This is a genomic window from Ponticaulis koreensis DSM 19734, assembly GCF_000420665.1.
GTDB lineage: Bacteria > Pseudomonadota > Alphaproteobacteria > Caulobacterales > Hyphomonadaceae > Ponticaulis > Ponticaulis koreensis.
Map to the genome: position 1 here is coordinate 1,304,321 of NZ_ATVJ01000001.1, position 55,180 is coordinate 1,359,500.

A 55,180-nucleotide genomic window follows, 5' to 3' on the forward strand; every position below is an offset into this window, starting at 1 on the left:
GACATCTTTCAGCAGCGTGGTCACACCTTCTATGAGCTGTGCTTTCTGCTCTGCTGTCACGCCCTCACGGGTCACTTTGATGTTCACAAATGGCATTTTACGGCCCTCATCTGGTTTCTGTGAAATGAAAGACTTTGGAGATGATCTGCCAGCGATCATGGTCGCGGATCAGTGTCAGAAAATCGATGAAATCACGCTGACCGATACGGCAGCGAACGCGGGCGAATGCGGTCTTGTCGCCTGCGAAGTCTATCGCATCGATGGAGTCCTTGCGCGTTTCGCCACGTGAAGCGCCAGGTTCCCGGGCCGCAACCACCTCAAAATAGTTCGGCATGTGCCGGATCAGCGTGGGTGACTCGTCAGCGGTGGCGTATATTGCGAAGGGATGAAATACGCGCGACAGTATTTCGACATCACAGGTATAAAGACCATCGAAATAGTCCTGTAATACCGCCTCCACCTCGGTAAAGGCGGATGTCATGCGACAAGGCCTTCCTGTTTCAGCGTCTCCTGCACGGCCGGGCGTTCTGCGATCCGTGCACGGAAGGCCTCAATGTGAGTATAACCGGCAAGCGAAATGTCCAGAAAGTCGGTCCAGCCGAGGACGACAAATGCGTACATGTCTGCGGCCGTATAGGTCTCGCCGAGCAGATAAGGGCGGGCATCTGAGAGTATGTTGTCCAGGCGTTTGAATTGAACATTGAGCTTTGCCAGAGCCTCTGTCCGGGCTTCGCCTTCCAGCCCGGCAAAGAGAGGGCTGAAGGCTTTATGGAGTTCGGCTCCCAGAAAGCTGAGCATTTCTGAAAGACGCACACGGTCCATCGTTCCGTGAACGGGGGTGAAAGCGCCCGGGCGAAGATCGCCCACATATTCCAGTATCGCCGGATTTTCCGTGATGATCTGACCATCGTCCAGCTTCAGAGCCGGCACATATCCCCGGGGATTGATCTTGAGAAAATCCTCGCCGGTTGCGGTGGTGCCTGCCGACGTGTCGACCGTTTCGGTTTCGTAGTCGAAGCCAAGTTCATTGAAAAGAATATGTGTCGCCATGGAGCAGGCGCCCGGCTTTAAGTAGAGTTTCATGTCCATTTCTCCGTCAGTTAAAGACAGGAGGGATGTGCGTATCGGGGTTACCATTGACAATGAGGTAACCAATGGTAACTATCATTATCGAGTTACCTACAGGAAACCAGGTTTCTGAGACATGCCTCTGAAGATGCGGAAAAACCATAGCCCGGAACCGCCGGGTCCATGCGATCTGACGGTTTGTATGGATGTGATTTCCGGGCAATGGGCCGCGAATGTGATCTGGCAATTACGCGGCGGACCGAGACGGTTTTCAGAGCTGAAATCCGATATCCCACCGATTTCGGCCAAAGTTCTCTCAAAACGTCTGGCAGAGTTACAGGAGAAGGGCGTCATATCACGGCATGTGAAAGACACCTCACCGCCTTCTGTCGAGTATGCTCTGACGGAGCTGGGGGGTGAACTGATCCCGGCAATTGAATCGCTGGTCGCCGTCGGGCTGAAACTCAAAAACCGACAGGCGCAGCGCTCAGTTGAGGCATGAAAGAAGCGCGCGATCCCGGGCCCATGAAATCTGATTTCAAACCAGGTCCGTTATGCGCCCGGGTGCTTCCGTCTTTCCGTGACCGAGAGGCCGCCAATACCCCAATTGTCGGTCTCGACCTCTTCAATCACGACAACTGTGGTCGCCGGGTTCTTGTCCAGCGTATCGACCAGCAGGTCCGTGACGCCCCTGATGAGTGTGGCTTTCTGTTCGGCCGTGGCGCCGTCCTTGGTGATCTTGATATTTACGAATGGCAAAATGGTATCTCCTTCCCTCAATAGGAGAAACATAAGCCAGAAACCGTCTGAGCTACCAGCTGGAATTGCGGCGGCGAGCCTTCAGTTTTGCTGATGCGGGCCTATTCCTTGTCATACCGGTGGTGCCCGTTATTGCGCACAGGACGCGTGTTCGGTGGCGGGTCATCATAGGCAGGGTTACGCACCCACTGACCGTTAGAGCCGCGGGTATAGGCCTCGCCATAGCCATTCACGCGCAGATGCGATGAGGAATATGTGCCGTCCTGCGAATTGCCATACATGTCGGCATAGCCGTCGCCATTGGTGTCGCAGGAATAACGCGTGCCGGTATAATTACACTGGTTATAGCCAACCCATGTATTGCCGATCGTGTTGTTGATCCGCGGGGCATACGGGGTCGCGTTGTTATAAGCGTTCGTGTACGGATTGTTGTAGCCGTTATTGTAATAGCCCTGATTGGTTTGCTGCATCTCGTATGCGGTCTGTTCCAGCGCCGCGTTGAGCATCTGCATGTCCGCTGTCGTACAGCCCACGAGTGTGAGCGCGCCTGCGCCAGCCATTGCGAGAAGTGTTGGTTTCATATCAGCCCCCGAATGCTGCCTGAAATTGTTCATCTTAATCTAAATGAACGAACATGAACGGAAGACAACAGGGGAGTTAGACTGGAAGTTGACACTGCAAGCCCCAGATTCCTGGACAGGATAGCTACGCTCTTCTCAACCAATGCACAAATAGTTGGGGTTAGTTGATGGCAAAAAGCACGCAAAAACGTCTTTGGTCGTCTAACGTTAGCGTGTTCGAGGAGGCTTATCATCTTTGACTAGACGCCCTGGCGGTGGCGGTGGTTCTTGTGGGGGCGGTGGAGGAGGTGGCGAATTCGAGTTAGTCATAATTCATCCAAAAATAGTGAAATAAACATCTGCGACTGCAGATACTGTTCCTGAAAATATTGCAAAGAGCAACCATTTAGACGATTGGTTTAATCTGGAAGCCCGACGATCATTAGCTATTGCATTATGTTCGGCGCATCTGATGTGCTCAGAATTTAAGAAATCTAAGAAGCGGGCCTCTGCTTTCTCAGAGTCCTGTTCTTGGTAATGCGCTTTGAGGCTATCGAGGTAATCGGCGAGTTGGGCTGCGCTGGCTGGGTAGGCATACGCTGTTCCAAATGTGACTCTGAACAATTTAGCGACGACAATAGCTAAAAAGAGGAAAGTCAGAGAAGTCAGTGCTATGAGAGTGCAGTGATGTACCGCTAGGGGTGTCTCGGTTTTTTGCAGTATACCGTACATAGCACCTGAGATGATTAGAACTAATCCGTATGGTAGCGATACCGATCCCAGGATTTTGTCTCGCCTGTCTAGCTCGTATATGTGAAGCTCTTTGAAGTAACCTGTGACGTCCATATGCTTCAATTCCCTAAGCGTTGAGGATCACGGCGACCGCTACTCCGCCGCTTCTTTCTCCGCGCGCATGAGCTCGGCGCGTTTCTCGACCAGATCGACAATATGATCGACCATGTCTGCGTTGGAGACGTTATGGTCCGGCCTGCCGGAAACGAACATTTTGCCCGCTTCCTTGCCGCCGCCCGTGAAGCCGAGATCGGTGAGGGCCGCTTCGCCCGGTCCATTAACAACACAGCCAATAATAGAGAGCGAGATCGGCTCTGAAATATGGGCGAGGCGCTGTTCCAGAATCTCAACCGTCTTGATGACGTCAAAGCCCTGACGCGCGCAGCTCGGGCAGGCGACAATGTTGACGCCGCGTGTCCGCAGGCCGAGGCTTTTCAGCATCTCAAAGCCGACTTTGACTTCCTCAACCGGGTCAGCTGACAGGGAGACACGGATCGTGTCGCCAATGCCTGCCCAGAGAAGAGAGCCCATGCCGATGGAGGATTTGACTGTACCTGTGCGCAGTCCGCCTGCCTCGGTAATGCCAAGGTGTAGCGGCGCGTCGGTCGCCTCTGCCAGTTGCTGATAGGCGGCAACGGTGAGGAACATGTCAGACGCTTTGACCGAGATTTTATACTGGTCGAAGCCGTGGTCTTCCAGAATGCGGGCATGGTCGAGCGCGCTTTCCACCATGGCGTCGGGGCAGGGCTCGCCGTATTTTTCAAGAAGGTGGCGCTCAAGGCTGCCGCCATTTACGCCGATGCGGATGGAGCATCCATTGGCTTTGGCTGCGGCGATGACTTCCTTCACGCGCGCTTCAGAGCCGATATTGCCGGGATTAATGCGCAGGCAGGCCGCGCCCGCATCTGCCGCTTCAATGCCGCGCTTAAAGTGGAAGTGAATGTCGGCGACGATCGGGACGGGGCTTTCCTTACAGATGCGAGGCATCGCCGCTGTCGACTCTTCGGTCGGGCAGGAAACGCGCACAATGTCTGCACCTGCTTCGGCGGCGGCGCGGATCTGCGCCAGCGTCGCGTCAGCATCTTCTGTCGGTGTGTTGGTCATGGTCTGGACAGCGATTGGCGCATCGCCGCCAACCGGCACATTGCCTACCATGATCTGGCGGGATTTACGTCGCTCGATATGTCGCCATGGACGAAGGGCCTGCATGCGTGTCACCTTTGTTCGCTCGCCTCTAAATGGCGATGTAATGCGACAAGGTAAAGGGCGAATGATGACATGACGCAGGATGTTACAGGTCACTTCGCCATTCTCTCCTTCTAAGTTGTTGCTGGACGGCGAGGCACGGACTAGTGACGAGTTGAGGCCAGACTTCAGTGAGGAAGATTATGCGGGTATCTCAACGCGGCGACGTCGCGCCGTTTCAGGTCATGGAAGTTATGGAAGCGGCGACCCGTGCAGAGGCCGCGGGCAAGCACATCATCCATATGGAAGTTGGCCAGCCTGGAACGCCGGCACCGAAGCTTGCGCGCGAAGCCGTCGCCAGAGCGATGGAGACCGGACCGCTTGGATATACAAATGCGCTCGGCCTGCCTGCGCTGCGCAAAAAAATCGCTGCGCTTTATGATGACTGGTACGGCGTCAGCCTCAATCCGGACCGCGTCATTGTAACGACAGGCTCGTCGACCGGCTTTACGCTGGCTTTCACCTCTCTGTTTGATACCGGCGCGCGTGTCGGCATCGGTGCGCCGGGCTATCCATCCTATAAGGCGATTATTCAGGCGCTGGGGCTGGAAACCGTGATGTTCCAGTGCGCGCCGGAAAACCGCTATCAGCCTGTGCCCGATGATCTGCCTGATAATCTGGATGGTTTGCTGGTTGCATCGCCAACCAATCCGGCGGGCACAATGCTCGATAAGCCTGCGCTATCTGCGCTGATGGAGGCTTGCGCTGCACGCGGCGCGTCCTTCATCTCGGACGAGATTTATCACGGTATCGAGTATGAACGTAAGGCCGTCACGGCGCTGGAAGTCAGCGACGATGCCTACATCATCAACTCCTTCTCGAAATACTTCTCCATGACGGGGTGGCGCATTGGCTGGATGGTCGTGCCGGAAGATCATATCCGTCAGGTGGAACGCCTTGCGCAGAACTTTTTTATCTGTGCGCCGCATGTCAGTCAGGTTGCTGCTCTGGCAGCGATTGACGCAAAAGACGAGTTGGAAGCGAATGTTGAGGTTTACCGGAAAAACCGCGAGCTGATGAAGGAAGGCCTGCCTAAATGCGGCTTTACGAAAACGGCTCCGCCGGATGGTGCGTTCTATTTCTATGTCGACGTCTCTGACTACACAGATGACAGCGCTGAATTTGCGACTCAAATTCTGAATGAGGCAGGTGTTGCAGTTACGCCGGGGGTCGATTTCGATCCGGTGCGCGGCTCGCAAATGATCCGGTTATCTTACTGTCGTTCAACCGCAGACGTCGAAGAAGGTCTGGCAAGGCTCCAGAAGTTCGCGGAACGCTGGCTGAAGCCCTGAACAGAAAAAACCCGGATCGTCTGATCCGGGTTTTTAAAAACTTGCGAGTGAGGGATGGCCTAGTAGGCGTTTTCCTCGATCTCGTCGCGCAGCGCGCTCGCTGCATTGTCGATATCCATCGTGTAAAGCGGTTGGTCTGCAATGCCGACAGGACTGACGACTTCACCATCGACCACCCAGGAGAATGCGCCCGCATCCTGCGTCGTCAGGGTCCAGCCTGCGCCAACGCGCAGATTATAGACTTCGCCGCGAGAGAGCTGGCGATCAACGAACAAAGTACCATCAGCGCCGCGGATCTCGATCCATGCACGGCGGTCTGCGCGAATTTCCAGATTGAAGGCATTCATCGCTGCGCTCAGCGCCGGAGAGGCGGTTACAGGCAGACGGGAGCCGTCATTATAAGGGCTGGTGATCGCGATGGTTGGCGCTGGCGCGACCATCTCGGTTTCAGCCGGCGTGGTGATGAATTTATAGCCCGCGAATGCGAGGCCACCCGCGACGACAACACCGAGAATGGCGAGACCTGCCTTCAGGATGAACGCGTTGCGGTGGCTGTTATCTTTGCGAACGACAACTTGCTCTGGCGCTGCCTGGGCAAGCGCGCCGCATTGAGAGTTGAACTGCTCGACGCATTCGTTCTGGCACATGCCGATGGCACGGGCATAGTCACGAATGTAGGGATTCACGAAGCCTTTCGGCAGGCGGTTCACCTGCATGGCTTCAATAGCTGTGATGTAGTCGCGCCGAAGGCGGAGTTTGCGGGACACATCGTCAACTTCGAGTCCGAGTGAGAGGCGCGCTGCACGCATGCGCTCGCCAATTCGTGCATTGGGATCAACCGGCCCGTCTACGAGTTGTAGATGAGGTGCTTTAGCTGTCACGGAGCTCGTTTTCTCCGACTTTCCCAACGCGTCTGCCTCGTTGTCCGAGGTTTTATTTTCTACCGCCTTTGCCATGGAACTGCCCGCCTTCCAGAGCTTATTTTTATTGTACGCTCGTTTTTTAGATTAAAACGTTAAAAATCGAGTGTTCAAGTAGGATTTCACACCTGAACATACTCCTGCAATAGATTTAACAAATCCTTTTCCATATCTGAGGTTTGTTTTTCTAATATTGCCTCAAATTTTAACCCTATCTGCGAAAGGTTTACGCGGCGGACCGCTCTTTTAACGGGACCGACCCCTGAAACAGGCATGGATAGGCGTCTGAAGCCGAGTAAACTGAACACTAAAGCCATTAACGGATTTCCGGCCGCTTCGCCGCAAATGGAAACTGGAACGTTACAGGTGTTTGCGCGCTCGCAGATATCCTTCAGGAAGAGCAGGAATGTCTTGTTAAGGATCGGATAGCGGTCAGACAGCATCCGGTTATCGCGATCTACGGCGAAGAAATACTGGTGAAGATCGTTCGTGCCGATGGACAGAAAGTCGATTTCGCCTTTCAGTTCATGGAAGCTGAGCGCGAAAGCAGGTGTCTCGATCATCGCGCCGACTTTCAGATCAGATGGATAGTTCTCTCCGCGACGCTTGGCGCGTTCGAACTCCTGTTCCAGCATTCCTTTTGCCGCGCGGTATTCATCCAGCGTGGTCACAAGTGGAAACATGACAGAAAGCGTTTTGCCGTCCGCCGCACGGCAAAGTGCGCGAAGTTGGCGGCGGAAGAGGCCTTTTTTGTCGAGCGCGAGACGAAGTGAGCGCCAGCCCAGAGCCGGGTTTTCTTCGCCTGTGGAGTGTGCGCCGTTCATAAGCTTGTCGCCGCCAAGGTCCAGTGTCCGGAAGAGGACAGGGCGATCACCGGCTGTTTCGAAGACGCGGCCGTAAAATTCCTGCTGCTCCATGCGCGTTGGCAGGGTCTCGGAGACGAGGAACTGGAATTCGGTCCGGAACAGGCCAATGCCTTCCGCACCCGATGCGTCCAGATTGTCGACGTCGATGGAAAGGCCCGCATTCATCATCAGCTCGATGTGCACGCCGTCTTGCGTAACCGCTTTCAGGTCACGAATGGCCGCAAACTCGGCGAGACGCTGGCTACGCATGAGGAGCCGGTCGCGATACACCGCAACGAGATCAGATTCCGGACGGATGTGAACATGGCCGGTATCGCCGTCGACAATGGCGTCATCGCCATTCTCTACGACAGCCATAATGCGATCCACTCCGCCAACGAGGGGTAGGCCCAGCGCGCGTGCTACGATAACGGCGTGTGAGGTCGTGCTTTCGTCTTCCAGAACAATCGCGCGGAGGCCCGCATTCCGATATTCCAGAAGATCTGCCGGCCCGAGGCGTCGGGCGACAAGGATTTTGCCGTCGAGGTCAGGGCTTGCAACGCTGCCTTCATGGCCTGCAAGCAGACGGAGCAGGCGGTTGTCGAGGTCTTCGAGGTCGTGAAGTCGGTCGCGTAGATAGCTGTCTGTCGCGCTTTCAAGACGCGCGCGGTGTTCACGGCGGGCCCGGTCGACAGCAGCTTCCGCAGAAAGGCCTGAAGATACAGCATCCAGCAGACGTGCAGCCCAGGACGGGTCATAGGCGAGCATGCGATAAGTTTCGAGAATGTCCCGGCTTTCTCCTCCAAGCGGAGAGACATGCTGGACCATCATGGAATCGACAAAGCTGCGCAGCTGTTCCAGCGCGGTTTTGAGGCGTTCTTCTTCGTGTCCGATATCTTTGGCGAAGAATTGCGCCGGCGCAACGACAGGGTCGTGCAGGTGAACGGCGCCCATTGCGAGCCCATCACTCAGCGAACGACCAATAAGCTCCTGCGGGCGGTTCGGGCGAACGGCGACGTCAGCCAGTTCCTCAGAACCGCTTTTGGATTCGGTCGTGACGACTTCTGCCAGAACCATGGCAATGGTTTGCAGGGTTTCGACATCTTCCTCGTCATAAACGCGGCGCACAACGTTCTGAACAGCCAGAACGCCGATGACGCGGCCAAAGCGCAGAATTGGCACACCAAGGAAGGACGTGAACGGGTCCTCGCCAGTTTCAGGCCGATAGGAGAAGCGCGGGTGGTGCGGCGCGTCCTGAATATTTTGCGGGCGGGCCTGCTGGGAAACAAGACCGATCAGACCTTCATTGCGCGCCAGTCGCGTGCGCTTGATTGCTTCCTGTTTGAGGCCTTCGGTGGCGACGAGTTCAAAGTCGCCATTTTCCAGCCTGAGATAAATCGAGCAAACATCGGCAACAAAAGAGCGGGCAATGAGATCAACAACGCCCGCCAGACGGCCATCAAGACTACGACCTTCTGCCATAAGGGACCTGAGCCGCGTCATAAGGATGCGCGGGGCAACAGCGCCTATTGGGCGAGAAGGCCGGTCAGGTGGGGCCATCAGCTCTTAAAGTTTTGTCCTCAGCTCTCGGCATCGAGCCCATATGCTGTGTGCAGGGCACGAACAGCGAGCTCGGTGTATGATGAGTCGATCAGAACCGAGATTTTGATTTCAGATGTCGAAATGACCTGAATGTTGATGCCTTTGGCAGACAGAGCGTCAAACATCGTCTTCGCTACCCCGGTATGACTACGCATACCGACACCAATGACAGAAACTTTGGCAACATCACGGTCAACAACGATAGATTCGAAGCCAATCTTCGATTTTGCGTCCTGCAGCACAGAAATTGCCAGCTCGGAGTCACGTTCTGTGCAGGTGAAGACCATGTTTGCCTGTTCCGGGCCACGCGCGTCAGCCTGAACGATCATGTCCACATTGACGTTGGCTTCAGCCAGACGTGAGAAGATATCGGCAGCAATACCTGGGTGGTTGGACACGCCGAGCAGGCTGATCTTTGCTTCATCGCGGCTATAGGCGATGCCGCTGACAACCTGTTTTTCCATTATCTCATCCTCATCACAAACGAGTGTACCTGAATTATCTGCGCCGACTTCGGCAAAGCTGGACAGCACACGGATAGGAACCCGGTGGTTCATAGCCATTTCAACGGAGCGGGTCTGAAGAACCTTCGCGCCGAGAGATGCCATTTCCAGCATTTCTTCGTACGAAATTTTTTCAATGCGCTGTGCTTTTGGCACGATGCGCGGGTCAGTCGTGTAAACGCCGTCCACGTCAGTATAGATGTCACAGCGCTCGGCGTGGAGCGCAGCCGCAACCGCAACAGCCGATGTATCGGAGCCGCCACGACCAAGCGTTGTGATACGATCTTCCTCGGTGCGGCCCTGAAAGCCTGCAACGACAGCAATCTCGCCTGATCCGACAGCCTGAGAGAAGGCTTCGCCGTCAATATCGCGGATACGCGCTTTGCCGTGAATGTCGTTCGTCAGCATCGGCATTTGCCAGCCAAGCCATGAGCGGGCTTTCAGGCCGCGCTTGCGCAGGGCCAGCGCCAGAAGGCCGGATGTAACCTGCTCGCCAGAAGAAACGATGACATCGTATTCGTCATCGAAATTCTCGCCAACAACGCCAGCGCCTGCTGCGCCCGTTGCCAGAGACACGAGATGGTTTGTCTGGCCAGCCATGGCAGACACAATAACCGCAACGCCGCCCGGGCTTGTTTCGGCCTGTTTTGCAACCAGATCAGCGACATGGTTGATACGTTCGAGATCAGCGACGGACGTGCCGCCAAACTTCATGACAATGGGTGACATCGGCGTAATTCGATACTGCTACTTTTATCTTGGACTGAACTTCCCGCACCTTGTAGGAGGTGAACGGGTTTGGCGCAAATGCGGAGATTAAAAATGTCGAAGAATTCTTTGAATGAAGCTCCTGAAGGGCTGTCTTCTCCAAGCATTGATCCGGAAGAAGTCTCTAAATTCTCCCGCATAGCTAGTGAATGGTGGGATCCAAAGGGAAATTTTCGCCCGCTTCACAAATTTAATCCGGTTCGCCTCACTTTTTTGCGAGAGACAATTGTTTCCCATTTCGGGCTTGATCCGCGCGCTATTCGTCCGCTCGAAGGCTTGCGCCTTCTGGATATTGGCTGCGGCGGTGGTCTGATCAGCGAGCCGATGGCCCGACTTGGCGCTCAGGTGACGGCGGTGGATGCGTCTGAAAACAACATCAAGACGGCAAGCGTGCATGCAAAATCACAGGGGCTGGAGATTGATTTTCGCGCTGGCACGGCTGAAGCGCTGCTCGCATCGGACGAGCCTCCGTTTGATGTGGTGCTCAATATGGAAGTCATCGAGCATGTCGCCGATCCTGAGACCTATCTGACGGATTGCTGCGGTCTTGTCCGTCCGGGCGGTATGACGGTGGTTGCGACGCTGAATAAAACAGCGAAAGCGCTCGCGCTGGCGGTGGTTGGCGCAGAATACATTCTCGGCTGGCTGCCTCGCGGCACACACGACTACCAGAAATTTTTAAAGCCCGAGCAGATTACAGACTGGCTGGACGCCGCAGGACTTGAGTGCGAACCGGCGCAGGGTGTCAGCTATAATCCGCTGGGTGATAGCTGGTCACTCTCCGGTGATACCGACATCAATTATATGGTCGTCGCGCGTAAACCGGCCTGATCTAAAAAACGCCGGCGCTTAGGCCAGCGTTTCTGTGTTCTGGTGTTCTATCGCTTATGGATAAATCGCTTCCAGTGTCTGCAGGTCGTTTGCATTGCACTGATAGCCAGCTTCCTGAAGCGAGCGGCGCGCGCCGCCCATAAAGCGGCCATGCTCTTCGGCAATGGCGGCTACATCCCAACCGTTCTGCGCCGCAATCTGGATAAACTGTGCAAAGCCTTGCTGCCAGTTCAGGCCGCAATAAGACCGGGCGCCTGATACGATGCCCATAATAGCGACATCATCATTACGCAGCTGGTCAGACAGAAGCGACCAGATGAGCGCTGAGTCGGAGTAGTCCAGAAGCGTGCGGCGGTCACGCGGGGTAGAGGCAGGCGTTGCGGTTGGCGCAGGCGTTTCATCCGACCGGATCTGGTCTTCCATGACAACGAATGTCACGACTTCGTCGTCGTTTGCTGCCGCTTCTGCCAGGCGGGTTTCCAGCTCGTCGGCTTCTGCAAGAAGTGTTTCAGCGCGGGACGTTGTTTCTTCGATTTCGGCGATAACCGCGCGTTTTTCTAGCTGAATGGCGGCAATGCTTGTGTCGATCTGTTCGATTGCGGTTTCAGCCTGTTCCAGTTCGGCTTCGTTGTCCGTACCGGCTGCGGCATCGACAAGCTCTTTACGGGCGTCGGCCATTCCGGCGAGCGCGTCGTTGAGTTCGGCGAGGTCGGCGTTGAGGGCTTCGGCTTCAAGCTGGAGTTCAGCTGCCTGAGCGCGAAGCAGGGCCAGCGTGTCTGCTGCGGGCGTTTCAGCAGTTTCAATGGCGGGTGTGCTTGTTTCTTGCTCGATGACAGGAGGCGTCGCAGGCGTTTCGGTCATGCCCGCAGGAATGGTTTGACATGCTGCTAGCGATAACAGCGCAGAGACAAAAATCAGACGTTTCACACCGAACTCCTCAAAAACTTTAGCCCGCTGCCCTGATATGGGTGTTGCAAATCAGGGCAATCGGGCATTGGGGAGCAAGTTTCGGGCCAGACTTATTCCCCGTCTGTGACGGCCGTTGAATTCAGCTGGATATAGTTCTGAATGCCTGTGCGTTTGATCAGATCGAACTGGGTCTCGATGAAGTCGACATGTTCTTCTTCATTATCGAGGATTTTGCAGAAGAGCTCGCGGGAGACATAGTCGCGAACGCTTTCGCAATGTTCAATCGCATCACGCAGAAGCGGAATAGCGTTGTGTTCTAGTTTCAGATCGCATTCGAGGATTTCCTCGACCGTTTCACCGATCATGAGTTTACCGAGATCCTGAAGGTTTGGCAGGCCGCCAAGGAAGAGGATGCGTTCGATCAGCCAGTCCGCATGATTCATCTCTTCAATAGATTCTTCGTACTCTTTCTTGCCGAGCTTGGTCACGCCCCAGTCATTCAGCATGCGTGAATGCAGGAAATACTGGTTGATTGCCGTCAGCTCGTTCTTGAGAGCCTTGTTGAGAAATTCGATGACCTTTGGGTCGCCCTTCATGATGAGTCTCCTATGCTGGGACTCAGGAATACCACAAGAAAACCCGCCTCGGGAAGGCTTGTCAGATAAAATTTATGAAGAAAATCAATGGGTTGAGAGTGCTAGGCAATTGCATTCGCAACTAGATCATTTTCCATTGCGGTTTCAGCGGTCTTCTCGCGAAGGCGCGCGCACATTTCAGGTTTGCAGCGACCACACTGGAACTTATTGCCATGATGGGCCTGAATCTCTTTTGGAGATTTAGCGCCGTTATCGATGGCATCGTCGACCTTCCGGCCGTTCAGATTATGACAAACGCAAATGATCATGAGTCGCAACTAGCCTCAGTTGCGAATGAATGTCAATCAAAAGAGTCAGCCAGAATGTCGCATTTTTCAGATGATCTGCGCTTTACGGGCTGCCGCCTCCAGGTCAGCTCGGTGATCGGGGTGGGCCAGCGCGATCATGGCGCGTGCACGTTCTTCACCGGAAAGGCCGATCAATTGTGCTATCCCGAATTCGGTAACGACGGTATCGACGTCATTTCGGGGCGTTGTGACGGGGCCTGTCAGCTCCGGAACGATGCGCGACACAGCACCATGCTTTGCCGTGGATGTGCAGGCGATGATCGATTTTCCGCCCTTGGAGGCGCGTGCGCCGCGGACGAAATCGAGCTGGCCGCCAGAGCCTGAATACTGCCGACCGGCAAGGTTTTCCGAGTTGCATGCGCCAAACAGGTCCACTTGCAGTGTCGCATTGATAGAGATCACACCATCATTCTTTGCAATGTGGCGAGGGTCGTTGACGATGTTCACCGGGTGGGAGTTGATCGACGGATTGTCATCCAGCAGATCATACATGCGCTTGTTCCCGAGCGCGAAGGTGAAAACCGTGCGGCCCGGAAACGTGTTCTTGTTTCGGTTGGTGACAGCGCCACAATCGATGAGGTCCACCATCCCGGGCGATAACAGCTCGGTATGAATGCCAAGGTCGGTCCGGCCCTTCAGATGGCCGCACACTTCGTTTGGCAGGGCACCAATACCCATTTGAAGGCAGGCACCATCCGGCACGAGATCAGCTATCATCTCACCAATCTGGCGTTCTTCGGCTGAGGCTTCGCGGGCCGGGGCTTCAAATAATGGCTCATGGTTTTCGATTATGGCATCAATTTCGGAGATATGGATCATAGAGTCCCCGAAAACGCGCGGCATATGCTTGTTTACCTCAACCACTGTATGGCGGGCAGAACGGGCCGCCGTGCTCGCATAGTCATTGTTCGTGCCGAAGGAGAAATAGCCGTGCTTATCCATCGGGGAGACGGTGGTGATGAAGGTGTCGAGCTGCACATGCTGGCTTAAAAGGCGCGGAGCATCTGAAAATGCGACGGGCACAAAGTTCAGAACCTTGCGTCCTTCCTTCTCGCCGCGTTCTGCGAGCGCGCGCTCTGTCGGTCCCATGAACATGCAGTGCGGGTGGACATGGTCCATCATGTCATAGCGCAGCAGAGTTTGCGCTGCGGCGGGCATTGAGTGGAAATACCAGAGGCGAATATCGGTGAGGTTTCCGGCCTCGATCTTCTCATTCAAGGCGGCCAGCAGGGCAGGCGGTTCGCCGAGCGCCATACCCATGGAGATGTTTGAGCCCGACCTTGCAAATCGAACGGCCTCTGCGGGCGCGCAAAGTTTCGCTTTATATTCGGCCTGATAACCAGCTGACATGAGAAGGGCCTCCACTATTCGCGGAGACCCTAGCATGTTTTGCTTTCGATGAACCGGCGGCGCGTAGGCGCAGGTCAGGCTGGCTCAAGCTCGCCGAGAACAGCTTTCAGATCAGCATCGGGATCTGCTGTCAGGAGCGAGGGCTGGAAGCGTAGAATGCTTGCCTCCTGAATGCCGACAAGGCCAAGCCACCAGCGCATATATTCGCCATGGAAATCCTTGCCGTATTTCTCGTCAGCGCCCGGCGCGAATACGCCCGATGTCAGAACCAGCGTCGCTTTCTTGCCGTCTAGCAGGCCGAAATAGCCTTTGATCGGATCAAAGCCGAAGAGCAGGCCCGGCTGGGTGATGATGTCCAGGAATTGTTTCAGCTTGTAGGGCACGCCCCCATTCCACATTGGTACTGAGAAAACGAACAGATCGTAGGATTTGAACTTCTCGGTCAGCGCAACAACCTGATCCCAGGCGGTCTGGCGCGTGTCATCCATTTCACCGACGCCGAAAAAGGTCATTTTGGCAGCGGCCTTGTCGCCGTCGAATTCGGGCATATCAAGCGACCACAGGTTCAGCGTGTCAACTTCAAGCGTCGGGACGGCGCGCTTGCGGTTCTCAATGTAAGCTTCGGCGATCTGAACGGATTTTGAAGCGTCTTCGCGAGGCGAGCTGATAATGTGCAATAGTTTTGGCATGTCTTTTCTCCGTGTGACCATTATATTTGGTTTTTGACGGTTATCAGACTGGAGTAACTGTTAAAATATCAAAATGCCGGTTACACATCAATGTGTATCCGCGTGAGATGTCGCGATGATGGAGACTAAAATGCCGCCTATGCCGGCCTTTTATATTGCAGAGCACACCGCGCTCGACCTTTTGAACTCAGTCTGCGCGCCAGCGGGCACCGATATTGACTGGCTGGAGGACGGAACGGCGCTGATAAGCTGGATGGTGGGCGCAGCTATGGTCGAACCTCAGGTCGGCGAAGAGATCCTCTCTTCTATTCCACCGGATGATCTTGATGGCGCTGCTGAGCACGCTCGCATGCTGCGCGAGGATTTCAGGCGTGTGACTGGCCTTCTGGAAAGCTCTGAGGACGTGACCGTTTCATCTGATGATCTGGCATTCCTGAACCGCTGGCTTGAAGTGCCTTTGGCCGGGCGTCCGTTTATTCCACGGGACGGAAGCGGGTTCGCGCGTGCACCGCTATGTGTGCCGCAAACGGGTGATCAGCTTGTCCGGCTCCTGGCCGACCGAATTGCAGACTATCTCTCTGAAACTGATCTCGCGCAGCTGCGCCAATGCGAAGGGCCAACTTGCACGCTCTATTTCCGTGATATCACGAAGAACCGGTCTCGGCGCTGGTGCTCTATGGCCGTATGCGGAAACCGGGCCAAGGCGGCCCGGTTTCGAAAACAGAAGTCACAATCCGCTCAGGACTGATCGGCGGCCTCATCCCAGCCGAATACGTCCTCCAGACCGACGCCGAACTCTCGTGAGATACGAAATGCGCTTTCAAGCGACGGGGAATAGCGGCCCTGTTCGATAGCGATAACCGTCTGACGGGTGACGCCGATGGCCTTGGCGAGAGCAGACTGGCTCATATTGTCATGCGCCTCGCGGAGCTCCTTGACCCGATTTGTGATGGGTGGTCGTTTGGCCATGTCACACGCCCCGTCGATAGAAGAGGATTGTCAGTACGTATTCGGCAATTTGAGAGGCGATCAGGCTGCCCACAATGATGTGGAAGAGGAGGTTGCCGTCCTGTTGCCAGACATAGTGCCAGAGGCCTGCAAAACATCCGAAGCCGAGAACATAGCCAGCGATATTGCCAGACCGGCGCAGTACCTGCTTGTCGCGTTCGTCTTCGCTACCGTCCGATCCTTCCGGGTCTGAGATACCGATAAGCGTGTGGGTGATGATCGCGCCAATGATGAGGGCAATGGTGGCAATCGATGCAAGCCCAAGAAGTGGGGGTGCGGTTTCTCCAAGTTCGATGGATACGTTCCAGATCGTCTTGAGATACCAGCCACCGATAAGGGTGAGGAGTACGCCCATCGCCCAGGCGGATTTTTCGTGAAAAGTCATAGGTTTAGTCCTGTTAGGGGAGAAGGGTTAGGCGGGCTGGCGCAGATACCACCAGAGCGATGGCAGGCGGATGAGTTCTCCGACAACGAAGACGCCAATCACAGCATGGGCGAGTGCCATCGGGTCTGTCAGACCGTCAAAAGCTTCCATGAAGATGATCGCGAGGCCGCCGGAATAAACGTACAGCATGTTGCGCATGGCCTTGAACTGAACACGGGATTCCCGCTCGTCCACAGTCGGCATTTCTGTCCTGTCCGTGATGCTGGTGACGATCGAAATTATGATGATCATCACGATCATGAGCGCGACCGAAACGCCTACCCGCCAGAACAGCTCCATACCTGTCTCGGGCACGCTCCACCAGAAGCCGAAATAGGCGCCTATATGCAGAGCACCTGCGAGTATCGCGAACAGTGATGCGGCTACATCTACGCGAAAAAAGATTGTCATTGTGAGTTACCTTTTGTGTCAAAAATATCTGACACATATATGGTACAATATTTTTTACATGTCAAAGAAATTAGACACAAAGATGTAAAAAATTTTGGGCATTATATATTTGACAAACCCAAAGTTTGAGGGTAATTTCAGGACATAGGAGAAACCCATGTCCATTCTGTCCAAGGCATATTTTCACGATGAAGCGGAAGCATTCCGTCATGTAGAAGCTGTGCTCTGGCCACGGGGTGCGGTTTGTCCGCACTGCAAGAGCAACGCTCGCCATTATCGTCTGGAAGGTGTCAAAACTAAGCCAAGCAAGAAGCACCCAGAAGGCAAAGTCCGTCACGGCCTATGGAAGTGCAAAGAATGCCGCAAGCAATTCACTGTTCGCGTCGGCACTATCTTTGAGGAAAGCCACCTCGAACTGCACAAATGGCTACAGGCGATTTACCTGATGGTGTCCAGCAAGAAGGGTGTGTCTGCGCATCAGATCCACCGCACTCTGGAAATCACCTATAAAACTGCATGGTTCCTTTGCCACCGTATCCGTGAAGCGATGCGTGAAGGTTCTTTTGACATTTTCGGTTCTGGCGGCGGTGGCGTCGAAGTAGACGAAACCTTTATCGGTACAGAGCCGGGCGCGCCAAAGAAGCGCGCCTATGGCCACAAGATGAAAGTCCTGACGCTTGTTGATCGAGATACCAAACGCGCTCGTTCTTTCATTATCGATCAGGTCAACCGCGACGAGATTTGCCCTATTATCAACAGCAACCTCTCTAAAGAGGCTCAACTTCTTACCGATACAGCCCGTCACTATCGAGGCATTGATCAACACGTAGAGGTCGCTGACCATGGAATGGTGAACCACTCCAAGGGTGAGTATGTGAACTTCCAGAACCCAGTGGTGCACACACAAACGGTTGAGAGCTATTTCAGCGTGTTCAAGCGCGGTATGCGCGGCGTCTACCAGCACTGCGCCAAGAAGCACCTTCACCGCTATATGGCCGAATTCGACTTCCGGTATAACAACCGTGTCGGCAATGGCGTGAATGATTTTGAGCGCGCAATGATTGCGTTGAGTGGTGTTAAGGGTAAAAGGCTGACATATAGGGGGCCTAACGCACACGTAGCGGGATAATTCAACTTGACGCTGTCAGCAGAAGATCTTTTGGGAATTTTGAATGCCGAAAAGCAAATGCATTCTAAGTTAAGATTCCGCGAAAAGGATCATCCCGATTACGAAGAAGCTGTTTGTCCTGTGCTTTGCCCGGAATTTCCTGAAGCCAACATACAATTTGTGACCCATTATCACATCTCGCGGATTCCAAGGAAGTATAGTTTCGTGTTACTGGTTCAGCAGAAACGGTGTCTCGCTTTGGACGTTGGGCCGGGCCGTGCTCACTACAATATTCGGACAGGGCAAGTGGTTACACACACACACTGGCAAAGGCTCCCAGATATAACGAATGCGGAGCCTGACAGTCGAGAGTTAACGCACTGGCAATGGTACAAGGAGTTTATGGAGGTGGCAAAGATTGACTACAAAGACCAATATGCCGCCCCAAAATTTGACAATGTCGTCGAACAATCAGACCTGTGGAACTACGACAAATGAGCGTTTTGATTTCACAAATTGAGCGCGAGACTAGAAGCCTAATTGGCAGCTTCTCGAGCAATCTTGGTTACGAGATTAGGTTGCCGTTAATTTATTCGAACGGCGAAATGGTTTCAGTTGTTGTCGATGAGCGTGATGATTGTTGCCTGGTTCATGATGCTGGCTTTGCTGCTATGATACTTTCAGCAAGCGGACAAACGATGACGCAGCGTATCGAAGATCGTGTAAAAGCTTATGCTTCTACTATGGAGTGTCATTTTGAGCGTGGTCGAGTATGGCGCAAGGTATCCAAAGACCAAGCAACGGCGGCGGTGCTTTCAGTTGGGAGTGTTTGCAGGTACATTGCAGATCAAGCGTCTCCTGACACCAAAAAGCGTGCTGAATTTGAAGTCCGCGTAAATAGCGTGTTGCAAAAAATGCTTGGTGAAGACCGTATATCTTGGCACCAAAAAGTTACGGGAAAATCTGGTGGAACTTACGATGTCACCGCTGCAATAATCGAATTAAATACAAAGCAACCGAAGGCGCTTATAGAAGCAATCGGCAGTGCGCGAGCGGTTCCGCATCGGTTTCGCCATTTATATGAAATAAAATCAAGCCAGCGGTATCGAAATGTGGACTTGATTTCAGTTTATGATGATCAAGAAGCGTTTGAATCTAGTGACATTGTATTGCTGCAGGACGTTAGTAATGCTGTTCCTTATTCCAACTTTGAGCGTCGAGTAAAACAATATGCCTGAACCATCCCAACTCGACAAATTCAAAGCCCTTGCTGAAGAGGCCGAATGCGACACGAATGAAAAAAAATTCGACAGGTCGCTAAAGCAGGTCGCCAAAAGCGAACCCCAGAAGAAATCGGAAACAACCGAGGAACATAAGCAGAATATCTAGCTAGACTCATAGCTGAGAATTCAGTCACAATAAAAAAGCCTGCGCTGATTCGAGGTCAGGCAGGCTTAATTTTGAAAACCCAACCTCCCAGAAGGATTTTCGTAAATGACTGAATCATACATCACACGATCCGGCCACAACCGTCAATTCCTTCGTCAGAAAAAGGAAGATGATCGTGCAGCTAAACTGGATCAAAAATACGTTTAACGAGTGGCTGGACCCGAGGAATACAAATTGGGACAGCATAAGCGGATATGGCGTCTATGTAGTCTGGTCTCCCGGCACATTGCTTGGTGGCCCAACCTACTTAAAGGTTGGACAGGGTGACATCAAAGGCAGGATGCAGGCGCACATGCGGGATTTCCGTATTACCCGATACCCCCAGCTGCGCTTTACGTTTGCGTTTGTTCATCCCTCACGCGTTGATGGAGTGGAAAAATATTTGGGAGGTGTCCTCCGTCCGCTTGTTGCAGAACGTTTTCCTGACACTTTTCCGGTCGCAGTGAATTTGCCGCGCATTGCTTAGCGTGCTCTGATAGCTCTTTAGCAGCCTCTCGCAGCTGCATAAGGCGATAATACACAAACGGCGGCTCCGCTCCTGAGCGGAGCCGTTCCTCTGCCCAGTCGATTGCGGCCTCCAAGTGCTGATCAATCGTCATCGTTATCTCCATTTAGAAATACGCATTTTCAGGGGAATTCGTTCCCGTTGAGTAAAAAACCGTTTGGTTTGTCAAATATATAATGCCCAAAATTTTATACACCCCTGAATTCAGGGGTGTTTTGGCATGCGGTCACTGTAGCGAATTCGGTTTAACGGCGGGAAACGCGCTGAATTTCGTCGACGCGGATGCCAAGCTGACGACGATCCTGGGTCAGGCCCAGATCCGCGCCTGATGGCTGCTCGCTGGATTGAAACTCAATCGTCATCCGGCTTCCGCACTCTGCGTCATACTCGATCTCAAGAATCTGCGGCTCAAGGGATGAATTCAGCCGGTCTGTGATGTCGGCGTCTTCCTGTCCGCAGACCAGAATCCTTGCCCAACGCTCGTCAGACACTTCCGGACCGAACAGTCGGACACGCATCTGGATCGAATTGCCTTCGCCGAAGAGAGAGCGTGGAATGTCGATAAAGGCAGGGCGACCGCCTTTGCTCCAGCGCAGCTCCGTATTTTGGCCAGGTGGTAGCCAGCCGCGTGCATCAAACTCGGAGAATGACACCGGGCCAAATGATACGTCAGCAACGCGGGCGCCGGCATTTTCGTCAGGCTCAAGGCTGATCGCCTCAAGCATGGCATCTGCGAACAGACGTACCCGATTATAATATCCTGGTTCATGCATAACGAACAAAATCTGATCGAAACTGCCATCCATCAGATAGCGGAACATGCGGATCAGTGTCTGTCTGTTCATACCATTCGTGTTGATCTGAACGGTCTCTGCATAATGGCTGGCAACGTCTGGCGCGATCCGTGCGCCGAACGAGTTTGCGATGATGGCAACACGGCGTGGGTCGGCGGCATTTGCATTGAAGAAAGCTGAAATCTGGTTGCCGCGCAGACGGGCACCCTGTTGGACTTCACGATCGAGAATGTTGGACCGGTCTGCGGCAGACGCATAGTCTGGTCTCTGGAAGTTGACGCGGCGTGCAAATCCCAGCGCTGGTTCCATGTCGGCATTGCCTTCACGGATTGTGAATTCCGGCTCGCGGAATGGTTCAAGAGAGCTCAGATAGATCAGGCTTTGCGCCGCGCGTGATGCAGCCATGCCATCAGCGTGGAAGTTTTCCAGCGGATAGAAGTGGTCAACATCGCGTTCGGCCATGAAGTCTGCCAACGGATAGGTCAGCGTATCGGGGAAGGAATCCGCAATGCGCACGGCAGGCGACTCGTTTTCCGCTGTATAGACGCATTGGGCGCGAATTTCAGAAGGGATGGAGCGCGGCAAACGGTCTGCATAAAGCACGGGCTTGCTTGGTACGATCACGCCGAATGTAGAGAGGCCTTCCAGTTCAGCGACGCGGTTGATCTCGGCCCAGCCATTGGTGAGTGACTGAGTCATCTGATCCCAATACTGTTCAGCAGGGCAGCTGCCCGTTACCGACACATAGTCGATATTAGCCGCGTCAGTCGCGATAGGCAGAACCAGATCACCTTCGCGCGCCACGTTGGCAGCAGGCGAGTCGCCGAGTCCATAATATTTGAATTTGCGGTAGTTCACAGAGGCATCCACGCTGAACAGGGCACGGTCTGAAAGCCAAGCGCGTCCCTCGGCAAAGAAACGGGAAGGTTCAGAGACGAGTGTAGACCATTCAGGCGCTTCATTCAGCGCGCGGTTCTGGCGGCGTGCGAGGTCTTCCTCATCCTGAAACAGGCCAAGCAGGGGAATCGCAAACAGCACGCCCAGAGCCAGAATGGCTGCGAGAGAGAGAGGTTCGAAACGGACGCGTTCAATCTTCATGTCTGTCTCCTAGAACCGGAAGTAAATGAACGGGCTGTACGTGCCAGCGAGGATTTTGACGCTGGATACAATGATCAGAATCGCAGCGAGCGCGACACCCAGACCATATTTCCACATCGGATTGCGCTTCATCCATGCGCCATAGGCAGGCGGTGCAATGAAGCCACGGCTCGCCCACAGTACAACCGGTGTCGACAATACAAAGCTCATGGCCAGAACGATCAGGGTTTCATTGTCGAGAAACTCCCAGACGCTGGCACCGCCTTCGCTAAAGGCAAAATGCCGGGCAAGCATTTGCAGGCCGTGTGTCAGGTCCTCGGCGCGGAAGAAAATCCAGCCGATATACGCAATGATCAGCGTGTAAGCGACGCGCAGGCCGATCCACATTTTTTCCAGCACTTTCGAGAAGCCGAAACGCTCGATGATAATAAAGAAGCCGTGCCACAGACCCCATACAATGAAGTTCCACGACGCGCCGTGCCAGACACCGGTCAGCAGGAAAATCAGGAACAGGTTGCGGTAAGTCTTGCTCGGTCCGAGCCGGTTTCCGCCAAGCGGGATGTAACAGTAATCGCGGAACCATGTGGAGAGCGACAAGTGCCAGCGTCGCCAGAACTCTGTGATGCTCTGGGAAATGTAAGGGAAGTTGAAGTTGCGGGGAAACTTGAAGCCGAGAATCAGACCAAGACCGATCGCCATGGCTGAATAGCCCGAGAAATCAAAAAAGATCTGGAAGGAATAAGTGAGGCCGCCCAGAAAGGCTGTGGAGGCCTGCAGCTCGTCCGGCGCGCGTCCGTAAATCGCATCGGCAACTTTCGCCATGGTGTCGGCCAGAATGACTTTTTCAGCGAGCCCGACTGCGAAAAACAGAAGGCCATAATAAACGTGTTTCAGGCGGATGACACGGCGGCGCAGATCGTTTGCGACGGTCGAAAAACGTACAATCGGGCCGGCAATCAGCTGCGGGAACATGGCGATGTAAGCCGCCAACCGGAAGGGTGACATCTCTTTGCGTGCATTCCCGCGATAGACGTCGATCAGATAGGACATACCCTGGAAGGTGAAGAAGGAAATACCGATTGGCAGGTGCACATCGGTCGTCCAGTCATTCGCTGGCAGCTGGAAGACATCCTGCGCCAGAAAGCCGATATATTTGTAATAGACCAGCATGGCGACATTGAGCGTCAGACCAATGGCAAGGGCAGGGCCGCGCCCTTTAACGCCCGGCGCAACGAATAGCCCGCTTACATAGTTGATCGCGATGCTGGCGAGCATGACGGCGAGAAAATAGCCTTCGCCAACAAAGTAAAACAGCAGGCTGAAAGCGAGCAGGGTGATGTTCCGCAAAGCCGGTAAGGCGATGTAAAATATCAGAAAAACTGGCAGAAAGAGAAACAGAAACTCTACTGATGAAAATACCATCTAAGCCGCCCCCTACACACAGCTATCCGGTCGGTCCGGCGCGGATTGTCCATCCCCAAACAGAGATCTGCTGCCATTAACCGACGCAAGAACGAGTAGTATAATCGTTATTGGGTGGCAAGCGGCATGGAAGGCGAGAATGAGAACGCCCAACGCCTGCGCTAAAATAGGGCGCAGTATGCAGGTCTGTCGCATTGACCATTAGAACTGTGAGGCGCCTAGTGCTGCCATGTCCTCAACCATGATCACTATTCTGGCGATTGCTATTGGCCTGACCGTGCTGACGGTTGTTGGCCATGTCGTCATCATGATGGTGTTCCGGCGTCTTATCCGCCAATCTGAGGCGAAGACAGCCGAGCTCGCCGCTAAGCCAGACGACCCTCAATGATCTCCAGAATATTGGCCTGAATGCCGCCGAGGAAAATCTCGCCCCAGATTGCGGCATAGGTGTTCACTGGCGTTTGCGCTTCATAGTCTGTGTAGAGGGTGAGGCGCGTGCGGCCATCGGAAAGCGGCTCCAGCCGGTAACCGCCCTCCTGAATACGAAGATGGCGCCCTTCCGGTGAGATATGCTGGTCGGTGTAGCGGCTGATGGAGTCGTTCGGGAAGACAAACTCCCAGCTCAGCGCCTTGTTTTCCTGCCAGTCGGTGATGTGTTCTTCAAAGGTGATGTTTTCGCCCCATTGTGCGTGGCGCACAGAGCCCACGCCGTCACCTGCGACGACAGCCGAGCGCGGACGCGGGATTTGCGCAATGCTCTGCGCAAAGGTGAAGCGGCCTTCGTTTTCCTGAATATCCTGCAGGGAGAGAAGCAGTGGCCAGATTTCGTCAGCGCTCGCCTCCAGAACGACGCTGCGCTCCACGGTGTAGGGCGTGATCGATTGCGGCACAGACGTATCCATCACCAGAAGGATTGCCGGGATCGTCGCGATAAGCCCCATGTCAAACGTCGCAGATACATCGCCAAGACGGCGGTGTTTTCTCTGCATGCGTTTGGTGGTCATCGCGCCAAGCAGCGCCATCGGCGTCCAGATTACCCCCGCCATGAGCAGACAGATCACACCCTCCTGAAAGAGGAGTCCGCCAAGCACCAGAACAGACGCCATGAAGATCAGAACGGCAAGATAGCTTTTTTCCTGAGTGCGTTTCGCGTTCGGGTCGATCAGGAACGCAGCCAGCGCACCGATAATGTAGGGCATACCGAGAAGTACAAAGAGAGAGATGGGCAGGACACCGTCTTCATCGACACCAAGTACACGCGAGAGAAGGAAAAGCCCGATCGCGGCAAGCAACAGGATTGCAAAAATACCGAGCAACCTGCTCAGAACTTTCCACCAGACATGGCCCGGCTTTTCTCTGTCAGCACTCATAGCGTTCCCCTCCGCTTTGCGCTCAATGTGACACAGCTTCGGCGATAAGTGGAAGCGGCATAAAGTCTTGCCCGTGCTGGCGCGAGGCAGATAAGCTCCGGCCAAAACGGGAGGATGAGCCATGTCAGAAGAAACCAATCCGCAAAGCGCGTTCTGGAATGGCCAGTCCGGCCTCACATGGGTTGAGGGCCAGCCGTTTCTGGATGAGGCGTTTTCAGGCTGCGTGCCGGTTCTGACCTCGGCAGTGGAAGCGCGCGGTGCAAAGCGTGTGCTGGATATTGGCTGCGGCACGGGTGCGGTCAGCCTCGCTCTGGCGGAGATGCCGGGCATGCAAGTCACCGGCGTTGATATCTCCGAGCCTATGCTCTCACGGGCAAAGGAACGCGCAACGGAAGACGGTAAGACTGCCAGCTTTATCCGCGCCGATGCGCAGGATTATCCGTTTGAGGCTGGCAGTTTCGATCACATCGTATCGCGCTTCGGGGTGATGTTCTTTGAAGATCCTGTGGCCGCTTTCACCAACATTCATCGCGCGAGCGCGAAGAGTGCTTCGATGACGCTGCTCGCCTGGCGCAGCCCGAAGGACAACCCTTTCATGCGTGCGCCGAAACAGGCCGCAGATCCGTGGCTGCCGGAAGATGCCTTCCCGCCACCGGGCCGGACGGGCCAGTTCGGCTGGGCAGACGCCGACTATGTGCGCGATATGCTTGCCGAGGCGGGCTGGCAGAATGTTACTGTCACACCGCTCGACACAAACTGTGCATTTCCCGAGGCCGCGCTCTCATTCTGGATGGAACGGATGGGGCCTGTCGGGCGAATCGTGTCCGAACTGGAGGCAGAGCCGCGCAAGGCGGCTATGCAGGCTATGGGTAAGGCGATGGCGAAGTATGTTTCCGGCGGAATGGTCCGGTTCAAAGCTGCCATCTGGAAGGTTGAGGCTGAGAAAGCCTAGCGACGGTTGTCACCGCCCAGCTGTTTACGAAACTCTCTGGGCGACAGTCCGAACCAGTCTCTCGTTTTCCGTGAGAAGGTCGAGGTCTCCGAATATCCTAACATGAAGGCAACATCTGTAATTGTCAGATCCGGTTGTGCGAGTAGTGTCTCCGCGCGGTTTCGCTTGATGCCGTCTTTTAGTGCTTCGAAAGACGTGCCTTCTTCCCGTAGCCGTCTTTGAAGCGTACGCGGATGTGTGGATAAAGAGTGCGCGATTCTCTCGCTCGTGCATTGGTTGCCCGCAAGAAAACTGCGTATCAGCATTGAGACCTGCTCGGTCAGGTTCGCGCCGGTAGGGGGAGCGAGGGTCATTAGATGGGTTTCTGCGATCTGCATAATATGCGCATCATTGCCGGGTTTCCGGCGGCCGAGCTGTTCAGATGTCAGCACAAATCCGCCCGTTTCAAATTCGAAATCTGGTGTCAGTCCAAATAGCGCTTCATACACATGCGGAGCAGAATACCTCGGCGTATAAAACGACACCTGACTGACAGTAAAACCCGGCCCGACCAGAGCGGAGATCAGGTGATAAGCGCCGCTCACAAGCCGCTCGCTCAATTGCACGAATTGCGCATGGTCCGGATTGGATAAGGTTAGCCTGAGGCGTTCATTTCTGTCATCAATCCGGATAAGTTCGGCCTGAATACCCGGATTGTGGATGTGAATGTATCGCGTGGCGAGTTGAATACCTTCTCGCACTGTCGGCGCGTTCAGAACTGCCAAAGCGAGTGCGCCGACATTCTGGGAAGTGTGCAGACCTGAAAGAAGCCCAAAATCCGGCCTGCCCGTTTCTTCAGCCGCAATTTCCAGCGTGTCGATAAGTGATTTCAGAGGCAGGTAGGCATTCGGATTGTCTAGGTCACGCATCGAAAGCCCTGCGACTCTCAATACCTCGGTGGGCTGGCCTCCCAAGTCTGATATGAGCTCGGGCAGGCTTTTCCATGCGCCAGCTCTGACAAGTTCCCTCACGAATCCGCTACCTAACGTTTATCGGCATAGTTTGTCGTAATTTATCAAGTAATGGTCGCTTGAGAGCAAGAAAAACTTCGAATTATAGCTTATGAGGCGAGCCTTAACTCCTCAAACTCAGGTCACTTTAAATGTGTGTGCCAGTCAGCCCGCCAACCGGGGCGCGTCATCTTTTGCGCGTGCTAATTGTAGACGACAGCAAGTATTGTCGGCTTACGCTTCATGCCATGCTGGAAGCGTGGGGCATTGAGTGCATCACTGCCTCTGACGGGGAAGAGGGATTCTTAAAGGTGCTGAAGCATCAGCCCGACCTGATTATAACAGATTTACAAATGCCTGTTTGCGATGGCTTTGGACTGATCGAAAAACTGACAGACATTAATGACCGACGCATACCGCCGGTCATCGTTCTTTCAAGTAATCTCAGTCATTTCGAAGCTGATAAAATCGAGCTACTGAAGCGCGCACGCTTCAGTCTTCTCAAACCGGTTAACATGGCGTGCCTGCTAGGCTGCATCCAGCAGGCAGTGCCAGAGCTTTTGAACGTCCCTAGAAACCAGGCTTAGAGCGCTAAAGCGTCCGCAAAAGATGCTTCACGCTCGGGACGCATTTATGCGCGTGTTTCAAGCTTGGAGATTAGTTCGTCGAGACGCTGGATCACGTCTTCCGAGGCCCGCTCCATCTCAAGATAGGCCTGTTGAGCGCCGGACTTGTCACCACGATTGTATAGCTCTGCTGCGCGGCGGCCGCTTGCATGAACCGCGCGGTGCGGTGCTTCAATCGCCTTGAAGGATGGAAGGCTCGAAATCTCGTTTCCGATTTCGTCATCCCACCATTTGCCAAGGCGGCAGGAATGATGGTCAGCCAGTTCGTGTTCGCTGAGTTCGGACAGGCCGGAGAGGAGCGCGGCGAGGCGCTTCTTCCAGATCATATGATCGGATTTGGCGCGATAGAGCACGTAATTAGCGACTTTACGTTTTTCCAGTTCGTCGAACTGCGCCGTGATCTGGTTTTCAGATTCAGACGCGACTTTCGTTGTCGCCTCCAACTTGCTTTGCGCGCTCTGGCTTTGTTGAGCGACCTGATCGACGCCGCGGGCGAGCTCTGCGGTGGCTGCCTTCTGATCATTAATAACATTGGCCAGGGCAGAAACCGCGTCGGCATTGTTCAGAATGCTTTGCGTCGTGTTCTGGACGCGCTGGTTTGCAGAGTTCGTAATCTCTTCAGCGTCGCGCGCAGAGGTTTGCGCGCTGGTCACTGCGCCAACGATCATTTCAATCGCGCTTTCCAGATTATGGATGCGCTCAGCGATCTGTTCAGTGGTTTTGGCCGTCTGGTCGGAAAGAGATTTTACTTCCGAGGCAACAACCGCAAAGCCGCGACCGGCATCGCCTGCGCGGGCGGCCTCGATCGTTGCGTTCAGCGCGAGCAGATTGGTCTGACCCGCAATATCCTCGATTGTTTTGGACATGCCGCGGATCTGCGTCGCCGCGTTTTCCAGCTCCTGCATATTGCCGACAATGTGCTCGAGGCTCGCAGTGGTGTTGCGGACAGACGCGGTGGCCTGATCAACTTCTTCGGCAGACAAGCGCGTCTCGTCAGCAGATGACTGAAGGCCCTGGTCGATAGATTGCGCTGAGATGGATATTTGCGAAATTGAGGAGTCGAGCTCCTGAATGGCACCCGCCATCAGCTGGCTGTGCTGGCGAACATCGGAAATATCAGAGAAGGCATTTGCCAGACCAGCCTGAACCTTGCTGGCTGTCATGGATGCGTTGACCGCGCCGCGAAGGGCTGTGTTATCGGACGCTTTCAGGCGCGTGCAAAGCTTCTCCAGAATAGTGCGTTCGCGGGCTGAGATGCCAACCATGTCGGCGACATTATGGTGGATGAAATTCTCAAGACATTCGACGAGTTCGCTGGACGTGACCGTCTCTTTCGGACTCTGTTCATTCAGCTGGATTGTGGTGTCAGCTTTTGGTTTTCTTGCAAGTAGAGTGCTTATCATTCTTGGTTTTCCTACCCCTCCAAAGAGGCGGTCAGTACTGGTCAGGAAAGGTTAATAAAGCTGGATTTCAATCATTTTTATTTTATCGATCAGCGTGATTTAGTGCTCTGAGTAGAAACAATTTTTCTTTAGGTCAGCCTGTTTTTTACATTGTATCAAGACAGGTTAATGCTGGTGGGGTGGATGTTAAGACAGGTTCACTATGATGGCTGAAGTGTTGTGTTTCAGAGCGTTCTGGGGTTCGTTCCTGCAAACAGGGAGGACATAAGCTCATGTCAGAAGCATCCAGAACACTCGTGCAGTCATTCTATGGACATTTGAAAGACGGGAACCCGCCAGCAGCTTTCGCATTGTTGGCGGATGATATCGAATGGAACGAGGCGGAAGGAAATCCGCTTGCGGACCGAAATCCATATATTGGCGCAGCAGCCATTGCTGAAGGTGTGTTCGCTAGGCTGCGCGAGATTTTCGATGGATTTGCGTCCAAGCCAGAGGAGTTCATTGCTGATGGTAACCGCGTGGTCGTGATCTGTCGCTATTTTGGTACACATAAGGCGACAGGCGAGCCACTGAACTGTCAGGCCGTGCACTCATGGACGGTGGATGGCGACAAGATCGTCAGGTTCCAGCAATATGCGGATACAGAGCAGCTCAGCCGACTGAGCTGATGCGTTCATCTTATCGTGCCGATACACTGTAAAACCTTGACCCAAAGCCCCATCAGGCCTAACTCCCGCGCTTGGTTTAATCACTAAAGGCAAACCCATAAAATGACCGACATTTCCACTCTCGCAGCGAATGCTAAAGCCTGGCCTTTCGAGCTGGCGCAGAAGCTTAAACAGCGCGTCGAGCAGATGGAAAAACAGGGCAAACCGCTCACGCGTCCGGTCACGTTCGAGACGGGCTATGGCCCGTCCGGTCTGCCACATATCGGCACGTTTGGTGAAGTCGTCCGCACGACGATGGTGCGCGTCGCGTTTGAAACGCTGACTGAGGGCAAAATCCCGACGCGCCTCATCTGTGTGTCAGACGATATGGATGGCATGCGCAAAGTGCCGCCAACAGTTCCAAACCCTGAGAGTCTTGAAGCGTATCTGCAAAAGCCGCTGACAGATGTGCCAGACCCGTTTGGCACGCATGACAGCTACGGTGCGCACATGAATGCGCGCCTGCGGGCCTTCCTCGACAGTTTTGGCTTCGAGTATGAGTTCGCGTCCGCAACCGAGCTCTACAAGAACGGTACTTATGACCCGATGCTTCTGCGCGCTGCGGAAAAGTATCAGGACATTATGGATGTGATGCTGCCGACCCTCGGTGAGGAGCGCCGCGCTACTTATTCGCCATTCCTGCCAATCTCTCCGACCACGGGCCGCGTGCTTTACGTGCCGATGAAGAATGTTGATGCGGCCAAAGGCGAGATCACATTCGAGGATGAAGACGGTTCAGACGTCACCATCTCCGTCACGGGTGGCAATGCAAAGCTTCAATGGAAGCCGGACTTCGGCATGCGCTGGGCGGCGCTTAGCGTCGATTTTGAGATGTTCGGCAAGGACCACCAGGCGAATGCGCCGATCTATTCCAAGATCTGCCGCATCCTCGGTGAGCGCCCGCCAGAACAATATGTCTATGAGCTCTTCCTCGACGAAAAAGGCGAGAAAATCTCCAAGTCGAAAGGCAATGGCATTTCGGTCGAGCAATGGCTGAAATATGCCCCGCAGGAGAGCCTTGCGCTCTTTATGTGGCAGAAGCCGCGCGCGGCAAAGAAACTCTATTTCGATGTGATCCCGAAGGCGGTGGACGAGTATCTCACCTTCGTTGAGAAGTATCATGCTGAAGAGCCTGCCAAGCAGCTTGAAAACCCTGTCTGGCACATTCACGGTGGTAAGCCGCCTCAGCTGAACGTGCCGGTGAGCTTTGCGCTTCTCCTGAACCTTGTGTCGGCTGCGAATGCGAACTCTAAAGAGCTGATCTGGGGCTTCATTACCAAGTATGCGCCGGACGCGACGCCGGAGAATGCGCCATTCCTCGACCATCTGGTCGGCTATGCGCTCGCTTACTATGAGGACTTCGTGAAGCCTGCGAAGGTTTATCGTGCGCCTACCGATCAGGAACGTGCGGCTTTGGCAGAGCTGGTCTCGCTCCTGCGCAACTATGATGGTCCGGTGACGGGTGAAGACCTGCAAACGCTGACCTTCACGGCGGGTAAGTCTCAGAACTTTGAAAATCTGCGCGACTGGTTCAAGGCAATTTACGAGGTCTGCCTTGGTCAGTCTCAGGGGCCGCGCTTTGGTGGCTTCATCGCGATCTATGGGGTCGACGCGACTGCCGACCTGATCGAAGACGCGCTCAAGGGCGAGTTTTTATAGGATAAGTAAAAGCCATCCCGCGAGGGATGGCTTTTTTTCTGGCACCGATGCCTACGCCGGTGCGTAGACCGTTTTCAGCTCGTCGATCAGACCGTTCTGGAACGGCGCGACGGCCTGATTAATGCCGTCGACACCCATATCCTCACCAACCACGGTGCGCACAGGGCGCGGGCCATCCTGCTCGATCAGACGCTGAATGGCGTCCGCAACGTTCTGCGCATCGTTGATGTCGGCATTCTGGTCGAAGGCAGACTGGAACATGCCAAGCATGCGGTCGCCGCCTTCTGACATCGTGCCATAGGCTGTCGCCCTGTCGGTATCGTTCGGGGCAGGTGAGGTCGCGACAAGGTCAGTACGGTGCGCGCTTGGCTGTACGATCACCGCCTCAACGCCGGAGCCTTCCAGCTCGATGTTCAGCGTTTCCACATAGCTTTCCATCGCCCATTTGCTGGAGCAATAAATGCCGAAGAATGGCAGCGACAGACGCCCGGCCGCTGAGCTGAGATTGATGATGATGCCGGAACCGTTCTGGCGCATGGCTGGCAGAACCGCGCGGGCGGTGCGGGCAACGCCATACACATTCACTTCGAACAGATCCTTGATCTGCGTCATGGTGAAAGCTTCGGTAATGCCGACCGGCATAACGCCCGCATTGTTCACCAGCGCATCCAGCTGACCATAAGAGAGGGCAATTGCCACGGCGCGCTCGACGCTCTCATCGCTTGCAACATCAAGGTCGAGAATTGTGAGCTTGCTGCGATTGGTATTCGCCAGTTCTTGCAGCTCTGATGCGGCCTTCTGATTGCGGGTTTCGGGCGCACGCATGCCTGCAAACACATGATAGCCTTTGGTGAGAAGAGACTTGGCCGTCAGAAGGCCAATGCCGCGGCTGGCGCCGGTGATAAGTACAGTTTTCGGGGAGGAGACCTGGGAAGTCATGGGGGGAGTTAGTCCTTCAACATGGTTTTCTTGAAGAGGGTTAGTGGGGCTTCGGTACGCTCTGCTTTCATGCGTGTGAGCGCACCGCTCCAACCGTTCAGAAGGGCGTCTGCGGCTTCTGTCGACGTGAGCCGGGTAAGGCCGAGTTCGCTAAGAACGTCCGGCGTCAGGCAGGTTTCGATCTCGGCAGACAGCTCTTTCCAGTATCGGGAAAGCGCAGCCTGAAAGGCATCATTCTGGCTGCCGAGTTCGTTCGAAAGATTGCACATCAGGCAGCCTTCCGAAAAATTCATGGATTCGAAGATGAGATGCGCTTCGCTGAAGAACTCGCGCAACCGGTCGAGTTCTGGCGCATCCGCGCGGCTGAGAATCGAGCGGGCAAACCGCATCTGATTCTGGTGATAGACATCCGCCACGGCGAGGCCGAACGCCTCTTTGGAGCGAAAGTAGTGATAGAATGATCCTTTTGGCAGACCGCTCGTTTCGAGAATCTCGCCAATACCCGTCGCATCAAAGCCGTTCCGGCGAAACAGGATCAGGCCCGTCTCGATGAGCCGGTCATAGGATGCGGTGTAGGTTTTATCGTTTCGTGTGCGTGCCATGAATAAAAAATAGACCAGTCGTTTATTTATTGGAAGTGGGGAAGCCGTCACGTTTGGTTCACGGCTTCGTGTGGGATGGGAATGGAAAGAAAACCCCGTCAGCAGAGCGGGCGGGGTAAGCCGGAAATCAGTAAAGCTTCTCGGCAGCGCTCATATTGAGGTCGCCATCACCGGCCTCCAGCGCTTTTGTAAAAACGTCCCGCGCAGAACTGGTTACGGGCAAGGCGTCTTCGGCGCCAGCTTCCTTCACCGCATAGCCGAGATCTTTCTCGATCAGCTCGACAGGAAAGAGCGGGCTGTGCGCGCCCCGTGCCATAAGGCCGGAGACGATTTTCATTTGTGGTGAGCAGACAATTGTAGAGCCGAACACTTCTGCCGCGCGGGCTTTAGAAATACCGCCTTTCTCTGTGGCGGCCAGAAGCTCGGCGAGGGCGGTCACCTGAACGCCCATCATGGAATTGATCATCAGCTTCATTGCAGCGCCTGTTCCGACCGGTCCCATCAGATGCTGTGCGCCGCCCATGTCAGCGAGAACAGTTCGCGCTTTTGCGAAAACATTTTCTTCGCCACCAACGACGTGAATGAGCTGTCTGCCTTCTGCCTGCGGGCGGGAGCCGAGCACTGGCGCATCCAGGAATGCCAAGGACTTTTCAGCGAATGTCGCGCCCAGCGCCTTAACCCATTCAATGGTTAGTGTTGAGCTATCAATGGCAATGGCATCCGCCTTCATGCCGTGAATGGCGCCGTTTCTATCGTCCAGCCAGACCGCTTTTGAAGCCTCGTCATCGCGCACACAGGAAATGATGATGTCTGCCGATTTCGCGGCGTCTTTTGGCGTTAGCGCGGGCTTTGCGCCCAGTGAAATAAGCGGATCAGCGGTCGTTGGCGTCCGGTTCCAGACCGTCAGCTCATGGCCTGCTTTAATAAGGTTTTCTGCCATTCGTGCGCCCATAGCGCCGAGGCCCAGATAAGTGATTTTCATATCGCGAATGCGTTCCTGTGGGGATGGTACTGCTTAAGACGGATATAGCGTCATGAGATGACATCATCCAACAGCGGCTTTCGGGGCAGACTGGATGTCTCTGCCGCGAATTTATGTTTAACGCGGGTTTATATCGAAGATTAAAATTCATGGTTCTCCGAAAGTAATGATTTAAATCCGCGCTGCCAAAATGCTCGTTCAACCGAGAACAGATAAGCGGTGTGGACAAAAAAGTGGGCAGACCAGAGGCCAGAATGATAACAGGCGCAGTGCGTCTGCGTGAGCTCCGGGCGGATAACGCCGGGAACTCTGCGATTGTTTTTGCGCTTCTTCTTCCCATGATTGTCGGCGGGCTCGCTCTCGCGACCGATTTCGGCATGTGGCGCATGAGCGGTCAGCGCCTCCAGCTGGCAGCAGATGCTGCCGCCGTTGCCGCAGCACATGAAACCTATCTCACCGATGATGTTGGCGCGCTACAGTTTGCGGCGATGGGCATGCTCCATGAGAATGGCCTTGATATCGCGGATGCGACCATCACAATCAACACACCCGTCGCTTCCGGAAATCATGCTGGCAAAGAGGGCGTGCAGGTAAGCGTCACGCAGCGACAGAGCCACTTCTTCTCATCTCTCTTTATGGGCGGTGATGTTGATCTGACACGTGAGGCAACTGCGCTGATCATCGAGCCGATCGAGCCGCTATGCATTCTTGCGCTGGACCCGATCCAGCCAGCCGCGCTGAATATTACTGGTACAGCAGACGTCGGTATTCCGGACTGTGCAGTGCAATCGAACTCTATCGACCCGAACGGGCTCGATCTGAACGGCTCCAGTACGCTGACGTCTTCGTGTGCCTATGTGTCTGGCGGCGTTTACGGTGAGGCAAATATCACGCTCAATAGCTGCCCTGCGGTGAAAACCGGCTGGCGTCGCGCGTCTGATCCTTATGACGATGTGGACGCTCCAACAGGTATAGATCTGATGCCGTGTCAGACACCGGGCCATGGTGCGCGTCGGTCCATGACGATGGCATCTGGCCGGTATTGCGCGGACATCAGAACGAACGGTGAAATATATCTGGAAGCAGGTGGCACCTTCATCATTGATGGCGTGTCTGTGACTCTGCGGTCCAGCAATGCGGGTCTGTTTGGCGAGAACGTAACACTCATCTTTGTGAATGGCGGTACGATTGATCTGCCAAATGGCGGTCTTGTGGACCTGACCGCAAAAACAAGCGGAGAATATTCCGGTCTGATCATGTTTGCAGACCGTGAAACGCAGCCGACAACGCTGGATGTGAACCTGATCGGGCAAGCAAACAGCCGTCTGGAAGGCGCGCTCTATTTTCCAAATCAGACAGTCAACTATGTCGGAGGCTCGAGCAGCGATAGCGGGTGTACTCACCTCGTTGCGCGCCAGGTCAATCTGACAGGCAATTCAAGTTTTACCAACGCCCAGTGTTCGGCGTTGGGTGTGCGTGAAATTCTGGGTCGCTCCGGTGTATTGTTATCGGCTAGTTAGTTACGATGTGGACAAGCCTTAAGGCTTTCTTCAAGGATCGTAGCGGGATATCGGCAACCGAGTTTGCACTGATATCTCCGATCGCCATCGCTATTGCGATGTCTGCGATATCGTATTCCTTCAAACTGCTCGACCGCCAGCGTCTTGATGCGGCGGTGACAGCATCCGCATACTATCTTGCCGACAAGGTTCTGGATGGTGACATGAGTGGTTTCCAGCCGACCCGTGAAATGGTCGATGGCACTTATGAATTTACACCGGGCCAGTTCGTGCAGACGGCGCGCTTTGTCCTCTCGGACGCTTATCGGTCCAGCGCGACGCTCACGATTACAGAACTCGATGTTTTTTGCGGATGTCCGCAGAATTACTCCGGAGGAGATGTTCAGACGGATCAGCCTTTCTTTACCCGCTTCACGGCTGAAGCGGCGGATGAGGCGCCCCTCTGTTCGATGACTTGTCCTGACCGGAGCAGGGCGCGTGTACTCGCAGAAATCGATGTCACGTCTACTTCCAATGATTTTCTGGGGCAGGAATATACCCTGGAAAAACAGATCGTCATGAGATTGAGATGAGTGCCTCAGCTTATGGTCTTCTGAAGACCCAAATATTCCGCTTCACAAAGGACAGGCGCGGTGTCTCCGCGGTGGAGTTTGCGTTTGTCTTTCCGGTTATCGTCGGCTTTGTGCTGAGCGTGTTCTATATTGGTGTGGGCTTTTTTGGCCTGCAGCAGGCGCAGAATACGACCGAGCGTGTCGCGCGGATCGCCTATACAATGGACAATCCGACGGCACACGACATTCAGGCTCTTATAGCCAGCAATTTGGGGACAACATTGGCGGGAACCTTCACGCCAACTGTCCAGCTCATTGAGAAGTACGGTGAGACGTATGCCGATATCAGTATCGACTACGCTTACCAGCCCACCATCCCTCTTCTTCCGGAGGTTAGCTATGTTTTCACGGCGTCTTCGGAAGTTCTGATCCGTGACATACCCTAGTATCTCGATAACTGGCCGGTAGAGATCAGCTGAAGTAAGTGACTAAGCCCTGCGTGATCGGATCAGCGCATGGCTTGCCTTCTACCAAAGCTTCTCTGATTTCTCCGGCCTGCTTTTTGCCGCGCTCCACGCCCCATTGGTCAAAGCTGTTAACGCCCCAGAGCATGCCGCCCACGAAGACGCGGTGCTCATACATGGCGATCAGCGCACCAAGGGTTTCGGGCGTAAAATCACGGCACGCAAAGATCATCGAAGGCTTGCCGCCCGGCAGAACCTTCTGCTTTGCGATTTCCGGTGTCAGGCCCGGTTCCTCTTTAGCAATGTCATCATCGCGATAGCCGTTTGCCAGGACTTCGGACTGGGCGAGCGCGTGCGCAATCAGGGATGCCGTACCCTTTGGCTCAGAGCCCTTAATCGTCGCGATAATGAACTCTGCCGCCAGATTGCTGGTGCCCTGGTGAAGCCATTGGTGGAAGGAGTGCTGGCCGATAGAGCCTTCACCGCCCCAATGGGCCACGATGGAGCGCGCAGGGATGGCCGTGCCATCTGGTGAGACCTGCTTGCCGTTCGATTCCAGAAGCAGTTGCTGCAAATAAGACGGCAGAAGACGCAGCGCGTTTGAGTAGGCCAGAACCATCTCTGACTCCACGCCGCGCAGAGTCATATTCCAATAGTCGATGAGCGCGAGGCGTACCGGAATATTCGTCTTGAGGTCTTCTGTGCGGAAATGTTCGTCCATGGCATGCGCGCCAGACAGTAGCGCTTTGAACCAGTCGGACCCGAATGCGATGACGCAGCTGAGCGAGCCAGCCGACCATAAAGAGAAGCGTCCACCAATACTGTCTGCCATGCCGAACAACTGGTCCGACTGAATGCCGAGCCATTCATTGGCCTTGTCCGGATTGGCTGTGACGATGGCCAGATGAGATGACCATTTATCGCCGAGGCTTTTCTTCAGCCAGTCACGCGCGCGATCGAGATTGTATTTGGTCTCTTCGGTAGAGAAGGACTTGGAAATGCCGATCACCAGAGTTGTGGCCGGATCAATGCCGTCTAGCGCGCGCTCCAGATCCATCGGATCTATGTTTGAGGCAAAACGCACATCAATTGCGCCCAGATGTGTCTGCGAGAATGCATCATAGAGCAGGCGTGGGCCTAGGTCGGACCCGCCAATCCCGATATGCAGAACGGTCTCGATACCGCGCAGCACCTTGGCGTCGCGGACCTTCTCGGCGAAGGCCATGACAGGCTCAAGAGACGCCTGAACGTCCTCAGCCGGTCCTGTCGCTTTCTCCGGCGGAACGCGCAGCGCCCAGTGCATGACAGCTCGGTCTTCGGACACATTCACATGCGCGCCGCTAAACATGCGGGAAATGCCGTCAGAGATTTTGCGCTCGGCTGCAAACTCCAGAAGCGCAGCATCTGCTTCGGCATCCAGCTTCTGGCGCGCCAGATCAATATGCCATCCGCAAGCATCCAGCGTTTCGCCGGAACGCGCGGCGGCCAATGTGGTCAAGTCCAGACCGTCAAGTCGCGCAGCGTGAGAGTGAAGCTCGGAAACCAAGTTTAATCCTTTCGGTTTTCTACTCTGACCAAATGAAACTTCCGGGCAGAAGTAAAGCTGTCGGCTCGCATAGGAGGGCTGCAAGATCGAACAATTGCTTAATGGATGGGTTCCATAATCAGGAAATGTATAATGGGTGGTCTAAGCACGCGCTTTTATGAGAAGATTCAAGGGCTGCGATGACGTGCGTTTGAACAAGCTGCGCGGGGCAGTTGAACTTGCGCCGCAGCTATGGTCTGGAAGCGCTAAAAATCGCCGCATGACCGAAAATTAAAGATGACACACGCGTCAAATTTCGGCATTTTGGCATTGAGAATGGTTTTCAGAATTACGGATCAGGGAGGTCTGATTTTCTGAAGTTCCAACCAAATTCGATGAAGAGAGAGATATTTATAATGTCAGAACAGCGACAGATTTTGCCGCGCTCCCTCGCTATCCCGAAATCATTCAAGAACTTTGATTTCGGCAGCCTGTTCTCAGCCTTTCTGTATCCGGCACTCGGCATCATTGGCATGACAGCAGCAATCATTTCGGGCCTTCTGATGGAAAGCGTCCAGCTCCATTGGTATTACGCCCCTATCGTTGTTGGCGTGATCGCGCTGACAGTGTTCATCTGCAATATCGGTATCGGTGGTCTTCACCGCGTCTGGCAGCACAAAGCCGGCGAGCTGAAAGCTCCTGCGCAGCTTATCGTCATGATCAACGTTCTGATCGCGATGCAGGGCTCTATCAAAGACTGGATCAACTACCACTCACAGCATCACCGCTTTGCAGACCAGCCGGGCGACCCGCATAACCCGTTTGAAAGTAAGCGTTGGGCATGGGTCGGCTGGATTCTGTTCCGCGACGAGAAAGACCTGAAGCGCCCTATGCCGCTCTGGCTGAAGAACAACGTCATCATTCGCGTGTGTGACAAGAACTACAACCTTCTGGCCGCCGTCGTGCACTTCCTGCTCCCAGCGATCATTTATGGCATTGTCTGGATGGCGGGCGGTGATCTTATCATCACGCTTCTGATCCACGCATCTGTTGTAATCGGTCGCGCGATCCAGTTCCACGCAACGGTTCTGGGCATCAACGTTTTCGGCCATCTGGCGATGCCGAAATGGTTCACCTATTTTCTCGCTCTGCTGACAGGCGGCGAAGCCTTCCATGATCACCACCATGATCAGCCGGTGTCTATTCTCCACCTGCCACGCCGTGGCTTCTGGAACCGTATCTTCGATTATAACGGTACGTTTTTCCTCGTCATGGAGAAGCTGAAGCTGGCGCGTAACTTCACCATCGCGCCTCAGTTTGCGACGGTGAAGGCGAAAGCCTGATCCTACCGGACGACATGTAATTCAAGAAAAGCCCTGCTATCCCAGCAGGGCTTGTCTTTTTTCTGTGATACCGTTCAGCTTGGCCTCGAACAGAGACCAGTCATCATTGTCAGCAATTGCGGACCACAGGGTTTCAATCTCGTCGATCAGGAGCGTTTCCGGAGCTGAGCGCTGGAAGTATGGATGTGCCAGTCGCTCCGGGCGGTCGGCTTTGTAATGGCGCAGATATTCGCGCACCGTCCCGAAGTCCTCGCGCGCGTATAGCTCCGCTGACGGGCTGTTACTGGCGCGCGTCTCGCTTAACTCCCCGCAGAACCAGTCAAAGAAAAACTGGTGCCATGGCACCTGGCTTTCCGTCATCCAGCCAAACAGCTCGGTCAGGAAGTTGAGATCGGTCTCCAGATGTTCAGGGAGTAGACCCAGCTGGAAGAAGGTGTGGTCCCGGAGCGCTGTCTGGTAGGCCAGCTCGAACGCGCCAAGGCTTTCAGAAATGTCTTCAGCTTCCGCTACCAGCGTAAGCGCGCCAGCCAGTTGTTGCAGATTCCATATTGCCGCTTGAGGCTGTCGGCCAAAGGCATAGAGCCCCCATTCATCGAAATAGGCTGCTGTGAACTTCGGGTCGGACACCGGAAGGAAACGATAAGGGCCGAAGTCGAAGGTCTCGCCCGTCACGACCATATTGTCGGTGTTCATGACCCCATGGACAAATCCGGCCGCCATCCAACTTGCGACCATATTCGCTGTCCGCCTTGTGATTTCGGTCAGCAGCAGAGGCGCGAGCTCTGCGGCAGGGGCCGCGTCGATTTCGTCAAAAAAGTGGGTTCTGCAGTATTCCAGCAACGTCTCCATATTCGCCGCATCTTTGTAAAAGGCGAGGCGCTGGAATATTCCAAACCGGACGTGTGTTCTTTGAACGCGTACCAGAACAGAGGATCTGGCGGGGCTCGGTTCATCGTTTCTGTAGAGCTCTTCGCCCGTTTCGATGAGGCTTAAAGTCTTTGATGTAGGTACATGGCTTGCTTCAAGCATTTCTGTTGCAAGTACTTCACGAACACCACCTTTTAGTGTGAGACGCCCGTCTCCGCTGCGTGAATACGGTGTCTGGCCGCTGCCTTTAGTGCCTAAATCATAAAGATGATCATGTTCATCATGCAGCTGCGCATAGAGGAAGCCGCGCCCGTCACCGATCTGCGGATTGTAAGACCGAAACTGATGGCCGTGATACCGTATGGCAAGCGGTTTGGGCTGATTTTCCGGCAAAGGCGCAAATCTACCGAAGTGATTCAGCCAGCTTTCGGCTGAAAGACTATGTAGAATAGTATTATTCAATGCGCGATTGTTGCGATATCGCAACACTAGTTCTGGAAAATTCGCAGGCTCTACTGCATCTGCGAAATCATTTCCAAGTGCAGTAAAGGGAGTATTTAACTTCATTTTAAACTGTATTTCTCACTGCTTTTTCGATTATACTTAAAAATTATTCTGCTTATTCTCAAGAAGAATAATTTGTTTCATATTTTGGAACTAAGTTTCGATACCGGTTGTGCGCTGCAAAACATATTCGGCCTTTCCAAGTTTTAATCCCGGCATACTCTTCATCCCCGAACGTCCCGAAAAGTGGGCGATATCAGAGTATTATACTCAAGAATTACGAGGGAGAGAAATGCGAGACTTTTCTAAACTTTTGCTTGGTGCATCTGCAGCAGCGTTGCTTATCGGCAGCCCGCAGGCCTTTGCACAGGACGAAGAAGCACGTCAGACAACTGTTGTTGTTACGGGTTCCTTCATCGCGGGTACGCCGGAAGACGCGGCGCTGCCTGTAGACGTACTTTCTGCTGAAGACCTTCAACTCGAAGGTAATCCGCGTATCGACGAGCTGATCCGTAACCTGGGGGTATCCTCCGGTGTTGACGGTCAAACGAACCAGTTTGGTTCTAACGGTATCGAAGGTACATCAAACATCAACCTGCGTGGTCTTGGTCCTGCACGTACACTCGTGCTGATCAATGGTCGTCGTCAGACTTATTCGCCGTTTGGTATCGGCGAGCAGGCACAGCTCTTCGTCGACACAAACAACATTCCATCTGCGGCGATTGCTCGTGTGGAAGTCCTGAAAGACGGCGCGGCCGCTCTTTATGGTTCTGACGCGATTGCAGGCGTTGTGAACTTCATCACAAACGACAGCCTTGATGGTTTCGCCGTAAACGGTAGCTACCAGACGTTCGAAGGCACAGACGGCGAGTATAACCTGTCTGCGTCTTATGGCTGGCAGGGCGAGAATTCGAGCTGGGTTACAACAGTCAGCTATGACTTCCGTTCAGAAGCTTCCAACCTCGATACGATCGGCACACCGCTGATCACTGAAAACGAAGTCGCCGGTTATTCGTCTCTGTCTAACCCGGGCCGTTATGTCGTTATCGGTGCAACTGGTACGCCAATCGGCACACATGTCGATAATGGCTGTCTTGATGTTGGTGGTCAGCTTCACCCGACCGTCGGTGACTGCCGGTTCCAGTTCACTCAGTTCGGCAACCTCGTTGAGGAAGAAGAGCGTCTGAACATCTTCTCCGAATTCAACACAACACTCGCGAGCGGTATCGATCTTCATCTTGAAGCGCTTTATGCGTCGACTGAAGTTCCAAGCTGGAAGACGTCTCCGTCTTACCCGCCACAGGTTCTGACAAGCCAGTTCGTACCAGCAAGCCATCCAGGCTATCAGTCGTATATCGCGGCAAACCCTGGTACCCCACTTGATGCAGGCATTGGTGCACTCTTCATTGGTCGTGTATTCGGCTGGGGCGGTAACCCGGGCACAGCCAGCGGTGCTGGTGAAGGCTATCGTGACTATGACACGCTCCGCCTTGCTGGTGATCTGACGGGTGAATTCGAGAACGGCATCTCATGGGATGTTGGTCTTGGCTACTCTCAGACAACAGCTGAACGTGCGAGCCCTGATGCCTACATTGTGGGCCTGACAGCAGCTCTGCAAGGTTTTGGTGTTTGTACAGACCCTGTGACCGGCTTTGACCCTGCAACAGGCACACAACCATTCGCAGCGGGTTACACAGGTTCCCTGACTGCGGGCGCTGGTGCGTGTGAGTACTACAACCCGTTCTCCAACGCGATCCCGGCTGGTGCAATTACAGGCACAGCGAACCCAGGCTATGATCCATCCGTTGCGAACTCAGCAACGCTGGCTGACTGGCTGATTGACGGCAATGGTATCGAAGCAGAAACAAGCCTTCTGACATTTGATGCCGTTCTTTCCGGAACGAGCAGTGTTCAGGCTGCTGGCGGCGCTGTTGGCTGGGCTGCAGGCATGCAGATCCGTCGTGAATCTTACAAGGTTGATCCATTCCCGATCACTGACCTTGCGATCACTCCAGGTCCATCCGGCAATGGTCCATTCTCATTCCTCGCTGGTACAAACCAGTTTGATGAGAGCCAGACAATCTACGCTCTGTTCGGCGAACTTCAGGTTCCTCTTTTCGAAGACCTCGATGTTCAGCTGGCTATGCGTTACGAGGATTACGGCGGCGAAGTTGGTTCGACTTTCGACCCGAAATTCGCAGCCCGCTGGCAGGCGACAGACCAGTGGACAATCCGTGGCTCGGCTCAGACCTCTTTCCGTGGTCCGTCTCTGAACCAGCTGTCTGGTCGTGCAACGACGCTTCAGTTCATTGCGCCGACATCCGCATTTAAAGCGGTTGATACATTCGGTAACGCGAACCTGAACCCCGAATCTGCATTCAGCTACAATATCGGTGCTATCTTCGAAGAAGGCGGTTTCTACGCATCTGCCGACTTCTACAGCTTCGATTTCACTGATCCGATCATTGTGGAAGACCACAACCCGATCGTGAATGCGGCTGTTCAGGCTCTGTCCACGGCGACAACCGACGATGACGGAATCCTGAACCGTATTCAGTTCAATGATCCGACTGCACCGTCGGCGTCTACGATCTCTCGTATCGAAACGAACATCATCAACGGCCCGGACATCGAAACATCTGGTATTGACCTTCGTGTCGAGAACACGTGGTTCGGTATGCCAAACGGTGGTGAGTTCACACTCGGTGGTGAAGCGACATACATCTTCGATTATGAAGTCGGTGACTTCCTGGTAGAAGACCGCACGATCACCGGCGGCGATGTGGTTGGCCAGTTCAACCGGTCGAACTTCCTTCGCTCTCTGCCACAGTGGAAAGCGAACTTGTTCGCGAACTACAACTTCGACGCACCATGGGGTAACAACAATGTTCGTGCGGTTCTCCGCCATATCACGTCTTATGACGATGAGCGCGGCGACATTACACCGCTGAACAATCGTGACGACTCCGAGATTGACTCTCAGACGACTGTTGACCTGTTCTACACAACGGAAGTTGGCGAAAACCTGAACTTCGGTCTGTCTGTCGTGAACGTCTTCGACGAAGATGCTCCATCTGCACAGTTCGACCTTCCTTACGATCCGTACACACACAACCCGTTCGGTCGTACGGTTAAAGTAAGCTTCGGTGCTCGCTTCTAATTGATCGACATCCGGTTCATCCGCTCCGAAAGGCGCGGGTGAACCAAATTCTCCATGTTAAGATATGACTCAGGCACTCCTTCGGGAGTGCCTTTTTTCATGTCCGGATCAGAGCGAGCCGAGCGCTTTACCGACAATCTCGCCGGCGTTTGCAATGGCGTCGCGAGCCGGTACAGAAACAGCCGTCAAATTCATGAAGCCGTGAACCATGCCAGGGTGTTCTTTGACCGTTACGGGCACGCCTGCGGCTGCTAATTTATCAGCATAGGCGCGACCTTCCGCATTGAGCGGGTCCCAGCCGCATAGAACGACATGCGCAGGCGGCAGGCCCTTGAAATCTGCTTCCGGCGCGAATAGGGGAGAGACACGAATGTCCATCGCGTCGGCGTCTTCACCTTCGCCGACATAGCTTGTCTTGAAGAAATCAAACAGGCCGGGCGATATGAAAAAGCCTTCCTGAAAGGTCAGGCCGCGCGATTTGATGTCCACGAACTGGACGAGCGGATACAGCAGAAGCTGGAAAGCTGGCTCGTTTCCGCCGCGCCGGACCATTTCCTGACTGACGAACGCGGCAAGGTTGCCGCCTGCACTGTCACCGGCAACGGCGACCCGTTCCGGATCGATCGAGAAGTCCCTTGCACGGCGCAAAAGCCAGTCATAGGCCGCAATCGCATCATCATGCGCGCACGGGAATTTGTGCTCAGGCGCAAGGCGGTAGTCGATGGAGATGACACGACACCGCGAGGCATGCGCCAGCCGAATACAGATCATTTCATGACTGTCGAGATCGCCTACCACAAAGCCGCCACCATGGAAGAAGAGGATGGCTGGTTGCTGGCCGATACCAGCCGCTAATGGTGTGTAGACGCGGGCTTTAAGCGGCCCTTCAGCGCCATCGACGATGATATTATCTGTCTGTGCAAGCTGGGGGGCATCGCTCTCGACCGAGCGTGTGCTGCGATAAAAACTCTGCCGCAGACGATCGGTCGTTTCTTTCCAGTCCGCCTTGGAAAAATCAGTGAGTGTGAAGTCCGGTTTGAACAGGTCAGGCAGTTTAAAAGAGTTCAGAAAGGCCTGCAGGGTCGGATCGATAGGCATAGGTAACTCTCACAAGCGGACGAAATGTCTGCCTCTGAAGGTGAGGTGCTGCACCCGAAAACACAAGTGGTAAAAACCGGATCAGAACGGGCGAATGAGCCTGTGCATCAGTGCGTAATGCACCGCTTCTGTACGGGACCGGACGCCAATACGCTTCTTGGCCATCTCTACGTGTCGGTTCACGGTAGGCTCTGCGATTTTCAGGAGCTGGGCCATCTCCCAGTCCGTTTTGCCTTTTGAAGCCCAGTAAAGAACTTCCAGCTGACGGTCTGTCAGATCTACCGTGTCGCGGACTTCTGCCGCTTCGCCATCTTCGGCAGCTTTTCTGTAGGCGTATCGATAGAGCTCGTGTCCCGCGGCATCGAGCAGGCGACGCGTGCGTGGATCCTTGCAAAGTTCGACGCCCCAGAATCCGGTAAAGCCGATCCTGCCGTTCATGCCATAAAAGGGCGAAACCAGCCCATCTTTCATGTTGTGTTCGGCTGCGATGGAGAACACGTCCTTCTGTTCGCGTGTCACGGCCTTGTGTTTTACATCGCCCCAATAGAAACCAGCTTCGGTGCGGGGGACATGCTGAACCACAACATCATGCTCGGCGAGGTTTAGCTTGCGATACCGTGTGAGGTATTCGCCGTCTCGCTTGCCGAACATACGGCCGATGAAAGGGGAGCTGTCATTTGTCGGGGCGCGCAGTTCGAGGCAGGACACGACTTCAACGCCATAGGGGGTCGCCAGCTCAAGAAGTGCATTTTCCACTTCATCATAGCTCGCGCCTTCGTCGATCAGGTCCCAGAAATGTCCCTCGAGCATCACACCCTCCGTGCGCAGATTGATAGCATTTCACCCAGAGGCTTTCTATCAATTGAAAAGTGCCCGGCTTGTATATGCGGCTTAAAGTAGTCCTGCGATGCAAAAACGCGCGAATTTCTTCGCGCGTTTCGGGGATTCTGATCTGAAATATTGCGCTCTATCAGCGCGGTGCCATGACCATAATCATCTGACGACCCTCAAGCTTTGGCTCGAGCTCGACTTTGGCGACTTCATCAAAGTCTGTTTTTACCTTCTGCATCAGTTCCATGCCGAGGTGCTGGTGTGCCATTTCACGGCCGCGGAAACGCAGTGTGATTTTGACTTTGTCTCCGCTTTCAAAGAAGCGGTTCATAGCTTTGGTTTTTACCTCATAATCGTGCGTGTCGATATTCGGACGCATCTTGATTTCTTTGAGGTCTGCGGTGCGTTGTTTCTTACGAGCTTCAGCTTTTTTCTTTTGCTCGTTAAACCGGAGCTTGCCGTAGTCGAGAATTTTACAAACCGGAACTTCCTGATTAGGCGACACCTCAACAAGGTCCAAACCGGCTTCCGACGCAGCTTCGAGCGCGGCAGCGATTGGCATTTCCCCTTGTTTGTCTCCGTTTTCATCAATCAGAAGGACGCGTGAGACTCGAATGTCCTCATTGATACGCGGTCCGGATTTTTGCGGCGGCTTAGCCGGCATTGGTCGACGTGCTATGGCAGATGCTCCTAATGTTGTTACTGCTGGAAAGAATATGACCGATCTGGCGGAAAATTCAAGTTTTCGGCAGGACGTCAAGGCCTAAAATAGCCTGTTTCACGTCGTTCAGGCTCACATTTTCCAGAATATCGGATTCTACCACGATGACATTGCTGCCGCGCGGGCGTGCAAGGTCCGGACTCGACTCGCTCGTCGCGAAAAGAGCGACCCCCGGAGAGCCTGCCAAAGTGACCATATGCATCGGGCCGGTATCATTGCCGATTGCCAGTGTCGCGTGACGCCCGAGCGCGGCCACCTGGAAGAGATCCGTCCGCGTGCAGAGAGACTTCGCCCCCGGCACACCGCGCGCCACCATATTGCCGATCTCGCTCTCGGCCTTACCGCCAATCACGACAGGGGTAATGCCAGCTTCGGACAGCCATTTAGCAATTTCGAGATAATGCTCTTCCGGCCAGCGCTTGGCGACGCGGTGCGCAGACGAGCCCGGAATGAGCAGGGCATACGGCCCGCGCAGAGAGAAATAAGCTGGCTGCAGACGCGGCGGATTGCCCAGTGTCGACTCCAGCCATTCAAAGTCTTCCATCGGCACATCGCCGAACTCATACCCGCCCGCAGGCCCGACACCTGCGATCGAGATCTGCTCGGCCAGACGTTCGATCGAGTGCATCTCATTGCGGTAAGGCGTATTGTGCGGGAACTGGCAGCCCTTGGAAATACCCGACCAGAGCGGCGGGCGCGGGCGCAGCGCCTGATAATAATTGCTGGTGCGGCCGGAATTCTGCAGATCGTAGACAATGTCATACTTCTCGGCGCGAAGACGGCGCAGCATGCGGGTCGTGCTGGAGGTATCTTTCGGGCGGCCATCCGTCTCGACACGGTCGAAATACGGACACGCTTTGGCAAACTGTTCGAAAGGCGGAGTTGTGAGCAGGGTAATCTGGGCAGACGGGTGGTGATCGCGGATCGCGCGCATTGCGCCCATCGCCAGCACGAAATCACCAAGCGCACTCAGCTTGATGATCAGCACTTTCGTCGCGCTCTCACCCGGATTTTCGATGACCTTCGCCATCAGTTCGGCCCCTCTTGCATCACCCTGTCATACACAGCGAGTGTTTTTTCCTGAAGCAGCGCCGTGGAAAAATTGTTCCGTGCCCAGTTTTGCGCCGCTGCAGACAGACCAGACAGGTCTTCTTCTGACATTTCAAGCCATTGCCGGATGGCCTGGGAAAGGGAAGCCGCATCATCAGGTTGAACGAGCCAGCCCGTCTCACCCGGAATCACCGTTTCGCGCTGTCCGCCATGGTCTGATGCAATCACCGGCTTTCCCATAGCCTGAGCCTCCACGGCGACGCGGCCGAAGGCTTCTGGACGTTTGGAAGGCGCAAGCACCATGTCTGACGCAGCATAAAGAGCAGGCATGTCTGTGTAATGACCTGAAATTCTAACGAATTCGTCAATATTTGAGTTACCAATCGCATTTTTGAGATCGGCAACATACTCATCGCGGCCCTGCGCATCGCCAAACATCACAAACCGTGTGCCGATAAGCACCTCGCGAGGCAGGAGAGACAGCGCTTCTATAAGCACTTTCTGGCCCTTCCAGTCGGTCAGCCGCCCCGGCAGAATGGCAAGGCGCTGGCCGTCCGGTGTGTGTTCTGCACGAAGGGCAGATACTTTGGCGCTGTCGATGACTGCCGGGTCAAAGCTTTCAAGGTCTACACCGCGCTGGATGACAACCAGCTTCTCGTCCGGCACGCCGTGCACAGCCTTCACATGGTCTGCAATGTAATAGGAATTGGCGATCACGATCTCTCCGCGCGCCATCACCGAATTATAGAGGGTTTTCGCCGCCGATGTGCCGCCATACGCCCCATGATAGGTGGTGACACAATGCGCGCCGGTCGCCCGCGCCGCCCAGAGCGCGCTCCATGCCGGCGCCCGTGAGCGGGCGTGGACAATATCAACCTTCTCACGCCGGATAACATCAATCAGCGCCTTACGGTTCGCCCAGAGCTTTGCCGGTGATTTCGATTTCACAGGCAGTCTGACCAGCTCGCCGCCCAGCTCGGCCAGTTCGGCTTCCATACGCCCGCCCTGACTGACGACGATAGACCGGCAGCCTGCTTTCACCAGCGCCTGCGTAATCTCAAGCGTTGTTCGCTCTGCGCCGCCTGCATCAAGCTCGGGAATGACTTGCAGGACGGTGAGGCCAGGCTTAACCAAGATATGAAGACCCTAAAGACACGACCTGAAATGAGGCCTGATATGCCGACACTGACACGCGCCGATGGTGAAACACTTGCCTACACGAAGATTGAGCGCTCTGCCAACTCACCAACGCTTGTCTGGCTCTCCGGCTTCAACTCCGACATGGCAGGCTCCAAAGCCATCGCCGTAAAAGAGCTCGCGGAGGCTGAAGGGCTTGGCTATCTGGCGTTTGACTATTTCGGCCATGGAGAAAGCTCGGGCGACTTTGCAAAGGGGACGATTTCGCGCTGGCGGGAAGATTGCCTCACCGCGATTGATGAGCTTTCCGACGGCCCGCTCATCCTGATTGGCTCCTCCATGGGCGGGTGGATGTCTCTGCTGACCGCCAAGGCTCGAAAAGAGCGCGTTGTCGGCATGGTGCTCATCGCGCCTGCGCCGGATTTTACATCCAAGCTTATGTGGCATGATCTGCCGGAGAGCGCGCGCAAAGAGATCATGGAAAAGGGCGTGTGGATGCGCCCGACCCCTTATGGCGAGCCATACCCGATTACCCGTTCGCTGATCGTGGACGGGGCGCAATGGTCGGTTCTGGATGACCCGATTGATCTCTCCGTGCCGGTCACCATCCTTCAGGGCAAAGTCGACCCGGATGTGCCATGGACCCACGCGCTGAAAGTGCAGGATGCGCTCGCCTCCGCCGATGTGGAATTCATTCTCATCAAGGATGGCGAACACCGCCTCTCACGGGATCAGGACATTCAGCGCCTCATGATGGAGGTGAAACGTCTGGTCCGGAAGGTCGGGTGATGGGGGCGAATGCGCAGCCATGATCGGAACAACAGAAGCAGCGCTTTCGGCAATCGAAAAAGCCTGGCCCATGGTCGAGGAGGAGTGCAGCTCCGTTTTGGGGGCAGAACTTCATTATCAGGCGATGATTTATCATGCGCTACGAATGGCTGGCGGTGTGCCCCGAGGTCAGCTTGGGATGAATGTTAAGCAGTGGATTTCCGACCCGGTTTCAAAACTTTTCCGTGAGTTCGATCTATCGAAGCATGAGAAATACAGGGGCGGGTTTGAGCCTATTCCTGACATCGTAATCTTTTCGCCTGAGATAGAGGGCGACTGGCGCCGACGAAACCGTGAAAAAACGCTGGAACATATGTTGGTGGCAATTGAAGTTAAGGCATCAGAGCGTGAAGGAGGGCGTTTGTCTCCCTCAGAGATTTCGAAAGATATATTGAAGTTGAGTGCTCATCGTGAAGAAGTGCAACATCGCGGATATGACTTTGTGCCCGTTATGATGGTGATTGATACAGCGCCGAAAGTTTCTGAGCGGATGACCTCGCGTTCGGTTTCTGTGTCTCGGGCATTTTGTGAACAGCACTCCGTTATCTGGAAGTACATGTCCGCCTAGTTGGGGGAAGCGCTCCGGCCAGTATTGTCATCCCGGGCGAAGACCCGGGACCCAGCAAATGGCGTGATAATGTTACTGGGTCACCGATATGCGGTCTGCATTCCGGGATGACAGGTGATCTACTCCACAACGAAGTCGAAATACGTGTCCGGATAGGGCTCGTCGGCGAGCCAGAAGTGCCACCATTCCTCGTCGAGGGCATTAAAGCCTGCCTCCACCATCAACCGCTGTAACAGCATGCGGTTGGCGCGCGCTTCCGCGGAAGGGCGTGGGTCTGACGGGTGGGAAAGTGGATCGAACAGGTCATAGCCTGAACCCATGTCGAGTTCTTCGCCGGTGGCAAGGTCGATGAGTGTGAGGTCTATCGCGCTGCCGCGTGAATGGCCGGAGCGTTCGGCGATATAGCCGCGCTCGAACAGTTCGTCTTTCGGTACATTCGGGTAGTAATCTGCCTGCCGCGCGACATCCTCAGGGTCTGCGGCCCATGCCGCAAAATCTGAGACCGCGCGCTGCGGGCGATAGCAGTCAAAGACTTTCAGGCCGAGGCCGAAAACAGACAGCGTTTCCTGAACCGAAGCCACAGCTTCTGCCGCCTCAACGGAGAGAATACAGAGCGGGGCCTCATAGCCATTGATCGGGCGGCCGACGAAATTCTCATCGGTGAAATAGCGGATTTCCGTCGCGATGCCGGGCACGGCATCTGTGATAGAGACAAAACCGTCAGGGCGGGGCGGCTCCTGCGCGCTGGAGCAAGCGGCAAGGCCGAGCGTCAGCCCGAGCGCGCAAAGTGTTGCTTTCAACGACACAGGCACGAGCGCTTAGTTGCGGTTGTTGCGCGCGGCGTCTTCGATCGTATCGCCAGCTTCGCCGAGATCGCGGCCAATGCCTTCAACTGTGTTGCATGCTGCAATCGTCAGCGTGATGAGTGTGAGGGCTGCGAGCTTCATCCAGTTTTTCATGCGTCTCTCCGATATAGATACGCTGGATATATTGGCGCGTGCGTGGCGGCTGGCAATAGAAAAACGCGCCTGCCATGGGGATGACAAGCGCGTGCAGTTTGGAAGGAACGGGAAATTCCGTAGAGGGGTTTAGTTAGCAGCGTCCTGAATGGTTTCGCCTGCTTCTTCAACATCCTGACCGGCACCATCAATTGTGTTGCACGCTGTCAGGGCGAGGGCGAAAATGCACATGCTGGCAATCTTCAGATAATTCTTCATGTCTTTCTCCAGTGCTGAGCGGATCAGTTGATGGAGAAGAAATGCGCTTGCGGAATGAAGGTTCCGCATCGAAGCGTGTTTTAGTTGAGTTTTTTCTGATCGACAGGTTTGGCCGGTGTCGCCGCTTCGGGCAGAGGGACAGCAGACACGCCGTCCTCAATCAGCTCTTTGGCTTCTTCGAGCGTGGTCTCGCCCCAGACGGGTTTGGCCTCTGCCTCGCCCTCATGCATGGCGCGGGCTTTCCTGGCGAAATCTGAACCGACATATTCATGCGTGGAGGCGATATGATCGCGCACGGCGCGCATCATCTCGGCCATTTTCTGGTCCGGCGTGGAAGCTGCTGCAGGCACGGCGTTGCCGCGCTTTTTGGTGCCGCTCACCGATGGCGCCATGATCTGCTTTTTCACGTCAGCGCTGCCGCATTCGGGGCAGGTGACGAGGCCCTTCTCCTTCTGCTGGTCGAATGCATCCGAGCCTGAAAACCAGGCTTCGAACGGGGACTGACAGGACAGACATTGAAGGGCGTATTTGACCATGGCGGTGTCGTTTAAGCTTGTGACAGAAGCGGGTCCAGCTTGCCTGCGCGCTCCAGCGCAAACATCTCATCGCAGCCACCAATATGGTCGTCATTGATGAAGATTTGCGGGTATGTGCTGCCGCCATTTGCGCGCTGGATCATTTCCTGACGCTTTTGCGGGTCCATACCAGCGTCGACATGCGTGTATTTCACGCCTTTCTTGTCGAGCAGTGAGAGGGCGCGTGTGCAGTACGGACAGAACTGACGCGTATAGATTTCAACCTTGGCCATAACAATAATTCTCCGATCGCGGACTTATATAGTCGGATTTGCGGGCGCTACAACGCGGGCAAATGTCACGACGTCCAGATTGGCCGGTCGCGCCCGTTGAAGTGTTCGTGCGCAGGCCGTGAGTGTGGCGCCCGTTGTGTAAACATCATCCAGCAGAATAATGCGCTTTCCGGCGATGCGTTCCGCGCCGCGTTTTGTCAGCTTAAAAGCCCCTGCCACATTAGCGCGGCGCTGGCGGGCATTGAGATGGCCCTGACTGGGCGTTGCCTTCACACGGCGTATGCAAAACTCGTCATAGGGCAGGGATAGCTTGTCTTGCAGGGCCGCTGCCAGCCATCCGGCCTGATTGAAGCCGCGCATGGCAAGGCGGCGCGAATGGATCGGTACGGGGATTACAAGGTCTGCGGTGGTGAGCACGTCGCCCGCCGCAGAGGTCAGAAATTCTGCAAAGACTGACAATCCATTCCGGTTGCCACGGCGTTTGAGAGACAGGACCAATCGGCTGGTGATGTCATCATAAACAAGGGCAGAGCGCGCCTGATGCCAGACGGGCGGATGCGCCGCGCAGGCTGCACAGATCAGCCCGTGATCCTCGCTGCGCTCAAAGGGCAGGGCGCAGCTGTCGCAGAACGGCTGGCAGATAAAGTTCAGCTGCGCGAATTCTTCCGGCGAGAGGCGGGCATTACCGGCAAGAGAATCCCCGCTCACCAGAGACTGGCCTGGGTTCAACCAGCCGAAAAGGCTGCGAAGGCGTTCGCGGTCTACACCTAACACCTTGGCGGACGGCACTGATCGGTCCATATCTCCAGCCATGATGCAGAACCCGACCTCCGAAGTCTTTAATCGCGCGCAAGTGCGCCGCCGCCGTGAGCGTGCCAGTGCAGGCTATCATCAGGCAGACTTCCTGAAAAAGCGTGTGCTTGAAGATATTTCCGACAGGCTTGCCTCGACGGGACGAAAATTCGACCGTGCGCTCTGCCTTGGCGGGTATAGCGCGCAGACGAAAGAGATACTCGGCCCGTTCTGCGGTGACCTGATCGAGACTGATTTTGCACAAGGCCGGGTCGGCAAAGGCGGGCTCGTGGCGGATGAAGAATGGCTGCCTTTCAAGGATGAAAGCTTTGATCTGGTGGTGAGCCCGCTTGCGCTTCACTGGGTGAATGATCTTCCGGGCTCGCTGATTCAGATCAACCGCGCCATGAAGCCGGACGGTTTTTTCGTTGGCGTGCTGGCAGGCGGGGCAAGCTTTACAGAGCTTCGCCAGTCCCTTCTGCGCGCTGAAAGCGAGCTGACAGGCGGGGCGGAGATGCGTGTTTCTCCATTTGCGGATGCGGCCGATATGTCTGCGCTTCTGCAACGGGCGGGGCTTGCGCTTCCGGTAAGCGACCGTGACCGGCTCACCATTCGCTATGATACGATTTTTGATGTAATGCGTGACCTTCAGGCACTGGGCGAGACGCATGCGCCAGCGCAAGGGCTTGGGCGTCCGCTACGCCGTGATGTGCTGATGCGGGCTGCGCAAATCTATGCAAGCGAGTTTGCTGACGCAGATGGTCGCCTGCGTGTGACGGTGGATCTGATCTGGGTAACGGGCTGGGCGCCGCATTCCTCGCAGCCAAAGCCGAAGCGTCCGGGTTCTGCGAAGGTGTCTATGGCTGAAGCGGTGGGTACAAAAGAGCTGCCCGCAGGAGATAAAGCAGGGCGGTAATTACGCGCCCTGAGCTGCATCCCAGTCTGCGTCGAGGCCTTCATACATATCGGTCGCAGAATTACCCCATGAGGTAATCGCCGCAATGAGGCCGATGACGATGAGCGCACAGATAAGGCCGTACTCGATAGACGTTGCGCCACCTTTAGCTTTGCTGAAGGAGGTAATCTTGCGTCGGGCGCTCATGCGAAACCTCCTTTTGAGGCGTAATCTTCAATGAAGCTGAAAAGCGGAATGTCTGCCTCTGGCGCGGGGTAGGTTTTCAGATCGGCTGGCGCGACGAATTCAAGCGTCTGACCTTCCTGTGCAACCGGCTCTCCACCCCATTCGCGAATGAGAAAGACAGGCATCACAAGGTGGAAGTTGTCATAAGCGTGGGAGGCAAAAGTGAGCGGACGCACTGCGCTTGCATGGGTTTCCACGGCCAACTCCTCCCTTAGTTCGCGTATCAACGCTGCTTCCGGCGTTTCGCCGGGCTCAATCTTGCCGCCAGGGAGTTCCCAAAGGCCCGCCATCGACTTTCCTTCAGGGCGTTGAGCCAGAAGTAAGGTCTGATCCGGGCGCATGAGCACTGCCGCAGAGACGTAGAGAATTTTTCTCTCAGACATTTTTTAACAGTAAATCGTAAAGGGGTGTTGCGTTAATCTTTTTAAGTTCGGTATGCGCCGTTAATCTCCACGTAACCGTGAGTGAGATCGCAGGTCCAGACTTTGGCGCGTCCGTCACCCATGGCGACTTCCACCGTAATCTCGATGTTTTCACCGGAAACAGCTGCCGTTGCGCGCGCTTCGTCATAGCTTTCCGCGCGTCCGCCGCCTTCGGCTACGCGCACTCCGCCAATCTCGATAACGAGCTTATCCCTGTTAACAGGTTCCAGCGATTTACCGACTGCCATAACGATCCGCCCCCAGTTCGCGTCACTGGCGGCGAGGGCGGTTTTAACGAGTGGCGAGTTTGCGACAGCGCAGGCAATCGTTTTAGCAGAATTGTCGTTCACGGCCCCGGTGACTTCGATGCCGATGAATTTGGATGCGCCTTCACCGTCACGAACGATCTGATGGGCAAGATCCATGAAGACCTCTCCTATCGCATCTGAAATCTGCTCGATCGCCTCATCCGAGGCGGCCTGAGAGATCGGCGCAGCGCCTGTGGCGAACAGCATGACAGTGTCTGATGTCGAGGTGTCGCCATCAACGGTGATGCAGTTGAAGCTCGCATTTGTATGGCGTGAGGTAATCTGCTGGCATTGTTCAGGCGTCAGCGGCGCATCTGTGAAGATGTAAGCGAGCATGGTCGCCATATTTGGCGCAATCATGCCTGAGCCCTTGGCGATGCCCGCGATGGAAATCGTGCGGCCAGCGACTTCAATCTGCTTGCCGGCGCCTTTAGGGAAGGTGTCCGTCGTGGAGAACGCTTTTGCCAGTTCCAGCCATGGCTTGCCCGGTTGAAGGGTTGGCCAGAGTGTTGGCAGATGCTGCGCGATCAGGTCCGCGCGGACCGGCTCCCCGATGACGCCTGTGGCTGCGATATAGCATTCATGACGCGGCATGCTGGTGAGCGCTTCATAAGCGTCCAGCGTCGCTTCATTCTTGGCAATGCCCTTTTCAAACGTGAAGGCGTTTGAGTTACCCGCATTGACGATGAGGGCAGAGGCTTTGCCACCGGACGTTTCCAGCGCTTCACGGCACCAGTCCACATCACAGGACCGGGTCAGCGAGCGGGTGAAGGCCCCGCCGCAGGAGGCGATTTCCGGAAA

At 54.8% G+C, this 55,180-nt stretch carries 63 protein-coding genes (2 of these 63 cut by a window edge); 21 read left to right on the top strand and 42 right to left on the bottom strand.

The features are described 5' to 3' along the window. The 3 genes in view from G523_RS0106805 to G523_RS0106815 are tightly spaced (at most 10 nt apart) and all read right to left on the bottom strand, a layout consistent with a single transcriptional unit that may run on beyond the window. Positions 1–96, bottom strand: partial view of a 2-hydroxymuconate tautomerase family protein gene (locus G523_RS0106805; protein ID WP_022694287.1) — the 5' portion only. The gene continues 114 nt to the left of window position 1, outside the view; the window shows 96 of its 210 coding nt (coding positions 1–96); its start codon is at positions 94–96; the stop codon falls past the left edge of the window. 10 nt (positions 97–106) lie between these two features. Next, positions 107–481 carry a nuclear transport factor 2 family protein gene (locus G523_RS0106810; protein ID WP_022694288.1) on the bottom strand — a complete coding sequence of 125 codons (375 nt, stop codon included), beginning with the start codon at positions 479–481 and terminating at the stop codon, positions 107–109. Beyond that, positions 478–1,083, bottom strand: coding sequence for a glutathione binding-like protein (locus tag G523_RS0106815; RefSeq protein ID WP_027441522.1), 606 nt, complete (start codon positions 1,081–1,083; stop codon positions 478–480). Before G523_RS0106815 ends, G523_RS0106810 begins: the two co-directional genes overlap by 4 nt. Positions 1,084–1,204: 121 nt before the next feature. Here G523_RS0106815 and G523_RS0106820 point away from each other — a divergent pair, with 121 nt between their 5' ends. Next, positions 1,205–1,570 (top strand): winged helix-turn-helix transcriptional regulator, encoded by a 366-nt coding sequence (locus tag G523_RS0106820; protein WP_022694290.1) that lies wholly within the window; start codon positions 1,205–1,207, stop codon positions 1,568–1,570. 50 nt (positions 1,571–1,620) lie between these two features. On the opposite strand, the gene G523_RS0106825 is transcribed toward G523_RS0106820, so the two are convergent. The 4 genes from G523_RS0106825 to ispG all read right to left on the bottom strand — a co-directional run bounded on the left by G523_RS0106825 (position 1,621) and on the right by ispG (position 4,388). Next, positions 1,621–1,827, bottom strand: a complete 207-nt coding sequence (locus G523_RS0106825) for a 2-hydroxymuconate tautomerase family protein (protein WP_027441523.1) — start codon at positions 1,825–1,827, stop codon at positions 1,621–1,623. 101 nt (positions 1,828–1,928) lie between these two features. Next, complete coding sequence (locus tag G523_RS0106830) at positions 1,929–2,408, bottom strand: hypothetical protein (protein WP_022694292.1); 480 nt, start codon at positions 2,406–2,408, stop codon at positions 1,929–1,931. 312 nt (positions 2,409–2,720) lie between these two features. Further along, positions 2,721–3,233, bottom strand: coding sequence for a hypothetical protein (locus G523_RS0106835; RefSeq protein ID WP_022694293.1), 513 nt, complete (start codon positions 3,231–3,233; stop codon positions 2,721–2,723). Between the two features lie 39 nt (positions 3,234–3,272). Beyond that, entirely contained in the window at positions 3,273–4,388 is a 1,116-nt protein-coding gene (gene ispG, locus G523_RS0106840) for a flavodoxin-dependent (E)-4-hydroxy-3-methylbut-2-enyl-diphosphate synthase (RefSeq protein ID WP_022694294.1), read from the bottom strand. 179 nt (positions 4,389–4,567) lie between these two features. Between ispG and G523_RS0106845 the strand changes: the two genes are divergently transcribed. Next, positions 4,568–5,716: a pyridoxal phosphate-dependent aminotransferase gene (locus G523_RS0106845; protein ID WP_022694295.1), complete on the top strand. Its 1,149-nt coding sequence runs from the start codon at positions 4,568–4,570 to the stop codon at positions 5,714–5,716. 59 nt (positions 5,717–5,775) lie between these two features. On the opposite strand, the gene G523_RS0106850 is transcribed toward G523_RS0106845, so the two are convergent. From G523_RS0106850 to G523_RS0106860, 3 genes are all read right to left on the bottom strand, one after another. Continuing rightward, complete coding sequence (locus G523_RS0106850) at positions 5,776–6,597, bottom strand: helix-turn-helix domain-containing protein (protein ID WP_162141033.1); 822 nt, start codon at positions 6,595–6,597, stop codon at positions 5,776–5,778. Between the two features lie 161 nt (positions 6,598–6,758). Beyond that, positions 6,759–8,963 carry a phosphoenolpyruvate--protein phosphotransferase gene (gene ptsP / locus G523_RS0106855; RefSeq protein ID WP_022694297.1) on the bottom strand — a complete coding sequence of 735 codons (2,205 nt, stop codon included), beginning with the start codon at positions 8,961–8,963 and terminating at the stop codon, positions 6,759–6,761. A gap of 98 nt (positions 8,964–9,061) precedes the next feature. Beyond that, positions 9,062–10,315 carry an aspartate kinase gene (locus G523_RS0106860; protein ID WP_022694298.1) on the bottom strand — a complete coding sequence of 418 codons (1,254 nt, stop codon included), beginning with the start codon at positions 10,313–10,315 and terminating at the stop codon, positions 9,062–9,064. 93 nt (positions 10,316–10,408) lie between these two features. On the opposite strand from G523_RS0106860, the gene ubiG reads away from it, so the two are divergent. Further along, positions 10,409–11,185: a bifunctional 2-polyprenyl-6-hydroxyphenol methylase/3-demethylubiquinol 3-O-methyltransferase UbiG gene (gene ubiG, locus G523_RS0106865; RefSeq protein WP_022694299.1), complete on the top strand. Its 777-nt coding sequence runs from the start codon at positions 10,409–10,411 to the stop codon at positions 11,183–11,185. Between the two features lie 54 nt (positions 11,186–11,239). Here the strand turns inward: ubiG and G523_RS0106870 are convergent, their stop codons facing one another. The 5 genes from G523_RS0106870 to G523_RS0106890 all read right to left on the bottom strand — a co-directional run bounded on the left by G523_RS0106870 (position 11,240) and on the right by G523_RS0106890 (position 15,076). Then, complete coding sequence (locus G523_RS0106870; protein WP_022694300.1) at positions 11,240–12,112, bottom strand: hypothetical protein; 873 nt, start codon at positions 12,110–12,112, stop codon at positions 11,240–11,242. 92 nt (positions 12,113–12,204) lie between these two features. Continuing rightward, complete coding sequence (gene bfr, locus G523_RS0106875) at positions 12,205–12,690, bottom strand: bacterioferritin (RefSeq protein WP_022694301.1); 486 nt, start codon at positions 12,688–12,690, stop codon at positions 12,205–12,207. A gap of 101 nt (positions 12,691–12,791) precedes the next feature. Beyond that, a complete protein-coding gene (locus G523_RS0106880; protein ID WP_022694302.1) occupies positions 12,792–12,998 on the bottom strand; it encodes a (2Fe-2S)-binding protein in 207 nt (68 codons plus the stop codon). 66 nt (positions 12,999–13,064) lie between these two features. After that, entirely contained in the window at positions 13,065–14,387 is a 1,323-nt protein-coding gene (locus G523_RS0106885) for an acetyl-CoA hydrolase/transferase family protein (RefSeq protein WP_022694303.1), read from the bottom strand. Between the two features lie 74 nt (positions 14,388–14,461). Further along, entirely contained in the window at positions 14,462–15,076 is a 615-nt protein-coding gene (locus G523_RS0106890; protein ID WP_022694304.1) for an FMN-dependent NADH-azoreductase, read from the bottom strand. 115 nt (positions 15,077–15,191) lie between these two features. On the opposite strand from G523_RS0106890, the gene G523_RS18390 reads away from it, so the two are divergent. Beyond that, entirely contained in the window at positions 15,192–15,824 is a 633-nt protein-coding gene (locus G523_RS18390) for a CGNR zinc finger domain-containing protein (protein WP_022694305.1), read from the top strand. Here the strand turns inward: G523_RS18390 and G523_RS0106900 are convergent. The 3 genes from G523_RS0106900 to G523_RS0106910 are packed head-to-tail and all read right to left on the bottom strand — an operon-like array spanning position 15,815 to position 16,919. Continuing rightward, a complete protein-coding gene (locus tag G523_RS0106900; RefSeq protein ID WP_022694306.1) occupies positions 15,815–16,045 on the bottom strand; it encodes a helix-turn-helix transcriptional regulator in 231 nt (76 codons plus the stop codon). The genes G523_RS18390 and G523_RS0106900 overlap by 10 nt on opposite strands. A gap of 1 nt (position 16,046) precedes the next feature. Beyond that, positions 16,047–16,469 (bottom strand): hypothetical protein, encoded by a 423-nt coding sequence (locus G523_RS0106905; RefSeq protein ID WP_022694307.1) that lies wholly within the window; start codon positions 16,467–16,469, stop codon positions 16,047–16,049. Between the two features lie 27 nt (positions 16,470–16,496). Continuing rightward, complete coding sequence (locus tag G523_RS0106910; protein ID WP_022694308.1) at positions 16,497–16,919, bottom strand: hypothetical protein; 423 nt, start codon at positions 16,917–16,919, stop codon at positions 16,497–16,499. A gap of 157 nt (positions 16,920–17,076) precedes the next feature. Here G523_RS0106910 and G523_RS0106920 point away from each other — a divergent pair, with 157 nt between their 5' ends. From G523_RS0106920 to G523_RS20875, 4 genes are all read left to right on the top strand, one after another. Further along, entirely contained in the window at positions 17,077–18,048 is a 972-nt protein-coding gene (locus tag G523_RS0106920) for an IS1595 family transposase (protein WP_022694310.1), read from the top strand. A gap of 6 nt (positions 18,049–18,054) precedes the next feature. After that, the gene (locus G523_RS0106925; RefSeq protein ID WP_022694311.1) at positions 18,055–18,525 is read left to right on the top strand and encodes a hypothetical protein; all 471 of its coding nucleotides are present in this window, start codon (positions 18,055–18,057) and stop codon (positions 18,523–18,525) included. Further along, a complete protein-coding gene (locus G523_RS0106930; protein ID WP_022694312.1) occupies positions 18,522–19,265 on the top strand; it encodes a hypothetical protein in 744 nt (247 codons plus the stop codon). Before G523_RS0106925 ends, G523_RS0106930 begins: the two co-directional genes overlap by 4 nt. A 320-nt stretch (positions 19,266–19,585) precedes the next feature. Further along, a complete protein-coding gene (locus G523_RS20875; RefSeq protein WP_155802607.1) occupies positions 19,586–19,942 on the top strand; it encodes a hypothetical protein in 357 nt (118 codons plus the stop codon). Between the two features lie 284 nt (positions 19,943–20,226). Here the strand turns inward: G523_RS20875 and G523_RS0106950 are convergent, their stop codons facing one another. Next, positions 20,227–21,873, bottom strand: coding sequence for a hypothetical protein (locus G523_RS0106950; protein ID WP_022694315.1), 1,647 nt, complete (start codon positions 21,871–21,873; stop codon positions 20,227–20,229). 9 nt (positions 21,874–21,882) lie between these two features. Continuing rightward, positions 21,883–23,295, bottom strand: a complete 1,413-nt coding sequence (locus G523_RS0106955; RefSeq protein WP_022694316.1) for an MBOAT family O-acyltransferase — start codon at positions 23,293–23,295, stop codon at positions 21,883–21,885. A gap of 229 nt (positions 23,296–23,524) precedes the next feature. Between G523_RS0106955 and G523_RS20880 the strand changes: the two genes are divergently transcribed. Next, positions 23,525–23,683: a hypothetical protein gene (locus tag G523_RS20880; protein ID WP_022694317.1), complete on the top strand. Its 159-nt coding sequence runs from the start codon at positions 23,525–23,527 to the stop codon at positions 23,681–23,683. Here the strand turns inward: G523_RS20880 and G523_RS0106965 are convergent. Beyond that, a complete protein-coding gene (locus G523_RS0106965) occupies positions 23,661–24,665 on the bottom strand; it encodes an SRPBCC family protein (protein WP_022694318.1) in 1,005 nt (334 codons plus the stop codon). The genes G523_RS20880 and G523_RS0106965 overlap by 23 nt on opposite strands. Before the next feature lie 121 nt (positions 24,666–24,786). Between G523_RS0106965 and G523_RS0106970 the strand changes: the two genes are divergently transcribed. Continuing rightward, positions 24,787–25,617, top strand: a complete 831-nt coding sequence (locus G523_RS0106970) for a class I SAM-dependent methyltransferase (protein WP_022694319.1) — start codon at positions 24,787–24,789, stop codon at positions 25,615–25,617. On the opposite strand, the gene G523_RS0106975 is transcribed toward G523_RS0106970, so the two are convergent. After that, entirely contained in the window at positions 25,614–26,627 is a 1,014-nt protein-coding gene (locus G523_RS0106975) for an AraC family transcriptional regulator (protein ID WP_162141034.1), read from the bottom strand. The two genes, G523_RS0106970 and G523_RS0106975, sit on opposite strands and share 4 nt — an antisense overlap. Before the next feature lie 131 nt (positions 26,628–26,758). Between G523_RS0106975 and G523_RS20190 the strand changes: the two genes are divergently transcribed. Then, positions 26,759–27,193, top strand: a complete 435-nt coding sequence (locus G523_RS20190) for a response regulator (protein ID WP_022694321.1) — start codon at positions 26,759–26,761, stop codon at positions 27,191–27,193. Between the two features lie 44 nt (positions 27,194–27,237). On the opposite strand, the gene G523_RS0106985 is transcribed toward G523_RS20190, so the two are convergent. Beyond that, a complete protein-coding gene (locus tag G523_RS0106985) occupies positions 27,238–28,635 on the bottom strand; it encodes a methyl-accepting chemotaxis protein (RefSeq protein ID WP_022694322.1) in 1,398 nt (465 codons plus the stop codon). Positions 28,636–28,907: 272 nt separating this feature from the next. On the opposite strand from G523_RS0106985, the gene G523_RS0106990 reads away from it, so the two are divergent. Continuing rightward, positions 28,908–29,303: a nuclear transport factor 2 family protein gene (locus G523_RS0106990; protein ID WP_022694323.1), complete on the top strand. Its 396-nt coding sequence runs from the start codon at positions 28,908–28,910 to the stop codon at positions 29,301–29,303. 102 nt (positions 29,304–29,405) lie between these two features. Continuing rightward, entirely contained in the window at positions 29,406–31,001 is a 1,596-nt protein-coding gene (locus tag G523_RS0106995; RefSeq protein ID WP_022694324.1) for a lysine--tRNA ligase, read from the top strand. Between the two features lie 51 nt (positions 31,002–31,052). Here the strand turns inward: G523_RS0106995 and G523_RS0107000 are convergent, their stop codons facing one another. From G523_RS0107000 to G523_RS0107010, 3 genes are all read right to left on the bottom strand, one after another. Continuing rightward, a complete protein-coding gene (locus G523_RS0107000) occupies positions 31,053–31,940 on the bottom strand; it encodes an SDR family oxidoreductase (RefSeq protein WP_022694325.1) in 888 nt (295 codons plus the stop codon). Positions 31,941–31,948: 8 nt separating this feature from the next. After that, entirely contained in the window at positions 31,949–32,542 is a 594-nt protein-coding gene (locus G523_RS0107005; protein WP_022694326.1) for a TetR/AcrR family transcriptional regulator, read from the bottom strand. A gap of 127 nt (positions 32,543–32,669) precedes the next feature. Further along, the gene (locus tag G523_RS0107010) at positions 32,670–33,524 is read right to left on the bottom strand and encodes an NAD(P)-dependent oxidoreductase (protein ID WP_022694327.1); all 855 of its coding nucleotides are present in this window, start codon (positions 33,522–33,524) and stop codon (positions 32,670–32,672) included. Positions 33,525–33,778: 254 nt separating this feature from the next. On the opposite strand from G523_RS0107010, the gene G523_RS0107015 reads away from it, so the two are divergent. The 3 genes from G523_RS0107015 to G523_RS0107025 are packed head-to-tail and all read left to right on the top strand — an operon-like array spanning position 33,779 to position 36,041. Then, entirely contained in the window at positions 33,779–35,044 is a 1,266-nt protein-coding gene (locus tag G523_RS0107015; protein WP_022694328.1) for a TadE/TadG family type IV pilus assembly protein, read from the top strand. A gap of 5 nt (positions 35,045–35,049) precedes the next feature. Beyond that, a complete protein-coding gene (locus tag G523_RS0107020) occupies positions 35,050–35,616 on the top strand; it encodes a TadE/TadG family type IV pilus assembly protein (RefSeq protein ID WP_022694329.1) in 567 nt (188 codons plus the stop codon). Further along, on the top strand, positions 35,613–36,041 hold the full coding sequence (locus tag G523_RS0107025) for a TadE/TadG family type IV pilus assembly protein (protein WP_022694330.1): 429 nt from the start codon (positions 35,613–35,615) through the stop codon (positions 36,039–36,041). The genes G523_RS0107020 and G523_RS0107025 overlap by 4 nt, the downstream gene beginning before the upstream one ends. Before the next feature lie 25 nt (positions 36,042–36,066). On the opposite strand, the gene pgi is transcribed toward G523_RS0107025, so the two are convergent. Continuing rightward, positions 36,067–37,605 carry a glucose-6-phosphate isomerase gene (gene pgi / locus G523_RS0107030; protein ID WP_022694331.1) on the bottom strand — a complete coding sequence of 513 codons (1,539 nt, stop codon included), beginning with the start codon at positions 37,603–37,605 and terminating at the stop codon, positions 36,067–36,069. A gap of 395 nt (positions 37,606–38,000) precedes the next feature. Between pgi and G523_RS0107040 the strand changes: the two genes are divergently transcribed. Next, positions 38,001–38,927, top strand: coding sequence for a fatty acid desaturase family protein (locus G523_RS0107040; protein ID WP_022694333.1), 927 nt, complete (start codon positions 38,001–38,003; stop codon positions 38,925–38,927). Positions 38,928–38,963: 36 nt separating this feature from the next. On the opposite strand, the gene G523_RS0107045 is transcribed toward G523_RS0107040, so the two are convergent. Then, positions 38,964–40,361, bottom strand: coding sequence for a protein adenylyltransferase SelO family protein (locus tag G523_RS0107045; RefSeq protein ID WP_022694334.1), 1,398 nt, complete (start codon positions 40,359–40,361; stop codon positions 38,964–38,966). A gap of 229 nt (positions 40,362–40,590) precedes the next feature. Here G523_RS0107045 and G523_RS0107050 point away from each other — a divergent pair, with 229 nt between their 5' ends. Continuing rightward, complete coding sequence (locus tag G523_RS0107050) at positions 40,591–43,458, top strand: TonB-dependent receptor domain-containing protein (protein WP_022694335.1); 2,868 nt, start codon at positions 40,591–40,593, stop codon at positions 43,456–43,458. A 108-nt stretch (positions 43,459–43,566) separates the two neighbouring features. Here the strand turns inward: G523_RS0107050 and G523_RS0107055 are convergent, their stop codons facing one another. The 5 genes from G523_RS0107055 to G523_RS0107075 all read right to left on the bottom strand — a co-directional run bounded on the left by G523_RS0107055 (position 43,567) and on the right by G523_RS0107075 (position 48,292). Continuing rightward, the gene (locus G523_RS0107055; RefSeq protein WP_022694336.1) at positions 43,567–44,556 is read right to left on the bottom strand and encodes an alpha/beta hydrolase; all 990 of its coding nucleotides are present in this window, start codon (positions 44,554–44,556) and stop codon (positions 43,567–43,569) included. An 81-nt stretch (positions 44,557–44,637) separates the two neighbouring features. Continuing rightward, the gene (locus G523_RS0107060; protein WP_022694337.1) at positions 44,638–45,366 is read right to left on the bottom strand and encodes a helix-turn-helix transcriptional regulator; all 729 of its coding nucleotides are present in this window, start codon (positions 45,364–45,366) and stop codon (positions 44,638–44,640) included. A gap of 160 nt (positions 45,367–45,526) precedes the next feature. Next, complete coding sequence (gene infC / locus G523_RS0107065; protein ID WP_022694338.1) at positions 45,527–46,051, bottom strand: translation initiation factor IF-3; 525 nt, start codon at positions 46,049–46,051, stop codon at positions 45,527–45,529. 73 nt (positions 46,052–46,124) lie between these two features. Then, complete coding sequence (locus tag G523_RS0107070) at positions 46,125–47,138, bottom strand: glycosyltransferase family 9 protein (RefSeq protein ID WP_022694339.1); 1,014 nt, start codon at positions 47,136–47,138, stop codon at positions 46,125–46,127. Beyond that, the gene (locus G523_RS0107075; RefSeq protein ID WP_022694340.1) at positions 47,138–48,292 is read right to left on the bottom strand and encodes a glycosyltransferase family 4 protein; all 1,155 of its coding nucleotides are present in this window, start codon (positions 48,290–48,292) and stop codon (positions 47,138–47,140) included. The genes G523_RS0107070 and G523_RS0107075 overlap by 1 nt, the downstream gene beginning before the upstream one ends. A 42-nt stretch (positions 48,293–48,334) precedes the next feature. Between G523_RS0107075 and G523_RS18400 the strand changes: the two genes are divergently transcribed. Both G523_RS18400 and G523_RS0107085 read left to right on the top strand, forming a co-directional pair. Continuing rightward, on the top strand, positions 48,335–49,084 hold the full coding sequence (locus G523_RS18400; RefSeq protein WP_022694341.1) for an alpha/beta hydrolase: 750 nt from the start codon (positions 48,335–48,337) through the stop codon (positions 49,082–49,084). A gap of 19 nt (positions 49,085–49,103) precedes the next feature. Beyond that, the gene (locus G523_RS0107085; protein WP_022694342.1) at positions 49,104–49,691 is read left to right on the top strand and encodes a hypothetical protein; all 588 of its coding nucleotides are present in this window, start codon (positions 49,104–49,106) and stop codon (positions 49,689–49,691) included. Between the two features lie 119 nt (positions 49,692–49,810). On the opposite strand, the gene G523_RS0107090 is transcribed toward G523_RS0107085, so the two are convergent. The 6 genes from G523_RS0107090 to G523_RS0107120 all read right to left on the bottom strand — a co-directional run bounded on the left by G523_RS0107090 (position 49,811) and on the right by G523_RS0107120 (position 52,529). Beyond that, positions 49,811–50,491, bottom strand: a complete 681-nt coding sequence (locus G523_RS0107090; RefSeq protein WP_022694343.1) for a M15 family metallopeptidase — start codon at positions 50,489–50,491, stop codon at positions 49,811–49,813. An 18-nt stretch (positions 50,492–50,509) separates the two neighbouring features. Next, positions 50,510–50,650, bottom strand: a complete 141-nt coding sequence (locus G523_RS20640) for an entericidin A/B family lipoprotein (RefSeq protein WP_022694344.1) — start codon at positions 50,648–50,650, stop codon at positions 50,510–50,512. Between the two features lie 129 nt (positions 50,651–50,779). After that, positions 50,780–50,908 carry an entericidin A/B family lipoprotein gene (locus G523_RS18405; RefSeq protein ID WP_081648793.1) on the bottom strand — a complete coding sequence of 43 codons (129 nt, stop codon included), beginning with the start codon at positions 50,906–50,908 and terminating at the stop codon, positions 50,780–50,782. Positions 50,909–50,988: 80 nt separating this feature from the next. Beyond that, positions 50,989–51,444 (bottom strand): DUF1178 family protein, encoded by a 456-nt coding sequence (locus G523_RS0107110; protein ID WP_022694347.1) that lies wholly within the window; start codon positions 51,442–51,444, stop codon positions 50,989–50,991. 11 nt (positions 51,445–51,455) lie between these two features. Beyond that, on the bottom strand, positions 51,456–51,716 hold the full coding sequence (gene grxC / locus G523_RS0107115; RefSeq protein ID WP_022694348.1) for a glutaredoxin 3: 261 nt from the start codon (positions 51,714–51,716) through the stop codon (positions 51,456–51,458). A 24-nt stretch (positions 51,717–51,740) separates the two neighbouring features. Then, positions 51,741–52,529 (bottom strand): ComF family protein, encoded by a 789-nt coding sequence (locus G523_RS0107120; protein WP_022694349.1) that lies wholly within the window; start codon positions 52,527–52,529, stop codon positions 51,741–51,743. On the opposite strand from G523_RS0107120, the gene G523_RS0107125 reads away from it, so the two are divergent. Next, positions 52,528–53,424, top strand: coding sequence for a methyltransferase domain-containing protein (locus G523_RS0107125; protein WP_022694350.1), 897 nt, complete (start codon positions 52,528–52,530; stop codon positions 53,422–53,424). The genes G523_RS0107120 and G523_RS0107125 overlap by 2 nt on opposite strands. Here the strand turns inward: G523_RS0107125 and G523_RS0107130 are convergent, their stop codons facing one another. The 3 genes in view from G523_RS0107130 to argJ are tightly spaced (at most 41 nt apart) and all read right to left on the bottom strand, a layout consistent with a single transcriptional unit that may run on beyond the window. After that, the gene (locus tag G523_RS0107130; RefSeq protein WP_022694351.1) at positions 53,425–53,610 is read right to left on the bottom strand and encodes a Flp family type IVb pilin; all 186 of its coding nucleotides are present in this window, start codon (positions 53,608–53,610) and stop codon (positions 53,425–53,427) included. It abuts the gene before it with no gap. Then, entirely contained in the window at positions 53,607–54,032 is a 426-nt protein-coding gene (locus tag G523_RS0107135; RefSeq protein ID WP_022694352.1) for a (deoxy)nucleoside triphosphate pyrophosphohydrolase, read from the bottom strand. Before G523_RS0107135 ends, G523_RS0107130 begins: the two co-directional genes overlap by 4 nt. Positions 54,033–54,073: 41 nt before the next feature. Further along, a protein-coding gene (gene argJ, locus G523_RS0107140; protein WP_022694353.1) for a bifunctional glutamate N-acetyltransferase/amino-acid acetyltransferase ArgJ crosses the window boundary here: on the bottom strand, positions 54,074–55,180 show its 3' portion. The gene runs 129 nt beyond the window's last position; only the last 1,107 of its 1,236 coding nucleotides appear in the window; its start codon lies beyond the right edge, outside the window; the stop codon is at positions 54,074–54,076.

Coding starts and splice junctions, on each gene's coding strand:
- G523_RS0106810 (WP_022694288.1), bottom strand. CDS start 481: ATGACATCCGCCTTTACCGAGGTGGAGGCGGTATTACAGGACTATTTC.
- G523_RS0106815 (WP_027441522.1), bottom strand. CDS start 1,083: ATGAAACTCTACTTAAAGCCGGGCGCCTGCTCCATGGCGACACATATT.
- G523_RS0106820 (WP_022694290.1), top strand. CDS start 1,205: ATGCCTCTGAAGATGCGGAAAAACCATAGCCCGGAACCGCCGGGTCCA.
- G523_RS0106830 (WP_022694292.1), bottom strand. CDS start 2,408: ATGAAACCAACACTTCTCGCAATGGCTGGCGCAGGCGCGCTCACACTC.
- G523_RS0106835 (WP_022694293.1), bottom strand. CDS start 3,233: ATGGACGTCACAGGTTACTTCAAAGAGCTTCACATATACGAGCTAGAC.
- ispG (WP_022694294.1), bottom strand. CDS start 4,388: ATGCAGGCCCTTCGTCCATGGCGACATATCGAGCGACGTAAATCCCGC.
- G523_RS0106845 (WP_022694295.1), top strand. CDS start 4,568: ATGCGGGTATCTCAACGCGGCGACGTCGCGCCGTTTCAGGTCATGGAA.
- ptsP (WP_022694297.1), bottom strand. CDS start 8,963: ATGGCAGAAGGTCGTAGTCTTGATGGCCGTCTGGCGGGCGTTGTTGAT.
- G523_RS0106860 (WP_022694298.1), bottom strand. CDS start 10,315: ATGTCACCCATTGTCATGAAGTTTGGCGGCACGTCCGTCGCTGATCTC.
- ubiG (WP_022694299.1), top strand. CDS start 10,409: ATGTCGAAGAATTCTTTGAATGAAGCTCCTGAAGGGCTGTCTTCTCCA.
- bfr (WP_022694301.1), bottom strand. CDS start 12,690: ATGAAGGGCGACCCAAAGGTCATCGAATTTCTCAACAAGGCTCTCAAG.
- G523_RS0106880 (WP_022694302.1), bottom strand. CDS start 12,998: ATGATCATTTGCGTTTGTCATAATCTGAACGGCCGGAAGGTCGACGAT.
- G523_RS0106885 (WP_022694303.1), bottom strand. CDS start 14,387: ATGTCAGCTGGTTATCAGGCCGAATATAAAGCGAAACTTTGCGCGCCC.
- G523_RS0106890 (WP_022694304.1), bottom strand. CDS start 15,076: ATGCCAAAACTATTGCACATTATCAGCTCGCCTCGCGAAGACGCTTCA.
- G523_RS18390 (WP_022694305.1), top strand. CDS start 15,192: ATGATGGAGACTAAAATGCCGCCTATGCCGGCCTTTTATATTGCAGAG.
- G523_RS0106900 (WP_022694306.1), bottom strand. CDS start 16,045: ATGGCCAAACGACCACCCATCACAAATCGGGTCAAGGAGCTCCGCGAG.
- G523_RS0106905 (WP_022694307.1), bottom strand. CDS start 16,469: ATGACTTTTCACGAAAAATCCGCCTGGGCGATGGGCGTACTCCTCACC.
- G523_RS0106910 (WP_022694308.1), bottom strand. CDS start 16,919: ATGACAATCTTTTTTCGCGTAGATGTAGCCGCATCACTGTTCGCGATA.
- G523_RS0106920 (WP_022694310.1), top strand. CDS start 17,077: ATGTCCATTCTGTCCAAGGCATATTTTCACGATGAAGCGGAAGCATTC.
- G523_RS0106930 (WP_022694312.1), top strand. CDS start 18,522: ATGAGCGTTTTGATTTCACAAATTGAGCGCGAGACTAGAAGCCTAATT.
- G523_RS20875 (WP_155802607.1), top strand. CDS start 19,586: ATGATCGTGCAGCTAAACTGGATCAAAAATACGTTTAACGAGTGGCTG.
- G523_RS0106950 (WP_022694315.1), bottom strand. CDS start 21,873: ATGAAGATTGAACGCGTCCGTTTCGAACCTCTCTCTCTCGCAGCCATT.
- G523_RS0106955 (WP_022694316.1), bottom strand. CDS start 23,295: ATGGTATTTTCATCAGTAGAGTTTCTGTTTCTCTTTCTGCCAGTTTTT.
- G523_RS20880 (WP_022694317.1), top strand. CDS start 23,525: ATGTCCTCAACCATGATCACTATTCTGGCGATTGCTATTGGCCTGACC.
- G523_RS0106965 (WP_022694318.1), bottom strand. CDS start 24,665: ATGAGTGCTGACAGAGAAAAGCCGGGCCATGTCTGGTGGAAAGTTCTG.
- G523_RS0106970 (WP_022694319.1), top strand. CDS start 24,787: ATGTCAGAAGAAACCAATCCGCAAAGCGCGTTCTGGAATGGCCAGTCC.
- G523_RS20190 (WP_022694321.1), top strand. CDS start 26,759: ATGTGTGTGCCAGTCAGCCCGCCAACCGGGGCGCGTCATCTTTTGCGC.
- G523_RS0106985 (WP_022694322.1), bottom strand. CDS start 28,635: ATGATAAGCACTCTACTTGCAAGAAAACCAAAAGCTGACACCACAATC.
- G523_RS0106990 (WP_022694323.1), top strand. CDS start 28,908: ATGTCAGAAGCATCCAGAACACTCGTGCAGTCATTCTATGGACATTTG.
- G523_RS0106995 (WP_022694324.1), top strand. CDS start 29,406: ATGACCGACATTTCCACTCTCGCAGCGAATGCTAAAGCCTGGCCTTTC.
- G523_RS0107000 (WP_022694325.1), bottom strand. CDS start 31,940: ATGACTTCCCAGGTCTCCTCCCCGAAAACTGTACTTATCACCGGCGCC.
- G523_RS0107005 (WP_022694326.1), bottom strand. CDS start 32,542: ATGGCACGCACACGAAACGATAAAACCTACACCGCATCCTATGACCGG.
- G523_RS0107010 (WP_022694327.1), bottom strand. CDS start 33,524: ATGAAAATCACTTATCTGGGCCTCGGCGCTATGGGCGCACGAATGGCA.
- G523_RS0107015 (WP_022694328.1), top strand. CDS start 33,779: ATGATAACAGGCGCAGTGCGTCTGCGTGAGCTCCGGGCGGATAACGCC.
- G523_RS0107020 (WP_022694329.1), top strand. CDS start 35,050: ATGTGGACAAGCCTTAAGGCTTTCTTCAAGGATCGTAGCGGGATATCG.
- G523_RS0107025 (WP_022694330.1), top strand. CDS start 35,613: ATGAGTGCCTCAGCTTATGGTCTTCTGAAGACCCAAATATTCCGCTTC.
- G523_RS0107040 (WP_022694333.1), top strand. CDS start 38,001: ATGTCAGAACAGCGACAGATTTTGCCGCGCTCCCTCGCTATCCCGAAA.
- G523_RS0107045 (WP_022694334.1), bottom strand. CDS start 40,361: ATGAAGTTAAATACTCCCTTTACTGCACTTGGAAATGATTTCGCAGAT.
- G523_RS0107050 (WP_022694335.1), top strand. CDS start 40,591: ATGCGAGACTTTTCTAAACTTTTGCTTGGTGCATCTGCAGCAGCGTTG.
- G523_RS0107055 (WP_022694336.1), bottom strand. CDS start 44,556: ATGCCTATCGATCCGACCCTGCAGGCCTTTCTGAACTCTTTTAAACTG.
- G523_RS0107060 (WP_022694337.1), bottom strand. CDS start 45,366: ATGCTCGAGGGACATTTCTGGGACCTGATCGACGAAGGCGCGAGCTAT.
- infC (WP_022694338.1), bottom strand. CDS start 46,051: ATGCCGGCTAAGCCGCCGCAAAAATCCGGACCGCGTATCAATGAGGAC.
- G523_RS0107070 (WP_022694339.1), bottom strand. CDS start 47,138: ATGGCGAAGGTCATCGAAAATCCGGGTGAGAGCGCGACGAAAGTGCTG.
- G523_RS18400 (WP_022694341.1), top strand. CDS start 48,335: ATGCCGACACTGACACGCGCCGATGGTGAAACACTTGCCTACACGAAG.
- G523_RS0107085 (WP_022694342.1), top strand. CDS start 49,104: ATGATCGGAACAACAGAAGCAGCGCTTTCGGCAATCGAAAAAGCCTGG.
- G523_RS20640 (WP_022694344.1), bottom strand. CDS start 50,650: ATGAAAAACTGGATGAAGCTCGCAGCCCTCACACTCATCACGCTGACG.
- G523_RS18405 (WP_081648793.1), bottom strand. CDS start 50,908: ATGAAGAATTATCTGAAGATTGCCAGCATGTGCATTTTCGCCCTCGCC.
- G523_RS0107110 (WP_022694347.1), bottom strand. CDS start 51,444: ATGGTCAAATACGCCCTTCAATGTCTGTCCTGTCAGTCCCCGTTCGAA.
- grxC (WP_022694348.1), bottom strand. CDS start 51,716: ATGGCCAAGGTTGAAATCTATACGCGTCAGTTCTGTCCGTACTGCACA.
- G523_RS0107125 (WP_022694350.1), top strand. CDS start 52,528: ATGATGCAGAACCCGACCTCCGAAGTCTTTAATCGCGCGCAAGTGCGC.
- G523_RS0107120 (WP_022694349.1), bottom strand. CDS start 52,529: ATGGCTGGAGATATGGACCGATCAGTGCCGTCCGCCAAGGTGTTAGGT.
- G523_RS0107130 (WP_022694351.1), bottom strand. CDS start 53,610: ATGAGCGCCCGACGCAAGATTACCTCCTTCAGCAAAGCTAAAGGTGGC.
- G523_RS0107135 (WP_022694352.1), bottom strand. CDS start 54,032: ATGTCTGAGAGAAAAATTCTCTACGTCTCTGCGGCAGTGCTCATGCGC.